This is a genomic window from Pantoea sp. JZ29 (genome assembly GCF_035190385.1).
In the GTDB taxonomy this organism is placed as follows: domain Bacteria; phylum Pseudomonadota; class Gammaproteobacteria; order Enterobacterales; family Enterobacteriaceae; genus Pantoea; species Pantoea stewartii.
The window spans coordinates 3,170,479-3,226,621 of sequence record NZ_CP045241.1 but is presented as its reverse complement, the minus strand read 5'-3'; the positions used below and the strand labels follow the sequence as shown (position 1 = coordinate 3,226,621).

Here is a 56,143-nt window from a genome sequence, read left to right as displayed (position 1 = left end):
GTCTTTAGTCATATCGTGTTGCTATTTGCCACGATTATGTCTGTTAACGCCATAGCTTCAGGCACGATCGGTAAAAAGAGCGATAACTGGGATGTAGATGGTTTAAATGGCGCTATCGTGGCTAATGGCATGCTGGTAAGTTCACCGTGTGTGTTGTCTGATGACTCACTTGAGCAGGAGCTGGATTTAGGCGCGATATCGCAAAAAGAATTAGAACAAACGGATGATGTTACCGTTCCGGTAGCGATACATATCGTCATGGATGACTGCCCGGGAGGTGTACATCAGTTGAATGATAAACAGGATATGCGCCGTAATCTATGGCTCGCGGATCAAAGCGTCGCCAGCATGACGATCATGGGGGACGAAGAACCCTCAGATCCACGCTTTTTCCGCCTAAAAGGCACCACATCAGGTTATTCGTTGCGCATTGAAGATGCCGGCGGTGAACAGCTTATGCCCTCGGTTGCTGAGCATCCCATTGCCTTAAGTCAGGGGCGAAACGATCTGGTCTTCAAGGCCCAACTGCGTCGCAATGATCAGCCCGTTTCAACCGGTGAATGGACGGCCGTTATCCGGGTTGGTATGGAGTATGACTGATGAGACATATCATTCCCTATTTTACGCGCTTAAAGATAATCATTTCAGTTGTGATGGTTTCGTTGATGCTGTTTTTTTTGTGCTTATCGGTGAGAGCAGATACCGACGTTGAATTCAGCGGCGCATTAATCGCTGAACCCTGTCAGATTGATTCAGATTCAGAAGATATGACGATTGAGTTTGGTGCAATCGCAGCGAAAACCTTTATTGACCATACGGAATCAGCCCCAAAGCGATTTTCTGTTTGGCTTCGCGAATGCGATCTGGAGTTAGGTTCGCAAGTTATCGTGACGTTCAATGGTAATAAAAGCAGTGATAACGCCGATTATTTCACTGTTACTGGCCTCTCTAAAGACATTGCCCTAAAAATCGTGGATGGTGCGGGGGATATCGTTAAACCCGGCAAGCAGCAAGCAAAACATGAACTGGATAAAGGTGATACAGAGCTTCAGTGGCAGGCCAGTATCATACATACCTCAAGTAATGACGTTATCCCCGGGGATTTTTATTCAACTGTTAACTTTTTACTTGAATATCCCTAGCATTCACCACATTTACAGTATGCGCTAATGTTAAAAAAGATAAATGGCATTCGACTGCAACCGATCGTACGGCTGGAAGATAACACGGTGGCAGGGTACGAAGTGCTGTCAAAAATAACGTCCGATGACAATGTCGAACGTTTCTTTAACGCGTTGCCAGAGAAGGACTATGTCACCTTGTTAATGAGGCAGTTGGAAATTATTCATGGCGGTGGGATGAATGAAACGCTCTTTGTTAATTTGCCATTAAGGATTTTCTTAAACAGATGTGAGTTAGATTTTTTCGTGCAGAGAGAGGCGGCGGGCGAGAAAAAGATAAATATTGAAGTTCAGGATGCCTTTTTACTGGAAAAAGTGAGTTCCCTGCAAAAGCGTAATGTAATAAAAGCCATGGACTGGTGTAGAAGCCACGGCTATGACATCTGGCTGGACGATTACACAGCCGGAATGGGCAGGTGGCTAAATAACACAGCAATGACGTTCGACGGTATTAAAACAGACTACCGGGAAATACGCAGGTTTAAAACAAAGGCTCTAGCAATGAAGCCATTGGTTGATGAAGCGAAACAGTTTACGAAGCGCATTTTGATAGAGGGAATTGAGACAGGGAGCGATTTGCGCTATGCACGCGCCAGTGGTGCGACCCTGGGACAGGGATATCTGTGGCCCGAGCGGGTGATTCTGACGACAGTTGTTTAGTGAATGGCGCATCACGCTTAAAACAAATCAGGCTATTCATGGCTTCTTGATATAAAAATATTAATAATCAAAAGGTTATCGCTTGTTTTTTCTGACAAGATATTTTTTGTGCGGAAGCCACCGAAACGACATGATCATCTGATAACGCTTTTTTATCCGTTTTAAATGAGCGGGTTTCACTACGCAGATGCTAATTAAAAGATTTGTTGTCGTAGAGTTTCTCTTTAGTCTGGGTATGAAAATATTGATTGTTTTATCGGTAAAATAACACCTGTCTTAACTTTATGACTAATTCTCTAAGGTGATTGGGGAAGCTTCAGACGCAGGAGCGAATACGTTTAGCAGGGAGTTTAAAGTTAAAAATCCGGATTATCAGTTAGGGGCAAGTATGAAAATTGCATTGTTAATCACTATATTACTCTCTGCTATGTCAGGCTGTTTGCATACTGCTCAGGCAGCCTTGACGGTAGATCGTTCACGCTTAGTGTTTAATGAAGATGAAAAATCAATTAGCGTTAACGTGACCAACAGAAATACAAAAGATCCTTACCTGGCACAGGGATGGATTGAAGACAGTAATGAGAAAAAAATTACTGGGTTGATGATGGTGCTTCCTCCGGTTCAGCGTGTCGAAGCCGGCGCAAAAACATTGGTCAGAATTCAGGGGCTGCCGGATATCAAGACGCTGCCAGAAGATCGTGAAAGCGTGTTCTATTTTAATTTGCGTGAAATTCCGCCAAAGTCAGATAAAGCGAATACGTTAATGCTGGCTATGCAAACCAGAATGAAAGTGTTTTATCGGCCAAAAACTATTAAGGTTGATCGCATGGCAGATGTGGTGCCGGGAACTGAAACGTTGACGCTTAACAGACAAGGGGATGGTTATGTTCTGACTAACCCTACACCCTATCATTTTACCTTCGTTGAAGGCCGACCTTCAATAAATGCAAAAGGTATCAGTGATTTTGAGCCTGTCATGGTCTCACCAAAGAATAAAATAAAACTACCTGTCCAGGCGGCTAAACTGGGTTCGACGCCTGTTCTCATGTTTGTTAATGATTATGGTAGTCAACGTCTTTTATCTTTTACCTGCAATGGAACAGCGTGTAAAGCAGGTAAAGTATCAATCCCTGATGAGAAAAATGCAGCCTGAAGTGCTGAAAAATTAGGCTGTTAGGTTGATTTATGAAAAATTTTCTCAATAAAATTTTATTTTTCTTTTGCTTAATTAGCAGCTTACCGGCTAGCGCGGTGAGTGAAGGAGATATAACTACTGTAAATATTTCAGGTACGATTGTTGAAGATGTCACCTGTACCGTTAATCATGGAAATGCGATCCAGGTTTTTCTGGGTGATGATATATTTATTGATAAAATCGACGGTAAAACCTATAAAAAAACCGCTGTCCCCATTAATCTGGATTGTACTGAAGCAACGAAAGGCATTGTGCAGACGTTATCATTTAAAGCAAGTGGCGTTGGAGTAGGTTGTGATAAATATCTTTGTACAGATTATGAGGGATTGATGTTAAAGATTTATCATAATAATGATGTTCTGAACCTTGAAGATAAAGTTTCATATGTCACCCTGGCTAATGGCACCGCTATGGTTTTGGATGGAGGATCTCTTGATTTCTATGTTGTGCCTCTAAAAAAAGAGGGAGTTAAAATCAAGTCGGGTACTTTTTCAAGCGTTGCAACGCTTGTTGTTGATATGCAGTAGAAACAGAGTTTAGGGAAAATGAAAAAAAATTATTCTTCATGGGGTTTTATTTTTATTGTCTTTTTCCCTGTGCTGTTGATGCTTATTTTTATTCGGCCGGGGCAGGCATCATCTACATCCGTCTTTTTTTCAGGCACCCTGTTAGACTCACCGCCTTGTGTCATTAATGACGGTGGAAACATCATAGTTGATTTTGGCGATGAATTGATGACAACACGTATTGATAGTGAACATTATCGGAAGAAGATCGAATTTACACTCGATTGTTCTTCTGCCACCAATTCAAAACAGAGGGTACGCATTAGTGGCGATACCTCTGCCTCGGGTTTCAATGGTGAAGTATTAGCCACACCAAAGGCTGGATTAGGTATTGCAATTTATCATGATAATGTCCGCTATTCTCCTGGTGAATGGATAGATTTTAATGCACCTTCTTTACCCACTTTTTACGCTGTTCCGCAGAAGCAAGATAATATCAAACTTACTGGGGGGGAATTTCATGTGACCGCTTCTCTGGTTATAGATTACCAGTAATAACAAACAGGATTTATTCCATGATAACGCTCAAAAAAAAACGTATTTATCAATACCTCTCTGAGCAATACGATTTCAGGCCGTTCAGCGTCAGGAAAATAGTTAAAACTATTTTACCTGCTTTATGCATTGTAATGGGAAATGGATATGCATCGGATGCTGATAATCTGGAGTTCAGAGGAACGTTAATTGAACCGCCCCCTTGTAATCTGAGCGCGGAAGGTACGATTAAAGTTAATTTTGGTGACAAAGTAGGGATAAAGAAAGTCGCTTCAGGGAGATATCGTCAACCTGTCCCTGTAACATTGCATTGTGAACAGGACAGCGTTCATTCGGCGTGGCAGCTAATGATGACTGTTAGCGGTACGCCAGCCAGCTTTGACACCGATAATGCCACAGTTGTTACGCCGGAGCGTGAGGCGTTGGGGGTGAAACTGTATGCCGATGGCAAACCGTTAGTGCTGGATTCGCCTGTCAAGGTCAACGGCACGACAATGCCTGCTCTTGAAGCGGTGTTGGTTCAGAAAGAAGGTGAAATGCTTGAAGAAGGTGCGTTTACCGCTCATGCCACCTTGCGGGTAGCCTATGAATGATAAACGGCCTCTGGCTACAGGCATGGCGCTGGCTATGCTATCAGCGCAGGCGTGCGCCCGATAATGCCGATATCTGGCATCTGCGGCATCATGCCAACACACTGCTCCCGTTAATCAGGCGGCAGGTAGAACGCGGGGTATATCGGCTTTCACCTATGCAAACCGTTCACAGCTATGGCGTCGGTCGCGAATGCGACACGGTGATAATGTGGTCGGCTGCCGATGCACTGGTGCTCAAATGGGCGGCGCTGACCCTTTCTCCCAGCCTGTCCGTTCACCCTCACTGTCTACATTTTCAAGGCGGTACGCATTATGCCGTACGCAGAGTGGCGCAGCAACTGACGACCGGAGAATAGCAGTATGTTTATCGCACCGATTTTCGCGGTTATTACCGCCACATTTAGAAGACTATGGCCTGGCGGATTTGGCAGAGCATTACCCAGGACCCTGCCTGCCTGAATTTGCTGGACCAGTATCTTTATTACAGTGTGGAGGATGGCGGGGAAATACGTGCGCCAGAAACCGATATTCCCCGTGGCTGCGCACTCAGCCCCCTGACAGGGGCGGTTTTACTCTGGCATATGGACCGCACCTTCGGTTGCCAGACAGGACAGTATTACCTTCGCTATATGGACAATTTCTTGCTACAGGCTCGTCATCGCTGGCGCGTTAAAACGCGCGGTGCGTAACTGTAATCAGTTTTTGCAGATGGCAGGGTTTACCTCTCATCCCGATAAAACACAGATCGGCCGACTGAGCCGGGGTTTTGACGGGTGCGGTATTGAATTTAGCCCACCGGATCCACCCCGCATCAGTGAACGGTCAATGATAAAACACCGTGAACGGTGCCAGCGGCTTGATGAGCAGCTCAGAGCACGCGGTCTTTCTGATAGGGAGCGTTCCGCGCGGGTGCAGGCATACCGGGCGCGCTGGACAATTTGGGCTGAGAGCTTGCTGAAGACCGCAAATAAGCGGAAAGCCTGAAACACAGGAGGATGCATGATACACCGTCGCAAAGGTCACGGGCGGGTAGACGACAACGGCGAACACGCGGTGCACGGGAACTTGTGGATCGTGCGCTCAGACAACATCGACAACGAAAATGCGCGTGAGGGCGGAACAAGATGAACAAACTGATGATGGGGCTGATGCTCATCATGTCGACGGGAGTGTCCGCCACCGTGACATACCCCTTCCCTCTGGTAACGGGGACGGAAATGGAGCCACACGATGGAAGGGATACCATAACAATACATGTGAAAATGAGTAGAGTGCAAGTAACTGATGAGCGGATACCGGAGGGAGCCACCGTGATGGAAGCATTAGAAATCCTGACCGGACAACCACCCGTAAAGGATTTTGTAGCAGGGGAAACAAAGCACCGACACGGACGGATGCTATCGGGGATGTCGAACTGGTACAGCTATGAAATGCAGGGCGCCAACCAGAAATTTACTGATTTCATGGAGGCGTGGACCGCGAAGGCACTGGGGAATGCCTCAAATGATGCGTGGATACATACCACAGATAGGACAGATTGCGTGACTAACCGGGTGCGCTTTGCCAACAACGTAAACGACTCATTCGAACGTTACTACGACGTGTCGTGGGGGCTGGATAGCGTCGCCACCTGTGTTACGCCTCATCCTGCAATGGAGTCGTGTTCGTTGAACACGCCAATCGTAGATTTGATTACGGGGTAATAAATGCCGGGAAAGCGGATGGGACCTCCCTTGAGGCACTTGTACATGTGCAATGTAGCAACAACATGAAATACGAATTGAACGTGATGGGAGGGCCTGAGATCGCAATAGACAACGGCATGACCGCCGCCATCATGACAGACGGCGCGTTAGCCGGCGAAACGCTTAATGGATCATCTGGTGACAACCCAGTCGCGCTGCGTTCAACTTTGCATGGAAAACCAACGAAAACGGGGGCATTCGCTGGTAGCGGAATCATGATAATTTCCTATCCGTGACGTGGAGAAGGACCGTGGCGCACACGCTCCGAAAGGGACAAAGCTTTTGGGCCACGGAGGGGTAGTCGGCAAGGCTCACACTCGCATCAGTTTCACAGTCAATGTCTTAAAAAATCAAAAAAGTCTTCAAAATTAATGATGTATGTAGAAGCCGAATTTAACGGAATCGCGACAACTTACGTCACCCATACGTTGAACATGGTATTTAAGAGCAGGACAATGAAGTTGACTGTGATGCCTGCCACCCGCGGCCGCTTATGACACGGCGCGCAGCTGCTGGTGACTCAAGGTCAGTGGTTCTGACAGACGAAAAGAAACTGCGGGGAATTCTACCTGATGTATTCCTCTTACAGTGGGAAAAGTAGGGTATGTCAACGTACAATCAATAAATCTTGTGTAGTTTGTGCTGCTTAAGCGTTGATCCTCAGTAGACATACTATGCAACTTTAAAAAGCGCTTTCAAAAAACATCACAAAAACTTACCATTGCGAAGAACTTTTTTAGGATAAAGACGATATGAAAAAAGCAGTGGCAGTCATTTTATTAGCTTTCGCGTTAACAGGATGTGGAGAGCCTAAGATCGATGGTTCTTCCGAAGAGGCTTTTCAGACATCGCTTCAAAAAGTTCGGGAGTCACTTGCAGAGGATAAGCGCGCCGCGTTTAACGATGCTATTCAGGTTGTCGCCTTCAGCCAGGTCAGCATGAAAGAGCTGATGCAGGCGGGCAGCGGTGATGAAGGTGGACGCGCGCTGATTGATAAAAAGATCAAAGGCGCACTGGCCGGTAAGACCGGCGAAGAAGTTATTGAGTACGCAGATAAGATTAAAAAAGAGCGCGCAGCCAACTAATCTCAGCATGTTTGTTTCTCAGCCCGGCTTATTTACGGTCTGATTAACCTGTTACTACACTAAGAGGCATGCTTTGTATGCCTCTTTTTTTACGCCATCTTTACAGGAATCTTGATGCCGACGGTCTACAGGCGTTTTGTTGGCATTGAACTGTCAACCGCGTCGGGCAAAAAGCGGTAAGTATTCGGGTAAGGGCAATCCGCACCAATACGATGACGGGCTGCACTAACTGGAAGCCTTGTGGCACACAAGCGTTGCATGATCCCACCACGAATTCTGATTAACTGAAAAATAACGGATGTTAAAACCGGCTGCTGTGATTTCTGCGGTCAGGTCGTCCAGCGGTTTCAGCGTGCGCCAGGGAATGCCGTCTTTCAGTAACAGGTGCTGTCCAGGGGCATAACGCAGAGATTCGCTTATTTGTTTAGGCGAACCACACATGCTGCTGATAATTAACGCGCCGTCACAGGCCAGTACACGGCGCACGGCTTTAAGGCAATGTGTACGTTGTGTTCCCACCAGACAATGAAAGCAGCTGCCGTCAACGATGACATCGAACTGAGCATCGTTATAGAGAGAAAGGTCGCATACGTTGCCTTGGTTAAAATGAGCGACCAGACCTGCTTCCCTGAAGCGTTCCCGGGCCCAGCAAATCGCCACGTCTGAGATATCGACCCCGTAAACGACGAATGATTGTCGGGCAAAATAATGTGATGCCATGGCACCATTGCCACATCCGAGCTCAAGAACAGTCCCTTTGTCAGGAAGCCATGCTGCTTCTTCAAGCTCATAAAGCACCTCGCTGAGCCGCTGACGGGCTCGCGAAAAGCCGCTTCCTGTCCAGGCTTCATAGCCCTCATTTTTGAGGCGCCGATAGATATCGTCATAGCTTTCCACGACCGCCCATCTCCTCCTGCCGTCACTGAATCCTCTTCTGACGCATTTTATACAGGTTATGCGTGATCCGTATCTGACTTTTCGGTCCTTGTGTCGTTTCTCACATGATGAAATGCCGCCATGGCCAGGTACGGATTAAACGGGTTTCATTTCTCAGCAGGAATAATCGAAATCTGCCCGTTACTTTCCAGAATGGCATAGCGAATTTCATCGAGTTCGCACAGCCCATGATTTTGTCGCGCGACCAGCAAAATATCATCCTCGCTGACGTTCACTTTTTTCATCTTATCGGGAAAAGGCTGGCCGTTTTCAACCAGGATGGCCGGGCTGCCATCAATCAGTTGTTCAAACCCTTTGTGTTTCCTCTTGATGTAACCAAACAGCATATCCATCACTATCAGTGTGATAATGGTGATCATTGCGCCGGTGACGGAGAAATCGCTTCCCAGCAGCGCCTGTTGGGTTGCCTCACTGATGATGAGGAGCAGGATCAGATCAAAACTGGTCATCTGAAGCAGGGCTCTTCGCCCGGCAATTTTGAACACAAGGAGGAGGATCAGGTATATCGCAGCGGCTCTGAGGACCATTTCCATAAAGGTTACCTACGGATAAATAAACTGGCTGAAATGGATTTCGGGTTCATTGTTGACCTGCAGGGTATTACTAAAAGCGCCCGGCTTCCTTGGGGTAAGGGCCAGCCAGACTGAGAAGGTCGGCTGTCTGTCGGCGTGGTTATAGACCAGGTAGACATAACCCTTTTCGCTGTACATCCGGTCAGGCTGAGGTTTAATGCTGCCAATCTGAAATTCGTCCAGAAACGTTTTTCCAAAGCTGAGAATATAGTCCGGTGCGTTGAGCTCTTTGATGGAGACTTTGATTTCGTTTTCGCTGGTCAGGCGGCCAAACCGATCGTAATCGAGACGTAAGGTGTGCGTTTTATTCTGCAGGTGCTGCTCGCTAAACAGGCCGTTAGAAAATAACCCCAGCACTGCCGCCACAACAATACTTGTCAGTAAAATAAACCCTGCACGACTAAACTGATATTCAAAATTAAGGTTTTTTATATTTTCCTTAATACGGGGTTTTCTGAGCATCATGCATCAATACCTCAGCGTTTAATGGCCGCCCGGCCTCGCGAAGGCTGCCAAAAATCAGTCGGTTATATGACAAGAAGCGTAGCACTGGCCCTGGTGCTGTCAAACCCATCCCTTGGGCGAATAAAGGTCAAAATCCTCTGTATCCAGGCTGTGGACGGCGGCATTTCAAAGGGGAAAACGAAGCCATCCCGCTTTTATTTCGCTGACCCCTGCGCATCAATTTAACATTTTGACCACTTCCGGCGACGGGCTCATTTTTCTGCTTTACCTGCCAGGAAGGACTTGCGTATTGTGAAGGCCTGTCCCTCTGTCGCCCCTTTCACTATGACTGACCCGATTGTGACGATGTATCGCTCTCCCTTTGTTCTGTTAGCCATGATTGTTGGCCTGGCGATCAGTTTTACTGCTCAGGCACAAATGGGTGATCGACGAACGGTAACACAACCGGTTTATCCGCCGGTCTGCCAGCGTATCCCGGCCATGGATCAATATAATGTCAGTCAGACTATTCAACAGGCGCTGGATAGCTGCCCGCCCGGCAAAATGGTGCTGTTAGTACCCTCAACCCGTGCGAAGGTATTTTATAGCGGGCCACTGTCTTTGCCTTCGGGTGTCAGTCTGGGCATCGATAAGGGAGCGGTGTTGCGCGCACTTCCGGATCCACGATTGTATGATAACGGGCGCGGAAGCTGTGGCACGCTGGATTCGCAGGGCAACGGTTGCAGGGCGTTTATTACCCTCAGTCATGTCCGCGGTAGCGGGATATACGGGCAGGGCATGATCGACGGGCAGGGCGGAGCCTCTGTCACCGGTAAGACGCAAACCTGGTGGCAACTGGCGGCCAGCGCCAAGAGTGATGACGCAAAGCAAAATGCGCCGCGGCTGATCCAGGTTGATCACGCCCGGGATATCACGCTGTATCAGATCACCCTGAAGAATGCGCCAAACTTTCACGTGGCTGTCAGTGACAGTGAGGGCATTACGCTATGGGGCATCACCATCGACACGCCCGCGACGGCACGAAACACCGACGGGGTGGATCCCATGGGGTCCAGCGATGTTACGTTAATCAACAGTCGGATCAGTACCGGTGATGACAATGTGGCGATTAAAGCCGGAAACGCACCGGCCTCGCATATTTCCATCGTGAATAACCAGTTTGGCTCTGGTCATGGTATGTCGATTGGCAGTGAAATAAACCGAGGCGTCAGCGATGTGCTGGTGAACGGGCTGACGTTAACCGGCACGACCAATGGCCTGCGCATCAAAAGCGACCGCTCGCGCGGTGGGCAGGTGCGGGCGGTTCGCTACCAAAACATTTGTATGCAGGATGTGGACAATCCCGTGGTCATTGATACGCATTATGATCCGCACGCCAGCGGCACGATGATCCCCGATTACCGGGATATCACCTTCGACAACGTCAGGACAGGCAACGGAAAAATTACGCTGGACGGGTACAGCGAGACGTTTCCGCTTGAGATGACGATAAAAAATGTCTCTATCGCTGAGCAGGCCACGGTAGTACAACGCTTTGCCATTATTCATGGTCAATTTACGCGGGCGCCTCAGACTGCGTGCCGTTAAACAGGTCGAGGGTTGCGCTATTCCCTGAGCGCTTTTTTCTCTGCCGCAGTGCCAGCATCGCTGCTATCCGGCTCACCGTACAACTGGTTTGCCGTATCATTCGGCCAGGACTCAATGGCACCGCAGGAATAGGTGTAACTGCCTAACGCCAGTGTATAGCGCAGCACGTTCTTATCGTCTTTTGCTGCGCCCCAGATCACCTCCAGCACAGCGTTATGCGTTTCGATAAAGTGCTTCGACAACTGATCGAACTTCACGGGCACGAAGCGGGAATAGCTATTGTCTGCAGTAAACGGGCTGCTGGACATGAACAGATCGGTTTCGCCACTTTCCCGGTTTTTCAGGCCCATAAGCATGATGTTATCGGTCGTTTTCAGCAGTTGCAGTGTGATGTCCTGTCCACAGCGCTGGTGTGCGCTGGCCTGCAAATTTCCCAGCAGCGGTGCGCGTAACGGCTGAGCGAGCACATTGCCAGCCAGCCATCCTGTCGCTGTTAACGTCAGTAATGCTTTAGAAATCGGTTTCATACTCTTAATAAATGAGTCGGTGGACAAAGCGCAAAGCATGAAGCGTTGCGCAGCGTGGTACCTTGATCTGCCACAGAGTAGGGTGCAACGGGCTGAAAAGTGAGGCGATTACTGTTTTAGCGAGGGGTTTTATCGCGGCGTTCGGATCTGACGAGATAACATATGCTCTCCTGACGATGTGCCCTGATGCTGTTGCTATGAACAGCGTGAAGCGGGGCAGCAGAGGCCAACACAACAGACGCGAACACAGCCTGATAAGGTGCGGCATTGTTGTCGAAACAGTCTCTCTATGGCGGTAAGTAGCAGAAAAGAGGGAGACCGGCCACGCCAGCCGAAAAGGCCATCCGGCTTCGCGCCGAATGACACAGTAATAGCTTCTACCGTCTCGTGAAACAGAGTCAGGCAGACGGAGGTCTACGTCGCTGAATTAGCGCTTGTTTCCTTAACGAACTCAGCGAATGATAGAGCCAATCGCATCGTATCTGAGTGAACATTATGTTGATCAGCACGGAAACCGAACGGACGCATATCGCGGACAGCCGTCTTGCCTGCACGCTTGCCGCTGTCGCCGGCGCGTTAAACACGGCTGCCTTTGAGATAGTCGGTTTCTTCTCGGCCAATATGACAGGCAACGTATCCTCACTGTCGGATTATCTGGCCAAAGCCAATGTGCATCAGGGCATCTTTTTCCTGCTGATTGTCTGCATGTTTATTTTTGGCGCGATGGTATCGACGCTGATTATTAATGCCGGACGCCGACGGCAGATTCGCACAATCTACGCTGTGAATATTCTGCTGGAAGGTGCGGCGCTGGTGGCGCTGGGCATAACCGAAGCCCATTACACGCTGGCGTCGTCCGGCGCGCTGTTGATTCTGAGCCTGAGTTTTTTGATGGGACTGCAAAATGCGGTGGTGACCCGCATCTCCAATGCGCGCGTCAGAACGACACATGTCTCCGGCACCTCCACCGACATTGGAATCGAACTGGCGATGCTGTTTGATGTGCTTCGGCGTAAGGCGTCGCCAAAAGACGCGCCGCTGTATGTTGAGCGCCTGCGGCTGCATACCTACACGATCCTCTCTTTCCTGGCGGGCGGGATCGCCGGCATCGGGCTCTGGCATTTACTCAATTACTACTTCCTGGTGCTGATTGGGCTGGGGCTGGTCATCCTGGCGCTGAGCGCTATGCGCAAGCGCCCCGCACTACCTGTAAGCTCTTAAGGCTTTTCCCTGCCGGAGGGGGCGGGAGCCAGCACCCTCAACGCATCATTAAGCAGGCGGAAATGGGCTGGCGTTTGCCCGATGATCTCACCATCTGCATTAATAAAGTGTGGCCGACGCGTTTGCAGTGTCAGAGCGGTAGTGCTGAACGTGCGGACATTACGCCAGCGGCCATGAGTGCCGCGTCGCAGCGAAGGAAACAGCAACAGCAGTTGCCAGCTGCGTTTGATTTCGAGGCTGTAGACGTCCAGCAAGCCATCGTCAGGCGCGGCGCTTTGCTGTACGGTCATTCCGCCGCCATAAAAGCGCCCATTGCCAACCGACACCTGCACGGTTTTAATGGCGGTTGCCGTGCCGCCATGAATCAGCGTGGCGCGGAAAGGTCGACTTTGCCGCAGAATGCGCAACGCGGCAAAGGCATAACCCAGCACGCCCCAGCGCTTTTTCGCCTGTGCCGTAAGATTACGAGCCAGCTCAGCCGAGAAACCAATACTGGAGACGTTGAGAAACAGGTGACCATTGACCTCACCGAGATCCACAGAGCGCGTATGGCCCTGGCAAATGACACTGACCGCCTGTTCCAGTTGAGTTGGAATTCCCAGCGTTCGCGCAAAATCATTGGCGGTGCCCAGCGGGAGAATCCCCAGCGGCAGCCCGGTGCGCATCAGTCCCGGCGCTGCCGCATTGAGCGTGCCGTCGCCGCCGCCCACAATCACCCAATCAATATGGTGGGCGTAAGCAGAAATAAGATCGGGGTAACTACGTCGATCGCCCGGGGCGGGCAGGATTAGATCAATGCCCGCCTGCTGCAGCAGTTCTGTGGCGCGGGCGGCATCAATGCGGCCCTTGCATGAACGTTGATTGATCAATAACAGCGCAGTCTTTACCCTGTGCGGCATGCTTAATCCGTTTAAGAGATGACGTGTTAACGAGACGATTAGCAGAAAGTACACATGCGGGATTCTCTGTTACAACCTTGCTTGCGCTACTTTACGTAACGGCAAAAAAGCACGCGAGTGACTACACTGCCAGTAAACCCAATGACAGACGAGGATGCCGATGACAGAACATCAATTCAGAACGCTGCTGGCTGAGAAAGGCTTTGCAGAACCGGTCATTGTCGAACGTGAAGCCCACAGTGAACTGGACCAGCACGATCATCCTTTTGAGGCGATGGCGCTGATTCTTGAAGGGGATATCACCCTGTTTACCGAAGACGGTGTCCGTACCTACCAGGTAGGAGACATTTTTCATTTGCAGGCCGGGCAACCGCACCGCGAGACGTTTGGCGCGCAGGGCGTACGTTATCTGGCAGGAAGAAAGTTGTCGTGATCGTTAAGACAGAGAAGAACAATGTTTGAGGACCTGTTTGCGCGCCTGTCGCGCTCGCCTTTTCGCCAGCGTTTTCGTCTGGGTCGTAAAGAATACGATTACTGTCTTGCGAAAGGGCAGGCCGGGGTGCAACAGCACGCCGCCGGGTTTATCCACCAGCGTCTGTCCGCCGCCCATCCGGTGAATGACGGCAAGCAAACGCCGATGCGCGGTCATCCGGTCTTTATTGCTCAGCATGCGACGGCGACCTGCTGTCGCGGATGCCTGGCAAAGTGGCACGGTATTGCGCAACATCAGACGCTGACTGATAACCAGCAGGCTTATGTGGTAGCCGTGATCATGGACTGGATTCACCAGGCTATGCAGCAACCCCCTCCTCCACGTCGCGTTCGCAAGCCTGCGGCACCGGACCCGTCGCCTCAGCAACTCGATTTGTTATAGGCAACGATTATACCTCTGGTGTCCTTTTAACCAGTCAGGTTCGCTATATTTCATTTCAGGTCTATTCTTAAATCGTTCTTTGGTCTCCTGTGCCAGGATAATTACGCAAGACGACAAATTTCACACAAGAGGGAATTACGATGAAGAAAGCAATTATTGCACTGTCTGCTGTTTTACTGGCCTCGCCAGTTTTCGCTGCTACCACAACGGATGAAACTGTCGCTGAAGCGCATAAAGGCGCAGATACCGCTAAAGAAAAACTGCATCAGACGCAGCACAAAGGCCAGGAGCTGAAGCTGAAGTCTGAGCATGCAGCGGAAGGTAAGAGCAACGCCACCTCAAGCAAAATCTCTGAAGGTGCGCAGAAAGGCTGGCACAAAACCAAAGAAGGCACCGAGAAAGGCTGGGATAAAACCAAGCAGGGTGCCGAAGACCTGAAAAACAAAGCGACCAACTAAGCCGCTTTTGTGTAGAAAAAACCCACCGCTGGTGGGTTTTTTTATTCCCTATTTCTGTTCGGAGTCGGCCGGAACGGTCTTAGCCTGTAAGGCTTCGGCCTTTGCCGCCTCTGCTTCTGCGGCATCCTGCTGCGCCGTATCAGACTGTTTTTTCCCCTCTTCGATAAACTCTTCATCGATTTCCTCGATGTTTTCGCGGTTATCGCGTCCGGACAGTAAATTCCAGCAGGCAATGAACAGGGCAGCAATCACCGGGCCGATGACGAAACCGTTGATGCCGTAGATTTCCATTCCGCCCAGGGTGGCGATCAGGATCAGGTAATCAGGCATTTTGGTGTCTTTGCCGACCAGCAGTGGGCGCAGGATGTTATCCACCAGCCCGACGATGACCACAAAGAAGCCCACAAGAAACAGCCCTTTCCACAACGCCCCGGTTGCGAAGAAGAAAATCGCAGCGGGCACCCAGATAATAGCGGAGCCGACGGCAGGAATAAGCGACAGGAAACCCATCAAGGCCCCCCAGAGCAGGCTGCCATCAATATCGGTAATCCAGAAGGCGAGCCCACCTAAAATCCCCTGTACCACACCGACCACGACCGTGCCTTTTACCGTCGCGCGCGACACGGCGGCAAACTTCTTAAACAGATGGTGTTTTACATAGGTAGACAGCGGCAGCGCTTCCAGAATCAGATGGACCAGGTACGACCCATCTTTCAACAGGAAGAACAGCAGATAGAGCATGATGCCGAAGCCGACGGTGAAGCTGAATGTCCCCTTACCGATGATAAAGGCGCTACCGGCCAGGTACTGGCCGCCTTTGAGGGCAAAGGCCGACAGCTTTTGCTGAATCTGCGTAGCATTGTCCAGGTTGTTTTCTGCAAGGTAATGTTTGGCCCAGCCTGGCAGATGTTGCAGCAGATCGGCGAAAACGACCGGGAACTGGGCCGAGTTGGTTTGCAGCTTGTGGTAAACCGTATTCACTTCGACCACCAGCGATGACGCAATAATCGCTAAAGGCGTAAAGACGATCAGACAGATGCATAACAGCGTCAGCAGGGCGGCAAGCCCGTTACGATCGCCCAGCTTGCCTCGCAAATACGTTTTCAGCGGATGGAAGATCACGGCCAGCACGGCAGCCCAGAGAATCGGCGAGAAGTAGGGCGCTAATACCTCGAAAAAAGCCACCGTCGCGATGGCCAGTATCAGCAGGAAAAACCCGATAGTAAGTCCTTTAAAGCGCATAGGATAACCTCATGTAAACATCCCTTGATAAGCACGTATGCCGATGCGGGCATTGGCCACCCGAAAGTGTATGAATGTGGCATCGGGAATCAACGATCAATTCTGTTTTTATTTTCTCCTCACGCTGCGTTCGCCAGCGCATTCTTCAGTCGCAGACAACCGACGAGAGACAGGCCATGTCGCGACCCCGGCCGCGGACGCGAACGATGCCTACCTTAGCGTAGCGGGTTCGGGCGGTTTTGCTGGCGCAGCGCGACAGATTTCTGAGATAAGCCTGCCACTGACGGCTGACGCGCGGCCCAGGCTTGCGAAATAAAACTGTCATACAGCAATGCTAGCGTGACAACCGGCAAGGTCAGAGAAAAAAGGAATAATAATGAAAATGCACATTACCCTGATTGCGGCGGCGCTGTTCGTGACGCAACAGGCGCAGGCAATCCCGTTGTCTGAAGCCAGTGCGCTGGCGAACAAAACGTCTCAGGGCTCATCCAGTCCGGTATTCAATGCGCTTGAACTGCAGGCGCTGGCGGCAGAGCGCACGGCCATCCAGAACGGTGCACCTACGCTCAGCCGTGACCAGCTAAAACAGGCGAAACAAAGTGACAAATTTGCCGACTATCGCTGGCTGAAAGCCAGTGGCTACAATTTCCAGACCCAACCCCTGCAACAGGCGGGCATTGCGCTGTTATCGGGATTCAGTACGCTGCCGGATAACGTGATGAACGCTAACCGGGCCACAGTGACATCAATTAATCTTAATGCCACGCAGGGCGAACGCCGTCAGGCGCTGGCGGACGCCGAAGGGATTAGCTATCTGTATTTCCTTGCCGATGCCCTGGGACCGCGCTTAGGTAAAGCTTTTCTTGCGGCCTATGAAAAAGGCGAGCTGAGTAAAGCTGCCGCGCTGATAAAAGCCAGCGAAGTCAGCACCAGCGCGGCAAAAAAACACTTCGACTATCCACGTCCTTTCCTGCACAAAGGCAATACGATTCATCTGGTGCCGGATGACACGGTGATCAAAGATAACCAGCCTTATACGGCCGATGGGGGTTCTTTTCCCAGCGGACATACCAATACCGGCTACACCGATGCGTTATTGCTGGCTGAGATGATCCCGGAACGTTTTGATGCGTTGCTGCAACGGGGCGCGCGTTACGGGTATTCGCGGCTGGTTCTGGGCGTACATTATCCGCTGGACGTGATGGGATCGCGCATGGTGGCCCAATATAACGTTGCACATTATCTGAATGATGCTGCTTACCGGACGTTATTCGCAGAGGCTCGCCAGCAACTGCGCAGTGCGCTGGAAAAAGAGTGTGGTACCACATTAGCGGTGTGCGCAAAACCTGCGGGACAGGATGATCCCTATGGCACTGGCAGCATGAAGCCGTTTTACCGTTTCACCATGAGCTATAACCTGCCGAAGGTGGCAGGCAATAAGGCCAGGTTAACGGTTCCCGACGGCGCAGAGGTGTTGCTGGAAACCGCCTTGCCTCAACTGTCGGCGAAGCAGCGCCGTGCGCTGATGGTGAAAAGCGCGTTACCCGCCGGTTACCCACTGGGTGGGCCGGGCGCGGATCAGGCATTCTGGCAGCGGCTGGATTTAGATGCGGCCTACGCCCAGGCGAAGCACCGTTAACCTGTAACGGGCGGGAAACCCCGCCCGTGTTTGCTACAGCGTCGCCTGGGTTGGCGTCATGCCCGGCACCAGAATTACTTTTCGGCACGCTTCTTCCCGTTTTTCAAAGATGGCATAGCCCCGTGCCGCATCCTCCAGTGGCATATGGTGCGTCACAATCTCTTCCGGGGTTAAATGCCCTTTTTCGATGAGGCTGAGCAGGTCGGGCAGATAAGCATGAACATGCGTCTGGCCCATTTTGAAGGTCAGGCCCTTGTCAAACGCATCGCCGAACAGGAAGCCGTGAATAAAGCCAGCGTACACACCGGGCACGCTGACAATCCCGCCCCGACGAACGGCCGCAATACACTGACGTAACGCTTTCCCGCTGCTGCCTTCCAGTTTCAGGTTAGTTAATACCGTTTCTGTCAGGCTGCCCTTGGCTTCAAAACCAACGGCGTCAATGACCGCATCCACGCCGCGATGGCCCGCACTGTGCTCAATGATCCAGGCGGCGGGATCGTCAGTTTTATCGAAATTAATCGGGATCACACCATAACGTTCCCGGGCAAAGTCCAGCCGGTAGTCATTATGATCGATCATATAGATCTGTTCTGCGCCCTCCAGGCGGGCGCAGGCGGCGCTGAGTAAGCCGACGGGGCCAGCACCAAAGATCGCGACGCTTGAACCCGGCTTGATTTCAGCGTTTTTGACCGCCTGCCAGGCGGTCGGCAGGATATCAGACAGAAACAGCACTTTCTCGTCCGGGAGCGTTGCAGGCACTTTAAACGGACCGGTATTCGCTTTGGGAACACGGACATATTCCGCCTGACCGCCGGGGATACCGCCGTACAGTTTGCTGTAGCCAAACAGGGCCGCGGGTGGCGTAATTTTTTTGCGGTTTAAGATCGCGCCTCTTCCGCTGTTGGTGTTTTCGCACGCGGCGTACTGATGCAGATGACAAAAAAAGCAGTCGCCGCAGGCAATCACAAACGGAATCACCACCCGATCACCTTTTGCCACGGCGGTCACTGCGCGACCTGCTTCCACCACTTCGCCCATGAACTCGTGGCCAAAAATGTCGCCATGATCCGTACCCGGGATTTTTCCCCGGTACAGGTGCAGATCTGAGCCACAAATAGCCGTGGCGGTAACGCGAAGAATAATATCATCGGCCGCTTCCAGACCGGGATCGGCAACATTATCAACGCTGACTTTATGCGGACCATGCCAGGTTAAGGCTTTCATGTAGTTGACTCCTGTAAACCGGTGAAGGACAGCAACGGCGCGGTCGGCGATACCCGCCCGACAACAGTCGTCGCCAAAATTTGTAAGGGTGCTTGAAGTGTAGTGAGGGAAAAACGGGTAAGCAGAGCGGTGGGGTGAAACCAGGAAACAACCACGGCCTGTAAAGCCTTTCCTGTAGGGGATGATGCGCATAACCCGCCCGGAATCTGCACGATATGACGCATTACTTGAACTCAGGTCGTCAGATAGTGTAAAAAAACGCACGCGCAATCGATTACGCAGCGGCAGCCTGAGGCATTCCTGTCGCCCGCGTTTACCTGTTCCCTCTGAGAACGGCCACACTTTTATCCGCAACTGGCCGCCTTTGCGGCTGATGCATACTCTGGAAAAGCTAATGAAAACCTCGCACACCCGCCCCCTGGAATCTGCCCGCATTACAGAAGAAACGGGCTGGCGTAAAACGGATACCGTCTGGATGCTGGGGCTGTACGGCACCGCCATCGGCGCAGGCGTCCTGTTTCTGCCCATCAATGCGGGGATGGGCGGTCTGTTGCCGCTGATAATTATGGCGCTGCTGGCTTTTCCGCTGACATTTTTTGCCCATCGCGCCTTAACGCGTTTCGTGCTGTCAGGCAGTCATCCGGCGGGCGACATCACGGATGTGGTGGAGGAGCATTTTGGGGCTGGCGCAGGCAGGTTGATCACGCTGCTCTATTTCTTTGCTATCTACCCCATTTTGCTGATGTACAGCGTGGCGATGACGAATACGGTCGAAAGCCTGATGGTCAATCAACTTGGGTTGACTGCGCCCCCGCGCGCCTTACTGGCGCTGCTGTTAATTGTCGGCATGATGACGGTGGTGCGCTTCGGCCAGACCATGATTGTCAAGGCGATGAGCGTGCTGGTATATCCCTTCGTCGCGGTGCTGATGTTGATGGCCGTCTGCCTGATTCCTCACTGGCACGGCGCCGCACTACAAACGTTGCACAGCGGCGGCGGCAACCTGTGGAGCACGTTGTGGCTGGCCCTGCCGGTGATGGTCTTTTCTTTTAATCACTCGCCGATTATCTCATCATTTGCGGTTGCCAAACGTCAGGAATACGGCGCCCAGGCTGAGCAAAAATGCTCACGGATTCTGGCCTGTGCGCACCTGTTAATGGTGCTGACCGTCATGTTCTTTGTGTTCAGCTGTGTGCTGAGCCTGTCCCCTGATGACCTGCGGTCAGCGAAAGCTCAGAACATTACGATATTGTCCTATCTGGCGAACCATTTTAATGCGCCGCTGATCGCCTGGACGGGGCCGGTAATCGCCATGGTCGCAATCGCTAAATCCTTTCTCGGGCACTACTTAGGGGCACGCGAAGGGTTTAACGGCATCGTTAACAAAGCGCTGCGTAGCCGGGGCAAGACGATTGCGCCTCAGCGGCTGAATCGCCTGACGGCAGGCTTTATGCTGCTGACGACCTGGCTGGTGGCGACGCTCGATCCCAATATTCTGAGCATGATTGAAACCCTGGGCGGCCCGGTGATTGCGGTCATTCTGTTTTTAATGCCGATGTACGCTATTCATCGTGTTCCTGCCATGCGCCAATACAGCGGCAAGCTCAGTAATGTCTTTGTGGTGGCCAGTGGGCTGATTGCCATTTCCGCTATTTTCTATTCGCTTTTGCAGGCGTGACTGACGGGCGGCTGGCAACGCCGCCCTGTGTTTCTGCCGGACAGCGATCCTCCGTTCACGGCTTCAGACGTATTCGTTAAAAAAAGTTTTAAATTTTTTACGAATTTGCATGTTAAAGTTAACGAGAATAATTCTTATTCCTTAACAGGGTTACTAAACATGAAATTCGGTATTTTTGCAGCAACATTGTTGGCCTCAACCGTCTGTTCGGCAACGACGTATCCTGTCACCGTCACCGACATGGATGGCCAGCCTATCACGCTGCAGAAAGAGCCCCGGCACATCATTTTGCAGGACGGGCGCGACATTATGGCGCTGGCGTTGCTGGATCGTGATAATCCGTTCAAACGCGTCGTGGCCTGGAACAATCTGCCCAAAAAGCAGGACACGCAAACGTGGGCGCTACTGGAGAAAACCTGGCCGCAGGCTGCCAGTATTGTGGATATGGGATTCAACGATCAGGGACAGGTAAACCTTGAAAGCGTGCTGGCGCAGAAGCCGGATCTGATGATTGCGCAACTGCGTGCCAAACCGGCGCTGATGCAATCTGGCGTACTGACCACGCTGAAAAGCCTGAATATCCCGGTCGTGTTTGTCGATGACGAACTGCATCCTAAGCAAAACACGGTGCCAGGGATAACGTTGCTGGGCAGCGTGCTGAACCGTGAAGCGGAGGCGAAAGCCTATACAGATTTTTATCAACAGCGCTGGCATGCGCTGCAAACGAAAATCGATCAGGTCAAAAACAAGCCTACCGTCTTTATTGAACCTATCGCCGGTAACAGCGACAGCTGCTGTTTTACCCACGCTCACAGCGGCTGGGGCGGGCTGGTTGAGGCGGTCGGCGGCAAAAATATTGGCTCGTCACTGCTGCCCGGTAATGCCGGTTTTGTGTCGCTGGAGAAGATCATCGCCATGAAGCCGGACGTTTACATTATGACCGGCTCGAAACGGTCCAACAGCAACGTGTTGCCGCTGGGCTACGGGGCGAATAAACAGGATGTCGCTACCACTTTTACCACATTACTAAAACGCACAGGGCTGGCGCAGATTGAGCCGGTGAAACAGGGAAAGACCTACGGGATTTATCACCACTTTTATAACCATCCCTACAACATTATTGGTATGGAAATTCTGGCAAAAGATCTTTATCCAAAGCAGTTTAGTGACCTGGATCCTACCGCGGATTACCACAACATTATCCGCCAGTTTACTAAATTACCGGATGCGCCCGTCATGCTGAGTTATCCCTGATACCTTTCCCTGAGGCGCGAACCTGTTGACCGCCGCGTGCAGGCTGAATTATGTGTTGAGTCAGCCTGCATAACGCGCTGCGGTTGAGGCTGATCCGCTTATCGGAAAGGATTCCGTTACGTTGCCGATGACCGCGCGCCTCTGGCTGACGCGCTTTCGTGCCGTTTAACATCATGGTCGGGCTGACCCTGCTCGCCTGATTACGCGTGAGTCTCTGCTGTCACCCTGTTGTTCTTCCACCTGCGGCGTCGTTCAGCGCGTCCTGAGACACGGCGCTTTCATCTGCTGACTTTTAAGAGTTTTGGCGATACTTATTGTGACGCCTCATGCCGATAGTAGTCATAACGGCGCGTCGTCGCCGTTACACTGGAGGCAGTACCATGAAAAAAATAAAATCAGTTTTAGTGAGTGTCCTTTTAGCATACAGCACCCTGTACAGCCTGCCGGGACTGGCGGATGGCCCCGGTGGTCCTGGTGGCCCATGGCATCATCCGGGACGCGGTCCTGATGGTTTCGGCCCGCCGGGCCTGCGACACGAAGGACCGCCGGGACCGGGTGGACCGCCACCGCCTGATGCGCGTCGTGACTACGACCACGATCGGTTTGCGTGGGAAGGGCATGAATTCCGGCGCGGCCGACCCGTTCCACGGGAATATTGCGGCGACAGATACCGGATCGATGACTGGCGTGAGCGCGGGTTGAGAGAGCCACCGGAAGGGCAGCACTGGGCGGATATCGATGGTAACTATGTGCTGATTGCAGCGGCCACCGGCATTATCACCTCACTCATCCTCAACAACGCGTTTCATTGATCACCATAAAGGGATGGCAGATGCCATCCCTTTTTTATGCCACATACGCTGCATTATCAGGCTATTCTGACAGTGAATCCTGAACGTTTCCCTGCTAAGGAGTTCTGATGACCACGGTAAAAATGGTTGCCGTTGATATGGACGGCACCTTTCTGGATGACAAAAAGCAGTACAACCGCGCCCGTTTTCTTGCCTGTTACCACCAGCTAAGCCAGCGAAACATCAGGTTTGTGGTCGCCAGTGGCAATCAATACCACCAACTGCGGTCGTTTTTTCCTGAGATCGCCAGCGAGATCGCCTTCGTCGCTGAAAATGGCGCACTGATTATCGACAGGGATGAAGAGCTGTTCTGTGGCGCGTTCTCACGCAGCGACATTGATGCCGTGCTCGATACGTTGAAAAACGGACACTATCCCGACCTGCGTTATCTGCTTTGTGGACGAAACAGCGCCTATTATTTTGAGGGAATGGATGAAACGTGGCTGGTGAAGATGCGTCACTACTGTCACCGGCTTAAGCCAATACGTACGCTTGATGAGGTGGCTGACGATCGGATACTGAAATTTGCGCTGAATCTGTCAGACGATTACGTCGAGCCTTTAATGGCGGATATTGGTCGCCTGCACGCAGGATCGGCAGCAGCCACATCCAGCGGTCACGGCTCGGTAGATTTAATCGTGCCCGGTCAGCATAAAGCCAATGGCCTGAACCTGCTGGCACAGCGCTGGGACATTTCCCACGATCAGGTGCTGGCCTTTGGTGATGGCGGTAACGATCTGGAAATGCTCCAGCAGTCCGGGTACAGCTTCGCCATGCGCAATGCGCCGCAACGGGTAAAGCAAACGGCGCGTTTTTTGGCTCCCGGAAACAATGAGGAAGGTGTCCTGCAGGTGATTGAACAGATGCTGGCAGGGGAAGCGCCGTTCAATACAGCAGCGGCGTAGCAGAGGTAGTGGCCTGATGCGGGCGGGCAAAACGCCCGCCCGTGGGCTACGTGGTGACGGTCCAGGCACGAACAAGCATGTCGTGCATCTCATCTTTACTGTAGCTGATCAGACTGTTTTTACTGTTCGCGCGGGCCAGAATCCAGGCCACGTCCGCTTCGCTCAGCGTCGGGCCATCCAGCCAGAATGCGGTAATCGCGGTACGTTGCAGCCAGGCTTTCAGGTCACGTGCCGGAGAGTCCGTGTGCGTGCCAAACAGCTGCTGATGCATGTCGGCCATCAACTGACGTTGTTCAGGATGCTGGCTCACGGCCAGGTGGTCCAGAAACGTGAATAACAGCCTGCCGCAGACTTCGCCATGATGGAAAGGCTTTATCGCCCCCAACTCGCCCGCAATACCGTGAATCACGCCCAGACCGGCAGTGCTCAGGCTGACACCGCCCAGCCAGGAAGCCATCATCATCGCCTCACGCGCCCGATCGCCTGTTTCATCCAACTGGTTCAAGGCCGGCCAGGCCTGGATAAACTGACGCAGCCCACTCAAGGCTATCTGACGGGTAAAGTGGTTGCCCTTGCCAGACAGGTAGGCTTCAAACAGATGTGTGAAGGCATCGATCCCGCAGGTCGCCAGCACAGTATCGGGGGCGCCTTTGAGTAAGTCGGGATCCAGGATGGCGACCTGCGGCACAAATACCGGATGACGCAGCGACGCTTTGATCTGGATATCCTGCTGGTCGGTCACCACCGCGTTTTGGGTAACTTCGCTGCCGGTGCCCGCCGTGGTCGGAACGGCGATGAGGGGAAGGGTAACCGGGTTGACCGCCGTATCGCCGACTTTTTCCAGATAACGTGCCGTGGAGAGTGGATGCTGAATCATGGCGCTAAAGGCTTTAGCCGCATCCAGTACGCTTCCGCCGCCTATCGCGACGACCCGATCAACATGCCCTCGCCAGCGGGTGACCCAGCCATCAATATCCGCCGGGGAAGCCTCATGGCTGACAATTTCATAACCCACAATATGATCGTTCAGGGTGGTTTTGATACGTGCATAAGCTTCCCCCTGCAAAAATGACCGGCCGCAAAAGAGCAGAGTGGCCTGGGGTTGGGCAGCCAGCAGAGGAATCAGCTTGCTGAGGCTTCCCCGGCCAAAAAGGGTATGTTGATTGCTGTACAGCTCACTCAGATTGTCACTCACCCGCGCATCCTTTTGTCTCTTCGCTAAGCTTTGAGTGTAACGAAAACCCAACGTCAGGCCTCAAGAAACTTTCTGATAGCGGTCGGTTAAAAAGTTGATCATCTTCGCAAAACGTAAATTCATCCACGGCGGGGTGGTGCGCGAGTCGGGATGTTACCCTTAACATGTTATCGGTAACAGGGTGTGTCAAAACATAAATGTCACGACATTTCCCTGATTTTAAGCGTCCTCCGGGACCACGATAACCAAGCGGCACTGACATCATTCAGGGCATCAGGTGGAGAAAAATTATGCCATTACTCTATGTGGCGATTGGCGTGGCATTACTGTTACTGCTGATGATTCGCTTTAAACTTAATGGTTTTATCGCGTTGATTCTGGTTGCGCTGGCGGTGGGCGTGATGCAGGGCATGCCGGTCAACAAAGTGATTATTTCAATTAAAAATGGCGTGGGCGGCACGCTGGGCGGTCTGGCGCTGATTATGGGTTTTGGCGCGATGCTCGGTAAACTGCTGGCCGACTGCGGCGGTGCGCAGCGTATTGCCACCACGTTGATTGCGAAGTTTGGCACGCGGCATATTCAGTGGGCGCTCGTGCTGACCGGCTTCATCGTGGGGTTTGCGCTGTTTTATGAAGTCGGTTTTGTCTTAATGCTGCCGCTGGTGTTTAGCGTCGCCGCATCAGCACGTGTCCCGCTGCTGTTTGTGGGCGTGCCGATGGCCGCGGCACTGTCCGTAACCCACGGTTTTCTGCCTCCCCATCCGGGCCCGACCGCCATTGCGACGCTGTTCAACGCAGATATGGGGAAAACGCTGCTGTTTGGCACCTTACTGGGCATTCCAACGGTGATCCTTGCGGGGCCGGTTTATGCCCGTTTCCTGAAAGGCATTGATAAACCGATTCCGGAAGGCCTGTACAACCCCAAAACATTCACGGAAGCGGAAATGCCGGGCTTTGGGGTCAGCGTCTGGACATCGCTTGTGCCTGTAATACTGATGGCGCTGCGCGCGGTGGCCGAAATGGTTCTGCCTAAAGGGCATGCCTTGCTCCCTTATGCTGAGTTCTTTGGCGATCCCATCATGGCGACACTGATTGCTGTGCTGATTGCTATCTTCACCTTCGGTCTGAATCGTGGTCGCAGTATGGAACAGGTCATGGATACCCTGAGCGACTCCATCAAGATTATCGCCATGATGCTGCTCATCATTGGCGGCGGCGGTGCCTTTAAACAGGTCCTGGTGGACAGCGGCGTGGATAAATACATCGCCGGTATGATGCATGCAACCAGTCTGTCGCCTCTCTTCATGGCATGGTCAATCGCTGCTGTGTTACGTATTGCACTCGGATCCGCTACCGTTGCGGCCATTACGGCAGGCGGCATTGTGGCACCACTGATTGCGACCAGCGGTGCCAGCCCTGAACTGATGGTCATTGCGGTGGGCTCGGGCAGTGTGATTTTTTCACACGTTAACGATCCGGGGTTCTGGTTATTTAAAGAGTATTTTAACCTGACGATAGGCGAGACGCTTCGCTCCTGGTCTGCGCTGGAAACCATTATTTCGGTGTGTGGGCTGGTGGGCTGTTTGTTGCTCTCTTACGTGGTATAGAAATCAGAGTGTAGAAAACAAAAGGGCCGCACAGAACGGGCGGCCCAAAAGGTTAATCTGCATCTTCAAAACCCGCTTTCACCATTTCTTCTCGCAGTGCGCGGGCAATCTCACGGTTACCGCCTGTAACCGGATAAATCACATTGTTGACCACATCATCAAGGTAATGCTCCGCAAACTCTTGTCGGGTCAGTTGCGTGCCGCCTTCATCATTGATGGCGAAAAAACCTTTGATTTTGTCGCCGCTGTACTTTGCCTTAAGGCTGTAGCGGCCCATACTGGTATTAATACTGCTCATAAGGTCTCTCCCTGCTCTGCATTTGGACTGTCAACATTCTCGGGCTTTCCTGTCGGCATAAATTTTAGCCAGGAATAATCTGCAAAACGAAACGGCAGGGCGCACTAAAGCCACGCGATGCGATACTTCTCACAGAAAGAAACCGCTAAAACCGATTATTGCCTTCCGGTATGCGATCACGGCTGGCAAAAAGCAAACGGCAAAATCTCGCCTATACTGTCAGGGGATTGTTTTATTAGGTAAGGGATATGAAATGAAAATAATTTTGTGGATCATCGCCATCATTTTTATCGTCGGACTGCTGACGCTGACAGGCGTGTTTAAGCTCATCTTCTGATCGTGTTTTTTCGGGCATCCAGACGGGTGCCCGATGCCTAAAATTTTCCTGTGTGTTGTTTCTCTCCCCTTCGTATTTCAGCCTGCATCTCTGCGTCATCCCGACCGGCTGTGCCGTCCCCAGGTACGTTTGGCCGCAATCGCTGTTCTTCTCATCAAGGCCCTCGTACGCCCGCACAAGCAGGATCAGCGCCCGGTTTCATAGAGGAGTAGGACAGGGACACACCATATTTTAGCGGGCTTCTCAGTAAGCCCGGTTGCCTGTAAGTTGCTGTTTCGCTGGCTGAAGGGCAGGTAAGCGACTATTTGCCCTTGCCGTTTGGGATGTGTTCAGATTTTTTACGTTAAAATTTCCCCACTTTTCCGTAACATGAATGATAATTACATGCTGAAAATACCCGGAGAGGGACACGTATCCGGGATTGAGGCGTTTTTCCGTTACTGAGTTTCAGTGTGGAATACTGAATTTAATCGAAACGATACAGGTAGCATTGACGTGAATAAATCTCTTTTTTCAGGCCCTTTTTTGGCCCTGTTTGTCTCTTTTTCCCTCCAGGCCGCCACATTTACCCAGCAAATCAAATCCGGCTGGAACACCTTTAGCGATAATGTTCAGCAAACCTGGGAACAACCGCAGAGCATCGATCTTTATGTGCCTGCCATCACCTGGCACAACCGTTGGACCTATGACAGAGAGCATATTGATCGCTACAACGAACGTCCCTGGGGAGCGGGCGTTGGCGTTTCCCGTTACGACGAAAAAGGGAACTGGCATGGTCTTTATGCGATGGCGTTCAAAGACTCCTTTAATCATTGGGAACCCTTTACAGGCTATGGCTGGGAAGCGACCTGGCGCCCGCTCACTAATCAGGCATTTCATTATGGACTGGGCTATACGGTTGGGGTAACGGCAAGGGATAACTGGGGATATTATCCCATCCCGGCTATATTACCTCTGGCATCAGTAGGTTACGGCCCGGTGAACTTTCAAATGACTTATATTCCAGGGACTTATAACAACGGGAACGTGTATTTTGCCTGGGTGCGCTGGCAGTTTTAACTGTCCGCGCCAGTGAATAAGTCACCAAAGGGTAAATAAAATGGATATTTATCACTTTTTCATCAAATCAGGCTGGACAAAACCTTCAGCAATTGCTGTACTAGATGACGACACAGTTTAGTGTCCATTTTTCATGTAAAGGTAATATAGATGTCTAAGATTAAAGGTAACGTTAAGTGGTTTAATGAATCTAAAGGATTCGGTTTCATTACTCCTGAAGATGGCAGCAAAGATGTATTCGTACACTTCTCTGCGATCCAGAGCAATGGCTTCAAAACTCTGGCTGAAGGTCAGCGTGTAGAGTTTGAAATCACTGACGGCGCAAAAGGCCCATCTGCTGCTAACGTTATCAGTCTGTAAGTTAACAGTCAGAATTCTAAAAACCCGCCTTCTGGCGGGTTTTTTTATGCCTGCGTTAATCTGATTTTTGCGGCGGCGAGAACCCTGCTTGCGGTGCTGCTCACTTTAACCTCACGAACGGCTGCTTTCCTGCTACCTTTCTTAATCCGGCCAGCCGCTTATCCGCCGTCAGGACGGTATTTCAGCGCATAAATTGCGCTACCAGTCACAGATAGCTCCTGTAACATAATTATAACAACCTCCCGAGGCAGCATTTTCGGGCTGATCGGGTTATAACTACCTTTCTACATCGCAGAGGAAGAGGTGACAGGATGAATATTCGCCCCGCCCAGGCCAGGGACAGTTTCGTGTTGAGCGCGCTGTTAAGTGAATTAGGTTATGGCGGCACAGAGTCGTTTATTGAACAGCGCCTTGCCCAGTTGATAACCGATCCCAGTGAAACGCTGCTGGTGGCCGAACACGGTAATCAGGTGCTGGGTTTTCTCTCTATGCACTTCATCCCACAACTGGCCCTGGCCGGTGATTTTGCCCGTATCAGCTATTTTTGTATTGCCGATGGTGAGCGCAGCAAAGGGGTGGGCCAGACGCTGCTTAAGCAGGCTGAAGCGCTGGCGGCGCAACATGGCTGTGATCGCATGGAAGTACATTGTCATGCGTCACGCCTTAAAGCCAACCAGTTTTATGGCCGCGAAGGGTATGTTGAATCACCACGCTACCATGTGAAAGCCTTACAGCCATTATAAGCGCCACAGCAGGGCTGCTGTCGGCAGGGAGGATGACGAATGAAAGTCGCGCTGGGTCAGTTTGTCGTTAAACGGGAATGGCAGGAGAATGCGCAAGCCTGTATAAACATGATGGCACAAGCCCGGGAAGCCAGCGCCGATCTGCTGGTGCTACCGGAGGCCGTGCTGGCCACAGATATGACCAACCCTGACTGGATACGGGAAGCGGCCCAACCGCTGAACGGCCCGTTTCTGACCCAGTTACTGACCGCCAGCCAGGGGCAGGCGCTGACGACCGTGTTCGGGATGCATGTGCCGGGCGACAGCCATAAAGTCTTTAACGTTCTGGTGGCCATTCGCGACGGCAAGATTCTGGCGGAATACCGCAAGCTGCATCTGTACGACGCCTTTTCAATGCAGGAATCGGCGCGGGTTGAGGCCGGTCAGGACGTGCCGCCGTTGGTGCCCGTGGCGGGCATGAACGTTGGGCTGATGACCTGCTATGACGTGCGGTTTCCGGAAATGGCACGACGTCTGGTGCTGGATGGTGCTGACGTGCTGGTCGTGCCATCAGCGTGGGTCAGAGGACCGCTAAAAGAGATGCACTGGGATTTACTCACCCGAACGCGAGCGCTGGAAAATACCTGTTATGTATTGGCGGTGGGCGAGTGCGGCGCACGTAATATTGGCAACAGTATGGTGATCGATCCGCTGGGCGTACCCATAAGTCGCGCCGCGGAGTCGCCTGCTTTGATCGTTGCCGATCTGGACCCACAGCGCATTGCGGCGGCGCGGGCTCTGCTGCCGGTGCTGGAGAACCGTCGCTTTGCCCGGCCAGAGCTGGATCCGGCGCGTTGATCCCCGAGGCGCGGGGGGAACGGGCAAAGCGTAGCGCATAAAATGCGTCGGACGTTTTCTTACTCTGTTACAGATTCCGCTTGAGGTTGCCCCTAAACTGCGCCTAAATAGTCATTACCGTTATTCGTCAGATTATAAGGTTAAATATGGAAGGTATCAGTATTGCCAAGCTGCTGATTATCGGTGCGCTTATCGTACTGCTTTTTGGCACCAACAAGTTACGCTCTCTGGGTGGCGATCTGGGCTCCGCAATCAAAGGCTTTAAAAAGGCTATGAAAGACGAAGATTCCAGTGCAGCACGTACCTCAGCGGAAGAAACCCCTGCAGAACGCGTTTCTCATAAAGAGTAAGACCGCGTCAGAATGACAGAAGTGTTACTTTTTATTTCTGACTGCAGAAAAAAACCAGATTGCGGACAATCTGGTTTTTGTTTTTTCTGCACCTGACACAACGGCGAATGCTTATTTCACTTCCAGCCCTTTTGCCTGCATATCCGCGTGATAAGAAGAACGCACAAAGGGTCCACAGGCTGCGTGGGTAAAGCCCATCGCCAGCGCTTCTTCTTTCATTTCATCGAACTCCGCCGGGCTGACATAACGCTGAACAGGTAAATGGTGACGGCTGGGCTGCAAGTACTGTCCCAGAGTAAGCATTGTCACACCGTGACGACGCAGATCGCGCATGACCTCAATGATTTCAGCATTGGTTTCACCCAGACCAACCATTAAACCGGATTTCGTCGGTACATCAGGATGCGCCTCTTTAAAACGCTCCAGCAGCTTCAGCGACCATTCATAGTTGGCACCCGGACGCACCTGACGGTATACACGCGGCACGTTCTCAAGGTTGTGGTTGAACACATCCGGTGGGGTGGCGGTCAGAATCTCGAGCGCACGATCCATGCGACCACGGAAGTCGGGTACCAGCGTTTCGATCTTGATATTAGGGCTTTTTTCGCGGATGGCGGTAATACAGTCCGCAAAGTGCTGAGCACCGCCGTCGCGCAGATCGTCGCGGTCCACGGAGGTGATTACCACATAGCGCAATGCCATGTCGGCAATGGTCTGTGCCAGCTTACCGGGTTCATTCGCGTCGGGCGCGTTGGGGCGACCGTGTGCCACATCGCAGAACGGGCAACGTCGGGTACAAATTGCACCCAGAATCATAAAGGTGGCGGTACCGTGGTTAAAGCATTCGGCAAGGTTAGGGCAGGAGGCTTCTTCACAAACAGAGTGCAGACCGTTTTTACGCATCGCCGCTTTAATGCCCTGAATACGACTGGAGTCCGCAGGCAGTTTGATTTTCATCCACTCCGGCTTGCGTAAGATTTCTTGCCGGTCAACGGCCACGGTTTTCACCGGGATCAGCGCCATTTTGTCTGCGTCACGGTATTTGACGCCGCGTTCCATCTGAATTGGTTTACTCATAAATCAGCAGGTTCCGGTCGGATTGCGATTTGAAAGCTGTCTCACTCAACCCGAGAAGGCGGCTTTCAACTTTATTTGAAAAAAGTGCAAAAATTATATCATCTCAGCGGCCAGGAAGCAGCCACAGACGTGCGTGATAAGTTACATATTTGTAAATACGCACGCACCGTCAAGGTAAGGCCGGTTCCGTCTCATGCCATTCCACCTGCTGATAACCTAACTGGCGGGCGAAGGTCTCGGCAAGCCGTGGGCGGACATCCGCCAGCGTGACCTCCGGGCAAAAATGTTTTAACTGCGTCATGTGCATGCCCGCGTAACCGCAGGGGTTGATACGCAAAAACGGGCTGAGATCCATATCGACATTGAGAGCCAGCCCATGAAACGAGCATCCTTTGCGAATGCGCAGGCCCAGCGAGCAGATTTTTTCTTCTCCGACATAAACGCCGGGTGCATCGGCGCGCGCCCGAGCCGCCACACCAAAGCTGTCCAGTACGGCGATCACCGTTTCTTCTAACGCGGTGACAAGCTGACGCACGCCGGTTTTGCGACGTTTAACATCGATCAGCACATACATGATCTGCTGGCCCGGACCGTGATAGGTCACCTGGCCGCCGCGATCGCTCTGTACCACCGGAATCGAGCCGGGCATCAACAGGTGCTCGGCTTTGCCTGCCTGGCCCTGGGTAAAGACCGGCGGGTGTTCAACCAGCCAGACTTCATCACGGCTTTCGGCGTCGCGCTGGTCGGTGTAGCGATGCATCGCGTCTGAGGTTAACTGCCAGTCACATAAACCAGGCTGGCGAATAAGGAGCGTTTCAGCTGACAAAACGAATATCCGTTAAGAGGGCAGAGGCTGAGTATAACGCCGGCCGCGCGGAAGTGAAATGATGAGCGTAAAAGGAAGGCTGAGACGTTTTCCGCCGCACCGGCGCGGTCAGCAAACAAAAACGGGCCAGCCGGTAACACCGACATGGCCCGTTGGCAGTATGACTGACAGTGTTACAACACCATGCGCACGATTTCAATTTTGCCCAGTTCTTCATACAGGGTTTCAACCTGTTCGATATGTGTCGCATTAATGGTGACGTTGACCGAGTGATAGTTACCCTTGCTGCTCGGTTTCACTTCAGGGCTGTAATCGCCGGGAGCATGGCGCTGCACCACTTCAAGCACCAAATCAACCAGCTCCGGTTGTGCCAGCCCCATCACTTTATAGGTAAACGGGGTCGGGAATTCGAGCAGTTCATTCAGTTTGGTTTTCATAATCACTCCGGTACTTAAAAAACAGGCTCCCGCCGAAGCGGGAGCATCATATTAACCTGTAATGGGGGCGAGGTGGCGGTTTTTCAACCGCCGCCATGCACCTTTAACCAAACCAGTGATGGAACATCAGTTTGATGTAGTCAACGATACGGCTAAAGAAGCCGCCTTCAGAGACTTCGTTCAGCACCACCAGAGGGCGTTGATCGATGGTTTTGCCATCTAACTGGAAGTTGATGCTGCCCACAACCTGATTTTTCTTCAACGGTGCATGCAGTTCAGTATTGCTCAGCACATAGCTGGCTTTCAGGTCTTTCATACGGCCACGAGGAATGGTCAGATACGCATCTTTTTCCACGCCCAGCTGTACGCGATCGCTGTTACCAAACCACACGGGCTCAGAGGCAAACTCTTTGCCGGCTTTCAACGGTGCAACCGTTTCAAAGAAGCGGAAGCCCCAGGTCAGCAGCTTTTTGCTTTCGGTTTCACGGCCCTTAAAGGTATGTCCACCCATTACGGCGGAAATCAGGCGCATCTGACCTTCTGTCGCAGAGGCAACCAGGTTATAGCCCGCCGCTGCGGTGTGGCCGGTTTTGATCCCGTCGACCGACAGACTGGTATCCCACAGCAGACCATTACGGTTCATCTGGCGAATGTTGTTGAAGGTAAACTCTTTTTCTTTGTAAACCGCATACTCTTCCGGCACATCACGGATAAGCGCCTGACCAATCAACGCCATATCACGGGCGGAGCTGTATTGGCCTTCGGCGTCCAGGCCATGGACGGTCTGGAAGTGCGTGTTCTGCAGACCCAGCGCTTTCACGTAGTTGTTCATCAGCCCTACGAAAGCATCCTGGCTGCCGGCAACATAGTCCGCCATCGCGACGCAGGCATCATTGCCGGACTGCAGGACGATACCGCGCGTTAACTGAGAAACCGGTACGCGATCGCCGGGTTTCAGGAACATCAGTGATGATCCTTTAAAGACCGGATTGCCCGTTGCCCAGGCATCCTGACCAACAGTCACCATGTCGTCCTGATGAATTTTCCCGGCTTTCACTGCCTGACCGATCACGTAGCTGGTCATCATCTTCGTCAGACTGGCAGGATCGCGGCGTGCATCGGCGTTCTTTTCAGCCAGCACTTTGCCTGAGTTGTAGTCGATTAGAACGTAGGCTTCCGCATCAATATCCGGAACGCCCGGAATCATGGTCTTAAGATTGACATCATCAGCAATGGCGGCATGGCTGAGAGAGAAAGCGATCAGTGATCCCACTGTCAGGCGTTTTAACAAACGAGAAGGTTTCAGCGTGTTCATGTGTGGGACGACAACATCCATGGGTTTAGGGTTAAAAAAAGTCATTCATCATAACAAATGCCTGATTAACAGGCATCCGGCTTGATAACTGGGTTGTTAACAGACGTTACCAGTCATGAGTAAAGCTGTTGTTTAACGACCTGCGGTGGTCACAAAAGCCGCGCTCTGACCCTCACGGCTCAGGCGCTGCTGTAGCGCCACAGCTTCGGCACGGGTTTTGTAACCGCCGAGCTGTACGCGATAGACGTTGTTCCCGGCGTTTTCCACTGCGCCGGGTACGCCGAAGCGCTGGCGCAGACTGCTGAGCAGCTGGCGCGCACGTGCTGCATCATTGATAGCGCTGACCTGGACGACATAGCCGGACAGCGAAGCGCTGCTGCTCTGGCTGGATGAAGCGGCGTGAGGCGCGGCGGCGCTGGCAACCACCGGTGCGGCAGCGGCAGTGGCGGGGGCCGCCTCTGGCTCACTGCCTTCCAGAACACCGCTCGGTAAGGGCTGAGGGGCCCCCAGGAAACCACTGCTCTGAACGGGCGCGCCCATGGCATTGTCCGTTTTCAGCGTCGCATTACTGATGGGCGACACGTCCTGTGCGGCAGGTGTCGTTTCCATTGCCGGTGCCGTTTGCGTCTGACCGCCGCCGTTCATGACGGAGGGCGAACTCATGACGGGGCCGTTCAGATCGGGACGCGCTGGCAGGGCGTAACTCTGTTTTGCCACAACAGTGCCGATAGTACCCGGACCCGAGAGCGTGCCATCTGGCGCGACGCTGATGTAATCCACGCGGACGCGGGTGTTATTGGAGATGTTCAGACGATCGCCGGCCGCACGCGACAGATCGATAATGCGTCCTGGCGTGTAAGGGCCACGATCGTTAACGCGCACGACAATCTGACGTCCGTTGGCCAGATTCGTGACGCGCACATAACTTGGCAGCGGCAGTGTCGGATGCGCGGCGGTCAGGGCATCCGGATCAAAAGGCTCGCCGATGGCGGTACGGCTGCCCTGGGCTTCGTCGCCATACCAGGCTGCTAATCCGACTTCACTGTAGTTAGCCGGATTTTTGATGATGTGATAAGTCTTGCCATTGACGCTGTAGTCCTGACTGGTCGACGGATTGACCGGCTCATAACGCGGCTCAACGCCAGGAATTTCCACCACCGGGCCATTGTAGGCGGGCTGGGGTGGAGCACTCTGCTGTTGCGGTTCCTGGGTAGAACATGCAGCCAACACCATTGAAGCCAATACAACGCCAAGCCAGTCCTTACGCATCTGCGACCTCTTAAACACTTTTAGATAACATTTTTCGGTGTGTGTGGATCGACATTACGATGCCAAATCCCGCCATAAGCACAATAAGCGCCGAGCCGCCATAGCTGACCAGCGGCAGCGGAACGCCAACCACCGGTAAGATACCACTAACCATGCCAATGTTAACGAAAACATAGACGAATAAAATCAACATTAATCCGCCCGCCATGACGCGCCCAAAGGTGGTCTGTGCCCGGGCGGCGACGATCAGGCCGCGCATGATTAACAGCAGGTAGAGCACCAGCAGTAACAACACGCCGACCAGACCCAGCTCTTCGGCCAGCACGGCAAAAATAAAGTCCGTATGACGTTCCGGCAAGAATTCCAGCTGTGACTGAGTACCGTGCAGCCAGCCTTTACCGCGCAAGCCGCCGGAGCCAATGGCGATTTTTGACTGAATGATGTGATAGCCCGCGCCCAATGGGTCGCTTTCCGGATCAAGCAGCATCATCACGCGGTCTCGCTGATAATCATGCATCAGGAAGAACCACAGGATAGGAATAAAGGCTGCGACCAGCAGGACGGCAATGCCAATCAGTTTCCAGCTCATGCCCGACAGAAACAGCACAAACAGCCCGGACGCGGCGATGAGAATCGAGGTGCCGAGGTCAGGCTGTGCGGCCACCAGCAGTGTGGGAAGAAAAATCAGCACCAGCGCAATTGCGGTATTCTTCAGGGTAGGTGGACAGACATCGCGGTTAATAAAACGCGCCACCATTAACGGCACCGCAATTTTGGCGATCTCGGAAGGCTGAAAGCGGACAAACCCCAAATCCAGCCAGCGCTGTGCGCCTTTACTGATTTGCCCAAAAGCATCCACCGCGATCAGCAGAATGACGCAGATAATATACAGATAAGGTGCCCAGCCTTCATACACTCGCGGCGGGACCTGCGCCAGCACCAGCATCACCACTAATCCCATGGCGATCTGGCCCAGTTTACGTTCCATCATGCCGGGATCCTGGCCGCTGGCACTCCAGATAACAATGGCGCTGTAGGTCAGTAGCGCAAGGATGATCAGCATAAACAGCGGATCAATGTGCATGCGCATCCAGATCGTCCGCTTCTGCGGGCTGTCATTCATCGACATGATTATTCACCTTCATAGCCAGGTGGTGTAGGCGCAGCATCCGGCAGGACAGTATTGTTATCGCCTAACATAATGTGATCCAGAATCTGGCGCATGACCGTACCCACTGCCGGACCGGCCCCGCCGTTTTCCAGAATCATGGTGACGGCAACGCGTGGTTTATCGTAAGGCGCGAAAGCGGTCATCAGCTTATGGTCACGTAAGCGTTCAGCGATTTTATGCGCATTATACGTTTCGTTCTCTTTCAGACCGAAGACCTGTGCGGTACCAGACTTCGCGGCAATTTTGTAAGGCGCATCGGCAAAGCTTTTGTGGGCCGTGCCGTTTGGCCGGTTGGCGACGCCGTACATGCCGTCTTTGGCAATTTCCCAGTAGCCAGAGTGGATATCGCCAATCGGCTGGGAAGGCGGCTGACGATAAGGCACCAGCGTACGGCCTTCACGGGTCGCGCGCAGCAAATGCGGCACTTTGATGATGCCGTCGTTGATAAGAATCATCATCGCTTTGTTCATCTGCAACGGTGTCGCTGTCCAGTAACCCTGACCGATGCCGACTGGAATGGTATCGCCTTGATACCAGGGCTTTTTAAAGCGACGCATTTTCCAGTCACGCGTCGGCATGTTGCCAGCGCTTTCCTGAGGCAGGTCAACGCCGGTGCGCATGCCATAGCCAAATTTCGTCATCCACTCCGACAGGCGATCGATGCCCATGTCATAGGCAACCTGATAAAAGAAGGTATCAGCGGACTCTTCCAGCGATTTGGTGACATTCAGGCGACCATGTCCCCATTTTTTCCAGTCACGGTAGCGTTTCTCGGAGCCGGGGAGTTGCCACCAGCCAGGATCGAACAGGCTGGTATTACGGTTAATCACCCCCGCACTCAGGGCGGAGACGGCAACATAGGGTTTAACGGTAGAAGCAGGCGGATAAGCGGCCTGAATCGCACGGTTATAGAGTGGGCGATTTTCATCGTTCAGCAAGCCGCGATAGTCTTTGCTGGAAATGCCGTCAACGAACAGGTTGGGATCGTAGCTGGGGGTCGACACCATCGCCAGAATCTCACCGGTGCGCGGATCGCTGACCACGACCGCTGCGCGACTACCGGCCAGCAGCGTCTCGATATACTGCTGCAGTTTGAGATCGATAGTCAGATAAATATCGCGACCGGCCTGGGGCGACTGCTCGTGCAACTGCCGTATGACCCGGCCACGGTTGTTAACTTCGACCTCTTCATAGCCGGTTTTGCCATGCAGCAGGTCTTCGTAATAGGCTTCGATACCGAGTTTGCCGATATCATGCGTCGCCGCATAGTTGGGCCATTTTCCCTCTTTATCCAGACGGGCTACGTCGCGGTCGTTAATTTTCGACACATAGCCCACAACATGAGTCAGTGTCTGGCCATAGGGATAGTAGCGGCGCTGGTAGCCTTTCACTTCTACGCCAGGAAAGCGATACTGATTTACCGCAAAGCGCGCCACCTGCACCTCATTCAACCCGGTTTTAACCGGAATCGACGTGAAGCGGCGTGAACGTTTACGCTCTTTTTCAAACGCCTCGATATCCTCATCGGTGAGTTCGAGGACCGGACGCAAATTTTGCAGGGTTTGTTTCAGGTCATCGACCTTTTCCGGCACCAGTTCTGCCTGGTAAATGGTCCGGTTCAGGGCCAGCGGCGTACCCGTGCGGTCATAGATGATGCCGCGGCTGGGCGCGACCGGCACCAGTTTGATTCGGTTTTCGTTGGAGCGGGTACTGTAATCGTCGAAACGTAAAATCTGCAGGTGATAGAGATTAACCACCAGCACGGAGGAGAGCAGTAAGACGCCGACAAAAGCAATAAAAGCCCTGCGGACAAAGACTTTTTGTTCGGCGCTGTAATCGCGAAAGGCGTTGCTTTGTAATTTCATCCGCTACTTGTAATGTCTGGAGTGAGCTTATCGGTTATTCACGATGATAAGGATGATTTGTCGTAATGCTCCATGCGCGATAGAGGCTTTCGGCAACCAGCACGCGCACCAGCGGATGAGGCAACGTTAAGGCCGAAAGCGACCAGCTCTGTTCCGCCGCCGCTTTGCAGGCTGGCGCTAACCCTTCCGGGCCGCCAATCAGCAGGCTGACATCGCGGCCATCCTGTTTCCAGCGTTCCAGCTGTTGGGCCAACTGTGGGGTTTCCCAGGGCTGTCCGGGAATATCCAGCGTGACAATCCGGTTGCCTTTACCTGTGGCGGCCAGCATCGCTTCACCTTCCTTTTCCAGGATGCGTTTGATGTCGGCATTTTTACCCCGTTTGCCCGCCGGAACTTCCGTCAGTTCAAACGGCATGTCTTTGGGAAAACGACGCAGGTATTCCATAAAACCGGTCTGCACCCAGTCAGGCATTTTGGTGCCGACGGCAACAAGCTGCAATTTCACCGCTTAACCCCAGAGCTTTTCCAGTTCATATAACTGACGGCTCTCTTCCTGCATCACATGCACGATGACTTCACCGAGGTCGACCACAACCCAGTCAGCGGCCGTCTTGCCTTCAACGCCCAGCGGCATCAGGCCGGCGGCGCGGGATTCCTGCTCAACGTGTTCAGCGATTGAGGTAACGTGGCGCGTCGAGGTGCCGGTGCAGATGATCATGAAATCAGTAATGCTTGATTTACCCTGAACGTCGAGGGTGACGATGTTCTGACCTTTCAAATCATCAATCTTATCAACAACGAACTCTTGGAGTGCTTTACCTTGCAAAAGGTTCCCCTTTAAAAACTGGTGAGAGCGGGCTGGCTGACGCCCGGGATACAGCCGAAAAATTTAGCGGCGTAGTATATCACGCCCATATCAGTCGCGATATAAGCCGGCGCGGTCGATATAGTCGATTACCGAGGCGGGCAGTAAATCGTCACAGGCGAGATGCTGATGACGACGCTTGCGAATTTCGGTAGCTGAAATGGCATAGCGCGGGGTTTCTGCCAGCCAGATGCCGCCGGCCGGACGCTGCTGCAGTTCCTGAGGATCGTGGATCACGTGTCTGTCCAGCCAGTCCTGCATGTCCGGCGTCGCCATCTCAGTCGGATAGCCTGGTCGCTGGCACACCAGCAGATGACACAGGCTCAGTAAATCCTGCCAGCGATGCCATTTTGCAAGCGTCAGTAATGAGTCCTGACCGATAATAAACCCTAACGGCTGATCGCCACGTTCAGCCCGTATGGCTTCTAACGTATCGACAGTCCATGAGGGCGTGTCCCGTTGCAGTTCGCGCGTATCGATATCAAAAAGCGGCCGATCGCGAATAGCGCACCGCAGCATCGCCAGGCGCTGTTGCGGACTGGCTTCCGGCTGCGGCCGGTGCGGCGGCACATTGTTGGGCAACAGGGTAACCCGGGCCAGGCCAGTTTGCTGCGCCAGCGCTTCTGCCGGGCGTAAATGGCCGAAATGGATCGGGTCGAAGGTGCCGCCAAACAGGGCGTGTAAATCAGACATGTGCAAAACTCGCGGGAAAAGCACGGTTGGCAATCAGCATCGACAGCGTTTGCAACTGTGGCCAGACCGATTGTCCATAATCCTGTTTCAGCGTAATTTCGATTTGCGTCAACAGATGGATTGCCTGTTGTAAGCGCGCTGCATCAAGGCGCTGCAACGCCTCAGTAAAGAGAGGACGGCGATTTTGCCAGATGCGCTGTTGATCCATCAGTGTACGCAGAGGTTGCTGTGTCTGATGACGTTGCAGGTGCAGCAGAGTCATCAGATCGCGCTGCAGCGTCCGCAGCAATATCGTCACTTCGCTGTCTTCACTTTCCAACTGTTGCAGGATATGCAGTGCGCGACGGCTCTTGCCTGCCAGTAGCGCGTCGACCCAGTGATAAGGCGTAAAGTGCGCGGCATCACTGACTGCGGCTTCAACGCGCGGTAGCGTGAGCTTGCCATCGGGCCACTGAAGAGACAGACGTTCAAGTGCCTGCGCCAGCGCCAGCAGGTTACCTTCGTAGCAGTAACAGAGTAGCTGGACCGCCGCATCGTCGATCGCGAGCCTCATCGCTTTGGCCCGGCTGGTGACCCAGCGCGGCAGTTGCGCCTGCTCCGGCGTCTGGCAGGGGACCAGCACCGCATGGGCTGACAGCGCTTTAAACCAGGCGCTGTTTTCCTGCGCTTTGCTGAGTTTCGCCATCCGGCAAATCAGCAAAATATCCTCATGAAGCAGCGAGGCGAGCGTGATCAGATGTTCGGCGATGGCGGCATTGGGACCATTTTCAGGAAACTGCAATGTAAGCGTCTGTCGCTGAGTAAACAGGCTCATTGACTGGCAACTGACAAACAGGCTGTCCCAGTCTGTTTGTGCATCCAGGGTAAAACTCACATGTTCTTCAAAGCCCTGCGCCACGGCGCTGGCGCGAATGGCATCCGCACTTTCCTGCAACAACAGAGGTTCATTGCCGGTTAATAAATAACAGGCGCGCAGCCCCTCACGGAGCTGCGCGCTGAGTTGTTCCGGATAAATCCTGATCATTGCGTCAGGGGTGCCGCGGAAGAGGCCGTTCCCGCAGCAGAGTGAACCGGTTTTGCCACCGTTGACGAAGAGGATGTCTGCGGGCTGTCCATCTGGGCCGCATGTACCGCCAACAGCTTACGAACCAGTTGTTCGGCTGCACGTTGACGCATCTCCTGGGTGATCATGTCCTGTTCCGCATCTTTCGCCAGGGCCGCGTTCGGGTTATCAAAGAACGAGCGATAAACGGTCGTGCTGATAGGGTAGATCCCTTTGTTGGGAATCAAGACCTGAGCCGTAACCACCATCGCCATCTGATATTCAGCGGTGGTGCCGCTGATGAAGACGGATGCGGTGCTTCGGCCCTGAGATTCCCCGCCCAGACGCAGGGTCGGTACGACCATGCTGTTTTTCTGCGTCGCTTCAACGATGTTAACGTTGTTGATTCGCAACTGCTGACGCACCACGCGCGTCAGCGGCCCGTAAGGATCGCCCGTTTCTAAGACCAGCGTTCGCAGTTCCGTCGGCACCTGAGTGGTGCCGCGCGGGTGAAAACCACAGCCAGCGGTGATCACCGCCGCCAGCATGACAAACAACCTGATAATCGGATGTCGCACAGTTCCTCCTGAACTTAACCCACAACCAGGTTAAGCAGTTTGCCCGGTACATAAATGACTTTACGAATGCTCACACCATCAAGGTATTTCGCCACCAGGGGCTCCTCAGCAGCGCGCGCCTGAACCTGCTCCTGTGTAGCCTCGGCTGCCACAGTAATTTTACCCCGCACTTTACCGTTGACCTGCACCACGACCAGCAGAGAATCTTCGACCATTGCGGCGTCATCCGCCACTGGCCATTCCGCATTGTCGATAGTGCCTTCGCCGCCCAGCGTCTGCCACAGCACGTAGCTGGCATGCGGGGTGAACGGATACAGCAAACGCGTCACGGCCAGTAAGGCCTCCTGCATCAACGCACGATCCTGCTCGCTGTCCTGCGGCGCACGCGCCAGCTTGTTCATCAGCTCCATGACCGCCGCAATCGCGGTGTTAAAGGTCTGGCGACGACCAATATCATCCGACACTTTGGCAATGGTTTTGTGCAGGTCGCGGCGCAACGCTTTCTGATCGTCATTCAGGCTGGCGACGTCCAGGGCAACCGTTGCACCTTTCTGTGAATGATCGTAGACCAGTTTCCAGACACGTTTCAGGAAGCGGTTTGCCCCTTCCACACCGGATTCCTGCCACTCCAGCGTCATATCCGCAGGCGAGGCAAACATCATGAACAGACGGACGGTATCGGCACCATAGCGCTCAACCATCAGTTGGGGATCGATGCCGTTGTTTTTCGACTTGGACATTTTGCTCATGCCCGCGTAAATCACCTCGCGGCCCTGAGTATCTACGGCTTTAACAATGCGGCCTTTCTCATCGCGCTCGACGGTCACGTCAACCGGCGAAACCCAGTTACGTTCGCCGTTAACGCCCAGATAATAGAACGCATCCGCTAACACCATGCCCTGGCACAGCAGACGTTTGGCTGGCTCATTCGAATTCACCAGGCCTGCATCACGCAGCAGTTTATGGAAGAAGCGGAAATACATCAGGTGCATGATGGCGTGTTCGATACCGCCGACATACTGATCTACCGGCAGCCAGTAGTTTGCTGCAGCCGGGTCCAGCATACCGTCCTTGTAGTCTGCACAGGTATAACGCGCGTAGTACCAAGACGATTCCATAAAGGTATCAAAGGTATCGGTTTCGCGCAGCGCAGGCTGACCGTTCACGGTGGTTTTTGCCCAGTCCGGATCGGCTTTAATCGGACTGGTAATGCCGTCCATGACCACGTCTTCCGGCAGAATCACCGGTAACTGGTCTTCTGGTGTCGGCATGACGGTGCCATCTTCCAGGGTTACCATCGGAATCGGCGCGCCCCAGTAACGCTGACGAGAAACGCCCCAGTCGCGCAGGCGATAGTTAACTTTACGCTCGCCAACGCCTTTTGCCGCCAGCGCATCTGCAATGGCGTTAAAACCGGCACTGTGATCCAGGCCGCTGCACTCGGCAGAGTTAAACAGCGTACCTTTGTCGGTCATCGCGGCGGCGCTGACGTCAGGCTCGCTGCCGTCCAGATTGAGGATAACCGGTTTGATCGGCAGATCGTATTTGGTCGCAAATTCCCAGTCGCGCTGGTCATGCGCCGGCACGGCCATGACCGCACCCGTACCGTATTCCATCAGGACGAAGTTCGCGACCCACACAGGAAGACGTTCACCCGTTAACGGATGCACGACAGACAGGCCTGTCGCCATGCCTTTCTTTTCCATGGTGGCCATATCGGCTTCGGCTACCTTGGTATTGCGGCATTCTGCGATAAAATCAGCCAGAGCAGGGTTGCTGGCCGCCGCCTGTGCCGCCAGCGGATGACCGGCGGCGACAGCGACATAGGTCGCGCCGTAGAAGGTGTCCGGACGCGTGGTATAAACTGTCACTTTTTCGCTGCTGTCTGCCACGTCAAAGGTGATTTCCACCCCTTCAGAACGGCCGATCCAGTTACGCTGCATGGTTTTGACCTGCTCAGGCCACTCTTCCAGCGTATCCAGATCGTTTAACAGCTCTTCGGCGTAATCAGTGATTTTAATGAACCACTGTGGGATCTCTTTGCGCTCGACTTTGGTGTCACAGCGCCAGCAGCAGCCATCGATAACCTGCTCGTTAGCCAGTACGGTCTGATCGTTCGGGCACCAGTTCACCGCCGAGGTTTTTTTGTACACCAGGCCTTTTTCATACAGTTTGGTGAAGAACCACTGTTCCCAGCGGTAATACTCCGGTTGACAGGTCGCCAGCTCGCGGCTCCAGTCATAGCCAAATCCCAGCAGCTTAAGCTGGTTTTTCATGTACGCGATGTTGTCATAAGTCCAGGGCGCCGGCGCGGTATTGTTTTTGACCGCCGCGCCTTCCGCAGGCAGACCGAAGGCGTCCCAGCCAATTGGCTGCAGCACGTTTTTGCCGAGCATGCGCTGATAACGCGCAATGACGTCGCCGATGGTGTAGTTACGAACGTGGCCCATGTGCAGGCGGCCAGAAGGATAGGGCAGCATAGACAGGCAGTAGTACTTCTCTTTGCCTTCCTGCTCAGTCACTTTAAACGTTTCGTTTTCATCCCACTGCTGCTGAACGCGGGATTCAATCTCTTCCGGGCGGTATTGCTCTTGCATGGCTGCCTGTGGTCCTTAATAGATGACACTTTGCTGACTTTACGATCCGCATAGCATACCCATAAGGCCGCACATCAACAACACTTCCCACTTTTACGGGGGCGATTTATCGTCAACGCATCCCTGCTTTCACTCTTTTACGCTTCCTTACCCAGCGAGCCGGGCAAATGTGACAAAGTAGCTAAACTTAGTACAGGTACTGAGCGCAAAAAGGAGAATAAAATGAATAAAGTGGCCCAGGAATATCACGCCTCACTGGCGGTATTAACCGAACGTCTTCGCCACGGCGATCGCGATCTGGATACATTAGTCGACGATCGGCGCCGTCATTTACAAGCGCACTCCGATCTGACGCCGGACGAAATCGATCGGGCGCTGACGTCGGTGCGTCGCGATCTGGCAGAGTTTGGCCGTAACTATGCAGAGGCGGAAGAGCCGGTCGCCGACTCCGTTTTTATGCGCGTGATTCGGGAAAGCATCTGGAAGGAGCTGGCAGATATTACGGATAAAAGTCAGTTAGAGTGGCGTGAGGTTTTTCAGGATTTGCAACATCACGGTGTGTACCAAAGTGGTGAGGTGGTGGGCCTGGGCAATCTGGTCTGCGAAAAATGCCACTTCACTCGCGCCATTTATACGCCGGAAACGCTGTCACGTTGCCCCGAATGCAATCACGATCAGTTTTATCGTCAGCCTTTTGAGCCGTAGAAGAAGCAGGCGGGCTTTGTGCCCGCCTGACGTTTAGTGCAGAATTTTTGCCAGGAAATCCTTTGCCCGCTCAGACTGTGGATTATTAAAGAAGTCATCTTTATGGGTGTCTTCGATAATTTTTCCTTCGTCCATAAAGATCACCCGATTGGCCACCTTACGGGCGAAGCCCATTTCATGTGTCACGACCATCATGGTCATGCCTTCCTGGGCCAGTTCGACCATAACGTCCAGCACTTCATTGATCATTTCGGGATCGAGTGCGGAGGTCGGCTCATCAAACAGCATGGCAATCGGATCCATACAGAGTGCCCGCGCAATCGCGACACGCTGCTGCTGACCGCCCGAGAGCTGGCCGGGAAATTTATCCGCATGCGCTGACAGGCCCACGCGAGTCAGCAATTTGAGGCCTTTCTCGCGGGCGGCGGTTTTGTCGCGCTTTAAGACTTTGACCTGCGCCAGCACCAGGTTATCAATAATGCTCAGGTGAGGGAACAGTTCGAAGTGCTGAAACACCATGCCGACCTTACTGCGCAGTTTAGCCAGATTGGTTTTTTTATTGTTCACTTCAGTACCGTTTACCGTAATGCTGCCCTGTTGCACAGGTTCCAGGCCATTCACGGTTTTGATCAGGGTCGATTTGCCCGAGCCTGACGGCCCGCATACCACAACCACTTCACCGGTCTTGACTTCGGTAGAGCAGTCGGTCAGCACCTGAAATTGACCATACCACTTAGAAACGTTTTTCAGGCTAATCATTTAAACCGTCCTTTTTCTTTTTAGATAGCTGACCAACAGTGACGCGCTCAGGCTGATCACGAAGTAGACCAGACCGGCAAACAACACCATCTCAACCTGGGTACCGTCACGCTCACCGATGGTGGAGGCGGTGCGGAAGAAGTCCGCCAGGCTCAGCACATACACTAACGAGGTATCCTGGAACAGGACGATGCCCTGGGTCAGTAACAGCGGAACCATGGCACGAAACGCCTGAGGCAGAATCACCAGGCGCATGGACTGCCACTGCGTCATGCCCAGCGCCAGCGCCGCGCTGGATTGCCCACGCGCAATACTGATGATGCCGGCGCGAATGATTTCCGAATAATACGCCGCTTCGAACAGCGAAAAGGCGACCATTGCCGAAATCAAACGAATGTCGGTTTTAGGGGAAATACCCAGCACCTGCTGCAGGAAACTCGGCACCACCAGATAAAACCACAGCAGGACCATAACCAGCGGTACCGAACGGAACAGGTTAACGTACAGTTTGGCAAACCAGCTGATGGGCCTGAAGGTCGACAAACGCATCACCGCCAGCAGCGTGCCCCACAGGATGCCGAAGACCACCGCCGTAAGCGTGATTTTAAAGGTAATGACCAGACCATTAAGCAGGTAAGGCAGGCTGGGAGGAATGGAACTCCAGTCAAACGCGTACATCACTTGCCTCCCATATTGCCGGGCAGACGCACTTTGCGCTCAACCAGGCTCATCAAAAACATAATCACCAGGTTGATGGCAATGTAGGCCAGCGTAATGGCCGTAAACGATTCATAGGCGTGTGCGGAATAGTCCAGCAGCTTGCCCGCCTGCGCAGCCATGTCCACCAGGCCGATCGTCGACGCAATCGCCGAGTTTTTAACCAGGTTAAGCATTTCTGACGTCATTGGCGGCACAATCACGCGGTAAGCATTAGGAAGCAACACATAGCGATAGGTTTGCGGCAGCGTCAGGCCCATTGCCAGCCCGGCATTCTTTTGTCCCCGCGGCAAAGACTGAATCGCCGCGCGCACCTGCTCGCAGACGCGTGCGGCGGTAAACAGGCCCAGACAGATCACCGACGAGATAAAGAACTGCAGGTTGGGATCCAGCTCCGACTTAAACCACATGCCAAGCTTCTGACCAACCAGCTCTGGCGCCACCAGATACCAGAAGAAGAACTGCACGATCAGGGGGATGTTACGAAACAATTCCACATAGCAGGTGCCAATCGTTGCCAGCAGGCGATTAGGCACGGTACGCAGAATGCCAAAGAATGAACCTACGCAGAAAGCGATAATCCAGGCACAGCAGGAGACAGCAATTGTCACCTGAAAACCGGACCACAACCAGCCGAGATAGGTGGTATTTCCGAACGGGGCCTGTTCGAGAAAAATGCCCCAGTTCCAATCGATACCCATAACGAACTCCGGTAAAAAAGGGTAGCAGAGCTACCCTGAAGATTGATGAACGGCTTAATGCGCCTGAGTCAGGGGAACGACCCGATCAGGCGGTCTGTCCACGCCGCGGTTTCAGCAATCGAGAGGGCGACAGCGCCGCCCTTGTTATCGTTGTTAATTCAGCGCTTTATCATTCGGCGTTTTGAACAGGGCTTTCATGTCATCAGACAATTCAAAGTTCATGTTCAGGTTTTTAGGAGGAATAGGCTGTTTAAACCAGGTGTCGAACCATTTTTCTGCCTGGCCGGAGGTCTGGGCTTTTGCAATGGTGTCATCAACCAGCTTTTTGAACTGCGGATCGTCTTTGCGCAGCATACAGCCATAAGCTTCTTTAGACTGTGGCGTACCGATAATGACCCAGTCATCCGGTTTTTTCGCTTTAGCGCGTTCGCCAGCCAGCAGGGCGTCATCCATCATAAAGGCCACGGCACGACCGGTTTCCAGCGTACGGAACGAATCACCATGGTCTTTGGCGCTGATGATGCGCATATCCATCTTTTTCTCGTCGTTCAGTTTATGCAGCAGCACTTCTGACGTCGTACCTGAGGTCACCACGACAGTTTTGCCTTTCAGATCGTCAAAATCCTTAATTGGGCTGCCTTTTTTAACCAGCAAGCGGGTACCGATAACAAAAATGGTGTCGGAAAAGGCCGCCTGTTTCTGGCGCTCAAGGTTGTTGGTCGTTGAGCCACATTCGTAGTCATAGGTGCCGTTTTGCAGCAGCGGAATACGGTTCTGTGAAGTAATCGGGATCATTTTGATCTGCAGATCAGGTTTATTCAGCTTCGCTTTAATGGCATCAGCAATCGCGTTTGAATAAGCCTGTGAATAGCCAACGACTTTCTGTTGGTTGTCGTAATATGAAAAGGGAACTGACGATTCGCGATGCCCGATAACAATGACGCCACTGTCATTAATTTTTTTCAGGGTACCGCTGAGATCTTCCGCCTGGGCCGCTCCCGCTGCTGCGCTCAACAGCAAAAGAGATAATGCCACTTTGCGTAATTGCATGTTCCAACTCCTTCGTGTGGAAATTGCACAGGATCAACCCTGTACTGAGTGTGATGTTGTGTGTATTTTGCACTGCTTTTCTTATTATTCCCTCGCGCTTCTGCGCTTAAGAATATTCACTAACATAGCGGATTGTTAACCTAATGAAACAAAAAAGTTTCTTTTTTGCGATGGCATTCGCACCAAAAAAAGGCAATCGCGCGTCCATGCACGCGGAAGGTGCGCAGATTGAGCGTTAATGGTGCATTACGCCCATGCCATCGCGGGTAACAAGCCCCGCATTGCAGGAATACAGAAACATTTAGCAATCATCGTGCCAGAATAAAATGACAGTGGGGTGAACGGGCGGTTTGACTGAAGAAGCAGAAGCAGAAGCAGAAGCAGAAGCAGAAGCAGAAGCAGAAGCAGAAGCAGAAGCAGAAACAAAAGCAGTAAAAGGGGGAAGGGAAACAGCGTGCGGATTAAGACACCGCGAAAGGCTGTGGCGAAGCAGCGCTTCACCACAGCGTGTCAGCGCTGACGTCGGATGAAGGCCAGTAACCCGGCCAGCACTGTCGCTATCCATACCGGCCAGAGCCCGGCTTTCGAGTATGGCGTTTCGCCGCGGGTAGGCGTTACCTTATCCACGAGTACGCCGCGCGAGAACTGCGGCAGAACCTTTTCCACATCGCCATTGGCATTCACCACGGCGGTTACGCCATTGTTGGTGCCGCGCAGCAGCGGTCTGCCCAGCTCAAGTGCGCGCATACGCGCCATCTGGAAGTGTTGCCAGGGACCAATCGAGTGACCAAACCAGGCATCATTAGAGACGGTCAGCAGAAAGTCGGTGTCCGGACGGAAGTTCGCCCGCACCTGCTCACCCAACACGATCTCGTAGCAAATCGCCGTCGTAAGGTGATAATTCGCCACATTGAGCTGAGGCTGCAAATAGGCACCGCGGCTGAAGGCAGACATCGGCAAATCGAAGAAGGGGGCAAGCGGGCGCAGCAAATCCGCCATGGGAACAAACTCACCAAACGGCACCAGATGGTTTTTCTGATAGCGGTTAGTGCTGAAGTAGTTGTAGGGCTTCGGCCCGCCCAGCACAATAACCGTGTTGTAATCATGATAACGATTCTGCTCCAGGCGCGAATCCACGATACCGGTCACCAGTGCGCTACCGCGCGCGCGGAGTTCGGCATCCAGCGAACGCAGGAACGGTTGCTGGTTACTTTCCAGATCGGTAATTGCCGACTCCGGCCAGATAATAATGGGGGCTTTTCCCATCAGCGGCTGGCTTAAATCGTTATAAATGCGCAGCGTATTCAGCAACTGCTGCGGGTCCCACTTCATCGACTGGGGAATATCGCCCTGCACCAGCGCGACATCGACCGCCTGCTGGGGTAAAGGTTGATACCAGTGCAGATAACGCAACGGCCAGCATATTGCCAGTACCGCGAGCGCGCCCACCAGGCTTTTCACCTGACGTCGCTGCTGCGCATAAACCAGCAAACCCGCAATGACCATCAGCAGGAAGGTAATACTTTCCACGCCAGCCAGCGGCGCAATCCCCTTTAGCGGGCCATCAATCTGACTGTAGCCAAACTGCAACCACGGAAAGCCGGTTAAAATCCAGCCGCGCAAAAACTCCGTCACCTGCCATAACGCGGGAGCGGCCAGCGCCAGTCGCCACAGTGTGGGACGTGGCCAAATCCGGTTCAGGATGCCGGTAAACAGCGCCGGATAAACCGCGAGGTAAGCCGCCAGCAGGACCACCAGAAAAACGTTCACCGGGCCAGGCATGCCGCCAAAAGTGGCAATGCTGACATAAACCCAGTTAATACCGCAGCCAAACAGGCCAAATCCCCAACTGAAACCAATGGCGCTGGCCTGAGGGCTGGTGCGGTTCAGCGTCAGAAGTTGCAGGCCGAACAGCGAAAGCAGGGCGGCAGGCCAGAAATCATAAGGGGAAAAGGCGAGCGTGCCACAGGCGCCGCTCAGTAAAGCCAGCAGCAGACGGACCCGCTGCTGCTGGTAAAAGGAGGCTAATGCCATAGCGTTATTCGTCATCCAGTTGAGGTAGCGCCGAATTTTCCGGGATTTTTACGTGAACCTGAATGATACGGCGGCTGTCGGCCATGGCAACTTTGAACTGGTAACCATCAATGTCGATGCTTTCACCGCGCGCCGGCAGATGACCAAAGCCCTGCATTACCAGTCCACCAATGGTATCCACTTCGTCATCGCTGAACTGGGTGCCGAACACCTCATTGAAATCCTCAATGGGGGTTAACGTACGCACCGTGTAGGTCTGGCGGTTGAGCTGGCGGATATCCCGATCTTCCTCATCGTCATATTCGTCTTCAATTTCGCCAACAATCAGTTCGAGAATATCTTCAATCGTAACCAGTCCGGACACGCCACCAAACTCATCGATCACAATCGCCATATGATAGCGCTGGGAACGAAACTCTTTTAGCATACGGTCAACGCGCTTGCTCTCAGGCACAACCACCGCAGGACGCAGCACTTTTTCGACGCTGAAGGCTTCTGATTCGCTGCTCATAAACGGCAGCAGATCTTTCGCCATCAGGATGCCTTCAACATGGTCCTTGTCTTCGCTGATCACCGGAAAGCGGGAGTGTGCGGAGTCAATGATCACATCCAGGCACTCTTCGAGGTTCTGGTTGCGTTTCAGGGTGATCATCTGAGAGCGCGGAATCATGATGTCGCGTACGCGCTGTTCTGCAATATCCAGCACGCCTTCCAGCATGTCGCGGGTATCCTGATCAATCAGGTCCTTTTGATTGGAATCACGGATAAGGCTCAGGAGCTCGTCACGGTTTTTGGGTTCACCGTGAAACAGTTGGTTGAGCAGTAGGGAAAAAAATCCCTTTTTACTACTGGGTGCATCGCTGTTTTGAGAATGGTCGTCGCTCATGGCGGTTTTTAAAGATCTCTCTGGTCAGTAAGTGATGCTGCCGGTCGGGTTACCAGCAGCAGGATGGCCTGAGTCCACAACTCAGGCGTTTTCTTTCTCCGAAATGTACGGATCAGGATAACCAAGAGCAAGCATTATCTCGGTCTCCAGACCTTCCATCTCTTCGGCTTCGCTGTCTTCAATGTGATCATAACCCAACAGATGCAGCGTACCGTGAACCACCATGTGCGCCCAGTGGGCTTCGACGCTTTTCCCTTGTTCCTGCGCTTCCTGTTCCACGACCTGACGGCAGATGATCAAATCGCCCAGCAGGGGCAATTCAATACCGGGTGGCGCTTCAAAAGGAAATGACAACACATTGGTGGGTTTATCTTTACCACGGTAGGTCAGGTTAAGCTCATGGCTTTCCTGTTCATCCACCAGACGAATAGTCACTTCGCTCTCCGTCTGAAACGGCGTCACCGCAGCTTCCAGCCAGCGCTGAAACTGGCTTTCCGTGGGGAGATTTTCTGTTTGTTCACAGGCCAGTTGCAGGTCGAGAATCACGTCGCTCATGGTTTCTCCTGAACGCTATGTTGGGCGGCAAGGGCTTCACGCTTACGCTCTTCAGCCTGCTGATCGCGACGTTTCTGATCGGCTTCTTCCCAGGCTTCATAAGCGGTCACGATGCGTGCCACGACCGGATGACGCACAACGTCTTCACTGTGAAAGAAGTTAAAGCTGATTTCTTCCACTTCAGACAGGACCTCAATCGCGTGACGTAAACCCGATTTTGTGTGGCGGGGCAGGTCAATCTGCGTGACGTCGCCGGTGATGACCGCTTTCGAGTTAAAGCCGATACGGGTCAGAAACATCTTCATCTGCTCGATAGTGGTGTTCTGGCTTTCATCAAGAATGATAAACGCGTCATTCAGCGTACGGCCGCGCATATAGGCCAGCGGCGCGACTTCGATAACGTTGCGTTCCATCAGCTTCTCGACTTTTTCAAAGCCCAGCATCTCAAACAGGGCGTCGTAAAGCGGACGCAGGTAGGGGTCCACTTTCTGGCTCAAATCGCCCGGCAGGAAGCCCAGTTTTTCACCGGCCTCGACGGCGGGGCGCGTGAGCAGGATGCGACGAATCTCCTGGCGTTCGAGCGCATCGACCGCGGCAGCGACGGCCAGGTAGGTTTTACCGGTACCCGCCGGGCCCACGCCAAAGGTGATGTCGTGGTCGAGGATATTGGCAATATACTGTGCCTGATTTGGGGTGCGCGGCTTGATGACGCCACGCTTGGTCTTGATATTGACCGCTTTACCGTAGTCGGGCACGCTTTCTGCCGTTTGTTCCAGCACCCGGCTCTCTTTGATCGCCAGATGAATCTGCTCGGGTTCGATATCCGGAATTTCGCCGCGCACGGGCGCGGTATCGACATAAAGTGTTTTCAGGATCTCGACCGCGGCATTCACGCACAGCACCCGACCAACCAGTTTAAACTGATTGTCCCGGCGGTTTATCTCAATGCCAAGACGACGCTCCAGCTGTTTTACATTGTCATCAAATGGACCGCACAGGCTCATCAGACGGCGGTTATCAGCCGGTTCAAGGGCGATTTCACGGGTTTCAATATTCAAACGAATCCTTTGGGTCACTCAGGGCCAGTTGAAAGGGATTGCGGGTGCATCAGATGTGTTAAGCGGATGCATCATAACGAAATTATTTATGCGGTCACGCCGGGGCGCAAGCTTACGAGGTGATATTTGGGCGGCACCGGCAGAAACCAAGTGCAAAACAGCAGAATGTGCGGCAGCCGACGGTGAGCTGCCGCACATAACGGAAGATCAGGGCTGGAAGACGCCAACGCCGATATCATTTTCTTTGCGGGTACGGGCGATAACGGAGGCCGGGCTCTCAACCACACGTAAGCCCATTTCCTCTTCAGTCCGCACCAGCTTGCCGCGCAAAGAGTTGGTATACACATCGACAATTTCAACGTCGACAAACTTACCGATCATCTCTACCGGACCTTCGAAATTCACCACTCGGTTGTTTTCGGTCCGGCCGGTCAGCTCCATCACGTTTTTACGTGAAATGCCTTCTACCAGAATCCGCTGCACGCTGCCCAGCATACGGCGGCTGATCGCCATGGCCTGCTGGTTGATGCGATCCTGCAGAATATACAGACGCTGTTTTTTCTCTTCGTCGCTGACGTCGTCAGGCAAGTCTGCCGCAGGTGTGCCCGGCCGCGCTGAGTAGATAAAGCTGTAGCTCATATCAAAGTTGATATCACCAATCAGCTTCATCGTTTGCTCAAAGTCCTGCTGTGTTTCACCCGGGAAACCTACGATAAAGTCAGAACTGATCTCAATGTCAGGGCGTGCAGCGCGCAGTTTGCGAATGATAGCCTTGTACTCCAGCGCGGTGTGCGCACGCTTCATCAGCGTCAGAATTCGGTCGGCGCCGCTCTGCACAGGCAGGTGGAGGAAGCTCACCAGCTCTGGCGTATCGCGATAGACATCAATGATGTCATCGGTGAACTCAATCGGATGGCTGGTGGTGAAGCGAATACGGTCAATGCCGTCAATCGCCGCCACCAGACGCAGCAGTTCAGCAAAGGTGCACACGTCGCCGTCAAAGGTTTCGCCGCGATAAGCGTTCACGTTCTGCCCTAACAGGTTCACTTCGCGTACGCCCTGCGCAGCCAACTGCGCGATCTCCAGCAGAATATCGTCTGACGGACGGCTGACTTCTTCACCGCGCGTATAAGGCACCACGCAGAACGTACAATATTTGTTGCAGCCTTCCATGATGGAGACAAACGCGGTGGGGCCTTCGGCCCGCGGTTCAGGCAGGCGGTCGAATTTTTCAATTTCCGGGAAGCTGATGTCCACAACCGGACTTTTGCTGCCGCGCACGGTATTAATCATTTCAGGCAGGCGATGCAGGGTTTGCGGACCAAAGACAATGTCCACGCAAGGCGCACGCTGGCGAATATGATCCCCTTCCTGAGACGCGACGCAGCCGCCAACACCGATGATCAAATCCGGGTTGCGCTCTTTGAGTTTTTTCCAGCGCCCCAACTGGTGGAAAACCTTCTCCTGCGCTTTCTCGCGGATTGAGCAGGTGTTGAGCAGCAGAATATCCGCCTCTTCGGCTTCCTCTGTCAGGGTATAGCCGTGCGTGCTGTTCAGCAGGTCAGACATCTTAGATGAATCGTACTCATTCATCTGACATCCCCAGGTTTTGATATGCAGTTTTTTTGTCATCGAGCTAGCCATTAAATCAGTGCAGTGAAGTGCTGGGCGCGTATTGTAATGCTTTGCTGCGGATGTGACCAGCCTGAGGGCTTTTCTGATCGTGCCTCATTTTTCCGGTACACTTTGCAGGAATACCACCGCGCTGAAAAGTGGCGGCCTAAGAGAGGGATACAAGTGATGCAGGATAACCAGTTTGATGTGGTGATTGTCGGCGGCGGCATGGTCGGAGCGGCGCTGGCCTGTGGTTTAGCGCAGCACCGCTTTCGGGTGGCGGTGATTGAGCGGGCAACCCCGCCACCTTTCGATCCCGACAGCCTGCCGGACGTGCGCATTTCCGCTGTCGGCTCCTCGTCGGTGGCGCTCCTGAAACAACTGAACGTCTGGCAACGCGTAGAGGCGATGCGCTGTGCGCCTTACCGCAAACTGGAAACCTGGGAGTGGCAGACGGCGCAGGTCAGTTTCGATGCGGAGTCGCTGGGTTTGCCTGAACTGGGTTATATGGTGGAGAACTCGGTGCTGCAACGTGCGCTGTGGGAAGAGATGACGCAGCGAGGTATCACCTTGCTGTGCCCGGCGACGATGGAGGCTCTTCAGCCCTGTAATGCGGGCTGGACGCTGTCATTAAGCAATGGCACGACCGTAACCGCAAAATTAGTGGTGGGGGCAGACGGCGCAAGTTCACAGGTGCGACAGATGGCGGGTATTGGGATTCATGGCTGGAGTTACGCACAGTCCTGCTTACTGATCAGCGTCACCTGCGAGCATCCGGCTGGCGATGCGACCTGGCAGCACTTTACGCCCGACGGTCCACGCGCTTTCCTGCCGCTGTTCGGTCATCATGCCTCGCTGGTATGGTATGACGCCGCCGCCCGTATCCGACAGTTACAGGCCATGCCTGTCGCGCAGCTGGAGAAAGAGATCGCCCATCACTTTCCGGCCCGACTGGGCCGTTTTCATGTGCATGCAGCCGGTGGCTTTCCCCTGGTGCGTCGTCATGCCGCGCGTTATGTCCTGCCGGGGCTGGCGCTGGTCGGCGATGCGGCGCACACCATTAATCCTCTGGCAGGGCAGGGCGTGAATCTGGGATATCGTGACATCGATGCGTTAATGGATGTATTAATTGCTGCGCGTGACAACGCTGAAACCTGGTCGTCGGAACGGGTGCTGTTACGTTACCAGCGCCAGCGCCGCCACGATAATCTGCTGATGCAGAGCGGGATGGATCTGTTCTATTTTACGTTTAGCAACCGCGTCGGCCCGTTAAAGCTGGTACGCAATCTGGGATTGATCGCCGCTGAGCATTCCGGCGTGCTGAAACGTCAGGTCTTGCGCTATGCGTTAGGCTTGTAAGCCTCAGCCACGCGTCGCACGGATGTGACGTGTGGTCATGAGCCGGAAGCCAGAAACAAAAAAGCCCGCTATTGCGGGCTTTTTTGCTTAATTTGGCTGGGGTGCAGGGATTCGAACCCCGGAATGCTGGTATCAGAAACCAGTGCCTTACCGCTTGGCGACACCCCAATGGTGTCAAATCAAATTGTCTAAAATGGCTGGGGTGCAGGGATTCGAACCCCGGAATGCTGGTATCAGAAACCAGTGCCTTACCGCTTGGCGACACCCCAAGAAAATGGTGGCTACGACGGGAATCGAACCTGTGACCC

The 56,143-nt window shown here is 53.2% G+C and carries 62 protein-coding genes and 3 tRNA genes (2 of these 65 running past the window's edge); 31 read left to right on the top strand and 34 right to left on the bottom strand.

Annotated elements, in window-relative coordinates; genetic code table 11:
* From GC090_RS15095 to GC090_RS15035, 13 genes are all read left to right on the top strand, one after another.
* Positions 1 to 600: the 3' portion of a fimbrial protein gene (locus GC090_RS15095; RefSeq protein WP_324020269.1), read on the top strand. The gene continues 6 nt to the left of window position 1, outside the view; only the last 600 of its 606 coding nucleotides appear in the window; its start codon lies beyond the left edge, outside the window; the stop codon is at positions 598 to 600.
* A complete protein-coding gene (locus GC090_RS15090; protein ID WP_324020268.1) occupies positions 600 to 1,142 on the top strand; it encodes a fimbrial protein in 543 nt (180 codons plus the stop codon). The genes GC090_RS15095 and GC090_RS15090 overlap by 1 nt, the downstream gene beginning before the upstream one ends.
* A gap of 27 nt (positions 1,143 to 1,169) precedes the next feature.
* Positions 1,170 to 1,841, top strand: coding sequence for an EAL domain-containing protein (locus GC090_RS15085; protein ID WP_324020267.1), 672 nt, complete (start codon positions 1,170 to 1,172; stop codon positions 1,839 to 1,841).
* Between the two features lie 388 nt (positions 1,842 to 2,229).
* Positions 2,230 to 2,994, top strand: coding sequence for a fimbria/pilus periplasmic chaperone (locus tag GC090_RS15080; RefSeq protein WP_039342925.1), 765 nt, complete (start codon positions 2,230 to 2,232; stop codon positions 2,992 to 2,994).
* A 32-nt stretch (positions 2,995 to 3,026) separates the two neighbouring features.
* Positions 3,027 to 3,563, top strand: coding sequence for a fimbrial protein (locus GC090_RS15075; protein ID WP_058708322.1), 537 nt, complete (start codon positions 3,027 to 3,029; stop codon positions 3,561 to 3,563).
* Positions 3,564 to 3,581: 18 nt separating this feature from the next.
* Complete coding sequence (locus GC090_RS15070; RefSeq protein WP_058708323.1) at positions 3,582 to 4,097, top strand: fimbrial protein; 516 nt, start codon at positions 3,582 to 3,584, stop codon at positions 4,095 to 4,097.
* 20 nt (positions 4,098 to 4,117) lie between these two features.
* Positions 4,118 to 4,690 (top strand): fimbrial protein, encoded by a 573-nt coding sequence (locus GC090_RS15065; RefSeq protein ID WP_226375651.1) that lies wholly within the window; start codon positions 4,118 to 4,120, stop codon positions 4,688 to 4,690.
* Positions 4,687 to 5,046: a hypothetical protein gene (locus GC090_RS15060; protein ID WP_324020266.1), complete on the top strand. Its 360-nt coding sequence runs from the start codon at positions 4,687 to 4,689 to the stop codon at positions 5,044 to 5,046. Before GC090_RS15065 ends, GC090_RS15060 begins: the two co-directional genes overlap by 4 nt.
* 54 nt (positions 5,047 to 5,100) lie before the next feature.
* On the top strand, positions 5,101 to 5,379 hold the full coding sequence (locus GC090_RS15055; protein ID WP_058708325.1) for an RNA-dependent RNA polymerase family protein: 279 nt from the start codon (positions 5,101 to 5,103) through the stop codon (positions 5,377 to 5,379).
* Between the two features lie 310 nt (positions 5,380 to 5,689).
* Positions 5,690 to 5,818: a hypothetical protein gene (locus GC090_RS15050; RefSeq protein WP_268747004.1), complete on the top strand. Its 129-nt coding sequence runs from the start codon at positions 5,690 to 5,692 to the stop codon at positions 5,816 to 5,818.
* Positions 5,815 to 6,393: a hypothetical protein gene (locus GC090_RS15045; protein ID WP_324020264.1), complete on the top strand. Its 579-nt coding sequence runs from the start codon at positions 5,815 to 5,817 to the stop codon at positions 6,391 to 6,393. Before GC090_RS15050 ends, GC090_RS15045 begins: the two co-directional genes overlap by 4 nt.
* Positions 6,394 to 6,458: 65 nt before the next feature.
* Positions 6,459 to 6,671, top strand: a complete 213-nt coding sequence (locus GC090_RS15040; protein WP_324020263.1) for a hypothetical protein — start codon at positions 6,459 to 6,461, stop codon at positions 6,669 to 6,671.
* Between the two features lie 516 nt (positions 6,672 to 7,187).
* On the top strand, positions 7,188 to 7,520 hold the full coding sequence (locus GC090_RS15035; RefSeq protein ID WP_039342917.1) for a DUF6694 family lipoprotein: 333 nt from the start codon (positions 7,188 to 7,190) through the stop codon (positions 7,518 to 7,520).
* 225 nt (positions 7,521 to 7,745) lie between these two features.
* Here the strand turns inward: GC090_RS15035 and GC090_RS15030 are convergent, their stop codons facing one another.
* From GC090_RS15030 to GC090_RS15020, 3 genes are all read right to left on the bottom strand, one after another.
* A complete protein-coding gene (locus GC090_RS15030) occupies positions 7,746 to 8,417 on the bottom strand; it encodes a class I SAM-dependent methyltransferase (protein WP_039342965.1) in 672 nt (223 codons plus the stop codon).
* 146 nt (positions 8,418 to 8,563) lie between these two features.
* Positions 8,564 to 9,010, bottom strand: a complete 447-nt coding sequence (locus GC090_RS15025; protein ID WP_033737433.1) for a DUF421 domain-containing protein — start codon at positions 9,008 to 9,010, stop codon at positions 8,564 to 8,566.
* A 9-nt stretch (positions 9,011 to 9,019) separates the two neighbouring features.
* A complete protein-coding gene (locus tag GC090_RS15020) occupies positions 9,020 to 9,514 on the bottom strand; it encodes a hypothetical protein (protein WP_162286309.1) in 495 nt (164 codons plus the stop codon).
* 291 nt (positions 9,515 to 9,805) lie between these two features.
* On the opposite strand from GC090_RS15020, the gene GC090_RS15015 reads away from it, so the two are divergent.
* Positions 9,806 to 11,101: a glycoside hydrolase family 28 protein gene (locus GC090_RS15015; protein ID WP_241492890.1), complete on the top strand. Its 1,296-nt coding sequence runs from the start codon at positions 9,806 to 9,808 to the stop codon at positions 11,099 to 11,101.
* Between the two features lie 17 nt (positions 11,102 to 11,118).
* Here the strand turns inward: GC090_RS15015 and GC090_RS15010 are convergent, their stop codons facing one another.
* Positions 11,119 to 11,628, bottom strand: coding sequence for a hypothetical protein (locus GC090_RS15010; protein WP_050504693.1), 510 nt, complete (start codon positions 11,626 to 11,628; stop codon positions 11,119 to 11,121).
* Between the two features lie 495 nt (positions 11,629 to 12,123).
* Here GC090_RS15010 and GC090_RS15005 point away from each other — a divergent pair, with 495 nt between their 5' ends.
* Positions 12,124 to 12,849 (top strand): YoaK family protein, encoded by a 726-nt coding sequence (locus tag GC090_RS15005; RefSeq protein ID WP_054688006.1) that lies wholly within the window; start codon positions 12,124 to 12,126, stop codon positions 12,847 to 12,849.
* Here the strand turns inward: GC090_RS15005 and GC090_RS15000 are convergent.
* Complete coding sequence (locus tag GC090_RS15000) at positions 12,846 to 13,748, bottom strand: lipid kinase (RefSeq protein WP_324020259.1); 903 nt, start codon at positions 13,746 to 13,748, stop codon at positions 12,846 to 12,848. The genes GC090_RS15005 and GC090_RS15000 overlap by 4 nt on opposite strands.
* A gap of 160 nt (positions 13,749 to 13,908) precedes the next feature.
* On the opposite strand from GC090_RS15000, the gene GC090_RS14995 reads away from it, so the two are divergent.
* From GC090_RS14995 to GC090_RS14985, 3 genes are all read left to right on the top strand, one after another.
* Positions 13,909 to 14,181: a cupin domain-containing protein gene (locus GC090_RS14995; RefSeq protein ID WP_033737438.1), complete on the top strand. Its 273-nt coding sequence runs from the start codon at positions 13,909 to 13,911 to the stop codon at positions 14,179 to 14,181.
* 21 nt (positions 14,182 to 14,202) lie between these two features.
* Positions 14,203 to 14,622: a DUF4186 domain-containing protein gene (locus tag GC090_RS14990; protein ID WP_039342914.1), complete on the top strand. Its 420-nt coding sequence runs from the start codon at positions 14,203 to 14,205 to the stop codon at positions 14,620 to 14,622.
* A gap of 140 nt (positions 14,623 to 14,762) precedes the next feature.
* On the top strand, positions 14,763 to 15,080 hold the full coding sequence (locus GC090_RS14985) for a KPN_00521 family repetitive protein (protein WP_033737439.1): 318 nt from the start codon (positions 14,763 to 14,765) through the stop codon (positions 15,078 to 15,080).
* A gap of 48 nt (positions 15,081 to 15,128) precedes the next feature.
* Here GC090_RS14985 and GC090_RS14980 read toward each other — a convergent pair whose 3' ends face one another.
* On the bottom strand, positions 15,129 to 16,322 hold the full coding sequence (locus tag GC090_RS14980; RefSeq protein WP_205954990.1) for an AI-2E family transporter: 1,194 nt from the start codon (positions 16,320 to 16,322) through the stop codon (positions 15,129 to 15,131).
* A gap of 376 nt (positions 16,323 to 16,698) precedes the next feature.
* Here GC090_RS14980 and GC090_RS14975 point away from each other — a divergent pair, with 376 nt between their 5' ends.
* Positions 16,699 to 17,961, top strand: coding sequence for an acid phosphatase (locus GC090_RS14975; RefSeq protein WP_324020256.1), 1,263 nt, complete (start codon positions 16,699 to 16,701; stop codon positions 17,959 to 17,961).
* Between the two features lie 33 nt (positions 17,962 to 17,994).
* On the opposite strand, the gene GC090_RS14970 is transcribed toward GC090_RS14975, so the two are convergent.
* A complete protein-coding gene (locus GC090_RS14970; protein WP_054634334.1) occupies positions 17,995 to 19,188 on the bottom strand; it encodes a zinc-dependent alcohol dehydrogenase in 1,194 nt (397 codons plus the stop codon).
* Between the two features lie 394 nt (positions 19,189 to 19,582).
* Here GC090_RS14970 and GC090_RS14965 point away from each other — a divergent pair, with 394 nt between their 5' ends.
* The 4 genes from GC090_RS14965 to GC090_RS14950 all read left to right on the top strand — a co-directional run bounded on the left by GC090_RS14965 (position 19,583) and on the right by GC090_RS14950 (position 23,876).
* Complete coding sequence (locus GC090_RS14965; protein ID WP_054634333.1) at positions 19,583 to 20,866, top strand: HAAAP family serine/threonine permease; 1,284 nt, start codon at positions 19,583 to 19,585, stop codon at positions 20,864 to 20,866.
* Positions 20,867 to 21,025: 159 nt separating this feature from the next.
* A complete protein-coding gene (locus GC090_RS14960) occupies positions 21,026 to 22,120 on the top strand; it encodes an ABC transporter substrate-binding protein (protein ID WP_324020253.1) in 1,095 nt (364 codons plus the stop codon).
* Between the two features lie 380 nt (positions 22,121 to 22,500).
* Positions 22,501 to 22,932 (top strand): RcnB family protein, encoded by a 432-nt coding sequence (locus GC090_RS14955; protein WP_277281639.1) that lies wholly within the window; start codon positions 22,501 to 22,503, stop codon positions 22,930 to 22,932.
* Positions 22,933 to 23,039: 107 nt separating this feature from the next.
* On the top strand, positions 23,040 to 23,876 hold the full coding sequence (locus tag GC090_RS14950) for a Cof-type HAD-IIB family hydrolase (RefSeq protein ID WP_205951376.1): 837 nt from the start codon (positions 23,040 to 23,042) through the stop codon (positions 23,874 to 23,876).
* A gap of 46 nt (positions 23,877 to 23,922) precedes the next feature.
* Here GC090_RS14950 and GC090_RS14945 read toward each other — a convergent pair whose 3' ends face one another.
* Positions 23,923 to 25,071: an iron-containing alcohol dehydrogenase gene (locus tag GC090_RS14945; RefSeq protein WP_282498591.1), complete on the bottom strand. Its 1,149-nt coding sequence runs from the start codon at positions 25,069 to 25,071 to the stop codon at positions 23,923 to 23,925.
* Between the two features lie 290 nt (positions 25,072 to 25,361).
* On the opposite strand from GC090_RS14945, the gene gntT reads away from it, so the two are divergent.
* Positions 25,362 to 26,678 carry a gluconate transporter gene (gene gntT, locus GC090_RS14940; protein WP_110267785.1) on the top strand — a complete coding sequence of 439 codons (1,317 nt, stop codon included), beginning with the start codon at positions 25,362 to 25,364 and terminating at the stop codon, positions 26,676 to 26,678.
* Between the two features lie 52 nt (positions 26,679 to 26,730).
* On the opposite strand, the gene GC090_RS14935 is transcribed toward gntT, so the two are convergent.
* Positions 26,731 to 26,976 (bottom strand): hypothetical protein, encoded by a 246-nt coding sequence (locus tag GC090_RS14935; RefSeq protein WP_006118397.1) that lies wholly within the window; start codon positions 26,974 to 26,976, stop codon positions 26,731 to 26,733.
* An 862-nt stretch (positions 26,977 to 27,838) separates the two neighbouring features.
* Between GC090_RS14935 and pagP the strand changes: the two genes are divergently transcribed.
* The 5 genes from pagP to tatE all read left to right on the top strand — a co-directional run bounded on the left by pagP (position 27,839) and on the right by tatE (position 30,662).
* Entirely contained in the window at positions 27,839 to 28,372 is a 534-nt protein-coding gene (gene pagP, locus GC090_RS14930) for a lipid IV(A) palmitoyltransferase PagP (RefSeq protein ID WP_152998337.1), read from the top strand.
* Positions 28,373 to 28,522: 150 nt separating this feature from the next.
* Complete coding sequence (gene cspE / locus GC090_RS14925) at positions 28,523 to 28,732, top strand: transcription antiterminator/RNA stability regulator CspE (RefSeq protein WP_006118399.1); 210 nt, start codon at positions 28,523 to 28,525, stop codon at positions 28,730 to 28,732.
* A gap of 311 nt (positions 28,733 to 29,043) precedes the next feature.
* The gene (locus tag GC090_RS14920) at positions 29,044 to 29,475 is read left to right on the top strand and encodes a GNAT family N-acetyltransferase (protein ID WP_033737452.1); all 432 of its coding nucleotides are present in this window, start codon (positions 29,044 to 29,046) and stop codon (positions 29,473 to 29,475) included.
* Positions 29,476 to 29,514: 39 nt separating this feature from the next.
* Complete coding sequence (locus GC090_RS14915) at positions 29,515 to 30,312, top strand: deaminated glutathione amidase (protein ID WP_033737454.1); 798 nt, start codon at positions 29,515 to 29,517, stop codon at positions 30,310 to 30,312.
* Positions 30,313 to 30,458: 146 nt separating this feature from the next.
* Positions 30,459 to 30,662 carry a twin-arginine translocase subunit TatE gene (gene tatE, locus GC090_RS14910; protein WP_006118401.1) on the top strand — a complete coding sequence of 68 codons (204 nt, stop codon included), beginning with the start codon at positions 30,459 to 30,461 and terminating at the stop codon, positions 30,660 to 30,662.
* 111 nt (positions 30,663 to 30,773) lie between these two features.
* On the opposite strand, the gene lipA is transcribed toward tatE, so the two are convergent.
* The 13 genes from lipA to leuS all read right to left on the bottom strand — a co-directional run bounded on the left by lipA (position 30,774) and on the right by leuS (position 44,397).
* Entirely contained in the window at positions 30,774 to 31,739 is a 966-nt protein-coding gene (lipA, locus tag GC090_RS14905; RefSeq protein WP_006118402.1) for a lipoyl synthase, read from the bottom strand.
* A gap of 169 nt (positions 31,740 to 31,908) precedes the next feature.
* Positions 31,909 to 32,565: a lipoyl(octanoyl) transferase LipB gene (gene lipB, locus GC090_RS14900; RefSeq protein ID WP_039342901.1), complete on the bottom strand. Its 657-nt coding sequence runs from the start codon at positions 32,563 to 32,565 to the stop codon at positions 31,909 to 31,911.
* 173 nt (positions 32,566 to 32,738) lie between these two features.
* Positions 32,739 to 33,002 (bottom strand): DUF493 family protein YbeD, encoded by a 264-nt coding sequence (gene ybeD / locus GC090_RS14895; RefSeq protein WP_006118404.1) that lies wholly within the window; start codon positions 33,000 to 33,002, stop codon positions 32,739 to 32,741.
* A gap of 103 nt (positions 33,003 to 33,105) precedes the next feature.
* Positions 33,106 to 34,317 carry a D-alanyl-D-alanine carboxypeptidase DacA gene (gene dacA, locus GC090_RS14890; RefSeq protein WP_006118405.1) on the bottom strand — a complete coding sequence of 404 codons (1,212 nt, stop codon included), beginning with the start codon at positions 34,315 to 34,317 and terminating at the stop codon, positions 33,106 to 33,108.
* Between the two features lie 132 nt (positions 34,318 to 34,449).
* On the bottom strand, positions 34,450 to 35,586 hold the full coding sequence (rlpA, locus tag GC090_RS14885) for an endolytic peptidoglycan transglycosylase RlpA (RefSeq protein WP_324020237.1): 1,137 nt from the start codon (positions 35,584 to 35,586) through the stop codon (positions 34,450 to 34,452).
* Between the two features lie 10 nt (positions 35,587 to 35,596).
* Positions 35,597 to 36,709, bottom strand: a complete 1,113-nt coding sequence (mrdB, locus tag GC090_RS14880) for a peptidoglycan glycosyltransferase MrdB (RefSeq protein WP_006118407.1) — start codon at positions 36,707 to 36,709, stop codon at positions 35,597 to 35,599.
* Positions 36,710 to 36,717: 8 nt separating this feature from the next.
* Entirely contained in the window at positions 36,718 to 38,622 is a 1,905-nt protein-coding gene (gene mrdA / locus GC090_RS14875) for a peptidoglycan DD-transpeptidase MrdA (RefSeq protein ID WP_033737455.1), read from the bottom strand.
* A gap of 34 nt (positions 38,623 to 38,656) precedes the next feature.
* Positions 38,657 to 39,127 carry a 23S rRNA (pseudouridine(1915)-N(3))-methyltransferase RlmH gene (rlmH, locus tag GC090_RS14870; RefSeq protein WP_006118409.1) on the bottom strand — a complete coding sequence of 157 codons (471 nt, stop codon included), beginning with the start codon at positions 39,125 to 39,127 and terminating at the stop codon, positions 38,657 to 38,659.
* A 3-nt stretch (positions 39,128 to 39,130) separates the two neighbouring features.
* On the bottom strand, positions 39,131 to 39,448 hold the full coding sequence (gene rsfS / locus GC090_RS14865; protein WP_006118410.1) for a ribosome silencing factor: 318 nt from the start codon (positions 39,446 to 39,448) through the stop codon (positions 39,131 to 39,133).
* Between the two features lie 90 nt (positions 39,449 to 39,538).
* Complete coding sequence (nadD, locus tag GC090_RS14860; protein ID WP_324020233.1) at positions 39,539 to 40,180, bottom strand: nicotinate-nucleotide adenylyltransferase; 642 nt, start codon at positions 40,178 to 40,180, stop codon at positions 39,539 to 39,541.
* Positions 40,173 to 41,204 (bottom strand): DNA polymerase III subunit delta, encoded by a 1,032-nt coding sequence (holA, locus tag GC090_RS14855; RefSeq protein WP_039342893.1) that lies wholly within the window; start codon positions 41,202 to 41,204, stop codon positions 40,173 to 40,175. Before holA ends, nadD begins: the two co-directional genes overlap by 8 nt.
* Positions 41,201 to 41,800: an LPS assembly lipoprotein LptE gene (lptE, locus tag GC090_RS14850; RefSeq protein ID WP_006118413.1), complete on the bottom strand. Its 600-nt coding sequence runs from the start codon at positions 41,798 to 41,800 to the stop codon at positions 41,201 to 41,203. The genes holA and lptE overlap by 4 nt, the downstream gene beginning before the upstream one ends.
* Positions 41,801 to 41,814: 14 nt before the next feature.
* Complete coding sequence (gene leuS / locus GC090_RS14845) at positions 41,815 to 44,397, bottom strand: leucine--tRNA ligase (RefSeq protein ID WP_039342889.1); 2,583 nt, start codon at positions 44,395 to 44,397, stop codon at positions 41,815 to 41,817.
* 222 nt (positions 44,398 to 44,619) lie between these two features.
* Here leuS and GC090_RS14840 point away from each other — a divergent pair, with 222 nt between their 5' ends.
* A complete protein-coding gene (locus GC090_RS14840; protein WP_006118415.1) occupies positions 44,620 to 45,102 on the top strand; it encodes a zinc ribbon-containing protein in 483 nt (160 codons plus the stop codon).
* A 33-nt stretch (positions 45,103 to 45,135) separates the two neighbouring features.
* On the opposite strand, the gene GC090_RS14835 is transcribed toward GC090_RS14840, so the two are convergent.
* From GC090_RS14835 to miaB, 9 genes are all read right to left on the bottom strand, one after another.
* Positions 45,136 to 45,861, bottom strand: coding sequence for an amino acid ABC transporter ATP-binding protein (locus GC090_RS14835; protein ID WP_039342886.1), 726 nt, complete (start codon positions 45,859 to 45,861; stop codon positions 45,136 to 45,138).
* Positions 45,862 to 46,539: a glutamate/aspartate ABC transporter permease GltK gene (gene gltK, locus GC090_RS14830; protein ID WP_006118417.1), complete on the bottom strand. Its 678-nt coding sequence runs from the start codon at positions 46,537 to 46,539 to the stop codon at positions 45,862 to 45,864.
* Complete coding sequence (locus GC090_RS14825; protein WP_006118418.1) at positions 46,539 to 47,279, bottom strand: amino acid ABC transporter permease; 741 nt, start codon at positions 47,277 to 47,279, stop codon at positions 46,539 to 46,541. Before GC090_RS14825 ends, gltK begins: the two co-directional genes overlap by 1 nt.
* 153 nt (positions 47,280 to 47,432) lie before the next feature.
* Entirely contained in the window at positions 47,433 to 48,329 is an 897-nt protein-coding gene (locus tag GC090_RS14820; RefSeq protein ID WP_033739290.1) for an amino acid ABC transporter substrate-binding protein, read from the bottom strand.
* A 510-nt stretch (positions 48,330 to 48,839) separates the two neighbouring features.
* Entirely contained in the window at positions 48,840 to 50,363 is a 1,524-nt protein-coding gene (lnt, locus tag GC090_RS14815; RefSeq protein ID WP_324020230.1) for an apolipoprotein N-acyltransferase, read from the bottom strand.
* Positions 50,364 to 50,367: 4 nt separating this feature from the next.
* Entirely contained in the window at positions 50,368 to 51,249 is an 882-nt protein-coding gene (gene corC / locus GC090_RS14810) for a CNNM family magnesium/cobalt transport protein CorC (RefSeq protein ID WP_324020229.1), read from the bottom strand.
* Positions 51,250 to 51,330: 81 nt separating this feature from the next.
* Positions 51,331 to 51,804: an rRNA maturation RNase YbeY gene (ybeY, locus tag GC090_RS14805; protein WP_324020227.1), complete on the bottom strand. Its 474-nt coding sequence runs from the start codon at positions 51,802 to 51,804 to the stop codon at positions 51,331 to 51,333.
* Complete coding sequence (locus GC090_RS14800) at positions 51,801 to 52,862, bottom strand: PhoH family protein (protein WP_033739297.1); 1,062 nt, start codon at positions 52,860 to 52,862, stop codon at positions 51,801 to 51,803. The genes ybeY and GC090_RS14800 overlap by 4 nt, the downstream gene beginning before the upstream one ends.
* Before the next feature lie 207 nt (positions 52,863 to 53,069).
* Complete coding sequence (gene miaB / locus GC090_RS14795; RefSeq protein WP_033739300.1) at positions 53,070 to 54,494, bottom strand: tRNA (N6-isopentenyl adenosine(37)-C2)-methylthiotransferase MiaB; 1,425 nt, start codon at positions 54,492 to 54,494, stop codon at positions 53,070 to 53,072.
* Positions 54,495 to 54,662: 168 nt separating this feature from the next.
* Here miaB and ubiF point away from each other — a divergent pair, with 168 nt between their 5' ends.
* On the top strand, positions 54,663 to 55,835 hold the full coding sequence (ubiF, locus tag GC090_RS14790; protein WP_324021605.1) for a 3-demethoxyubiquinol 3-hydroxylase: 1,173 nt from the start codon (positions 54,663 to 54,665) through the stop codon (positions 55,833 to 55,835).
* Positions 55,836 to 55,928: 93 nt separating this feature from the next.
* Here the strand turns inward: ubiF and GC090_RS14785 are convergent.
* The 3 genes from GC090_RS14785 to GC090_RS14775 all read right to left on the bottom strand — a co-directional run.
* Positions 55,929 to 56,003: transfer RNA gene (locus GC090_RS14785), tRNA-Gln, on the bottom strand.
* Between the two features lie 26 nt (positions 56,004 to 56,029).
* A tRNA-Gln gene (locus tag GC090_RS14780) sits at positions 56,030 to 56,104 on the bottom strand.
* Between the two features lie 6 nt (positions 56,105 to 56,110).
* Positions 56,111 to 56,143: transfer RNA gene (locus GC090_RS14775), tRNA-Met, on the bottom strand; it runs 44 nt beyond the window's last position.

Coding starts and splice junctions, on each gene's coding strand:
- lipA (WP_006118402.1), bottom strand. CDS start 31,739: ATGAGTAAACCAATTCAGATGGAACGCGGCGTCAAATACCGTGACGCA.
- GC090_RS14985 (WP_033737439.1), top strand. CDS start 14,763: ATGAAGAAAGCAATTATTGCACTGTCTGCTGTTTTACTGGCCTCGCCA.
- GC090_RS15000 (WP_324020259.1), bottom strand. CDS start 13,748: ATGCCGCACAGGGTAAAGACTGCGCTGTTATTGATCAATCAACGTTCA.
- ybeD (WP_006118404.1), bottom strand. CDS start 33,002: ATGAAAACCAAACTGAATGAACTGCTCGAATTCCCGACCCCGTTTACC.
- GC090_RS15040 (WP_324020263.1), top strand. CDS start 6,459: ATGAAATACGAATTGAACGTGATGGGAGGGCCTGAGATCGCAATAGAC.
- GC090_RS14980 (WP_205954990.1), bottom strand. CDS start 16,322: ATGCGCTTTAAAGGACTTACTATCGGGTTTTTCCTGCTGATACTGGCC.
- GC090_RS14990 (WP_039342914.1), top strand. CDS start 14,203: ATGTTTGAGGACCTGTTTGCGCGCCTGTCGCGCTCGCCTTTTCGCCAG.
- mrdB (WP_006118407.1), bottom strand. CDS start 36,709: ATGAATGACAGCCCGCAGAAGCGGACGATCTGGATGCGCATGCACATT.
- GC090_RS14950 (WP_205951376.1), top strand. CDS start 23,040: ATGACCACGGTAAAAATGGTTGCCGTTGATATGGACGGCACCTTTCTG.
- GC090_RS14825 (WP_006118418.1), bottom strand. CDS start 47,279: ATGGGTATCGATTGGAACTGGGGCATTTTTCTCGAACAGGCCCCGTTC.
- GC090_RS14835 (WP_039342886.1), bottom strand. CDS start 45,861: ATGATTAGCCTGAAAAACGTTTCTAAGTGGTATGGTCAATTTCAGGTG.
- GC090_RS15005 (WP_054688006.1), top strand. CDS start 12,124: ATGTTGATCAGCACGGAAACCGAACGGACGCATATCGCGGACAGCCGT.
- GC090_RS14955 (WP_277281639.1), top strand. CDS start 22,501: ATGAAAAAAATAAAATCAGTTTTAGTGAGTGTCCTTTTAGCATACAGC.
- GC090_RS15025 (WP_033737433.1), bottom strand. CDS start 9,010: ATGGAAATGGTCCTCAGAGCCGCTGCGATATACCTGATCCTCCTCCTT.
- GC090_RS14965 (WP_054634333.1), top strand. CDS start 19,583: ATGAAAACCTCGCACACCCGCCCCCTGGAATCTGCCCGCATTACAGAA.
- GC090_RS14820 (WP_033739290.1), bottom strand. CDS start 48,329: ATGCAATTACGCAAAGTGGCATTATCTCTTTTGCTGTTGAGCGCAGCA.
- GC090_RS15075 (WP_058708322.1), top strand. CDS start 3,027: ATGAAAAATTTTCTCAATAAAATTTTATTTTTCTTTTGCTTAATTAGC.
- GC090_RS15060 (WP_324020266.1), top strand. CDS start 4,687: ATGATAAACGGCCTCTGGCTACAGGCATGGCGCTGGCTATGCTATCAG.
- GC090_RS15050 (WP_268747004.1), top strand. CDS start 5,690: ATGATACACCGTCGCAAAGGTCACGGGCGGGTAGACGACAACGGCGAA.
- corC (WP_324020229.1), bottom strand. CDS start 51,249: ATGAGCGACGACCATTCTCAAAACAGCGATGCACCCAGTAGTAAAAAG.
- lnt (WP_324020230.1), bottom strand. CDS start 50,363: ATGGCATTAGCCTCCTTTTACCAGCAGCAGCGGGTCCGTCTGCTGCTG.
- ybeY (WP_324020227.1), bottom strand. CDS start 51,804: ATGAGCGACGTGATTCTCGACCTGCAACTGGCCTGTGAACAAACAGAA.
- holA (WP_039342893.1), bottom strand. CDS start 41,204: ATGATCAGGATTTATCCGGAACAACTCAGCGCGCAGCTCCGTGAGGGG.
- GC090_RS15070 (WP_058708323.1), top strand. CDS start 3,582: ATGAAAAAAAATTATTCTTCATGGGGTTTTATTTTTATTGTCTTTTTC.
- GC090_RS14915 (WP_033737454.1), top strand. CDS start 29,515: ATGAAAGTCGCGCTGGGTCAGTTTGTCGTTAAACGGGAATGGCAGGAG.
- GC090_RS15020 (WP_162286309.1), bottom strand. CDS start 9,514: ATGATGCTCAGAAAACCCCGTATTAAGGAAAATATAAAAAACCTTAAT.
- tatE (WP_006118401.1), top strand. CDS start 30,459: ATGGAAGGTATCAGTATTGCCAAGCTGCTGATTATCGGTGCGCTTATC.
- GC090_RS15090 (WP_324020268.1), top strand. CDS start 600: ATGAGACATATCATTCCCTATTTTACGCGCTTAAAGATAATCATTTCA.
- rlpA (WP_324020237.1), bottom strand. CDS start 35,586: ATGCGTAAGGACTGGCTTGGCGTTGTATTGGCTTCAATGGTGTTGGCT.
- cspE (WP_006118399.1), top strand. CDS start 28,523: ATGTCTAAGATTAAAGGTAACGTTAAGTGGTTTAATGAATCTAAAGGA.
- gltK (WP_006118417.1), bottom strand. CDS start 46,539: ATGTACGCGTTTGACTGGAGTTCCATTCCTCCCAGCCTGCCTTACCTG.
- GC090_RS14995 (WP_033737438.1), top strand. CDS start 13,909: ATGACAGAACATCAATTCAGAACGCTGCTGGCTGAGAAAGGCTTTGCA.
- GC090_RS14960 (WP_324020253.1), top strand. CDS start 21,026: ATGAAATTCGGTATTTTTGCAGCAACATTGTTGGCCTCAACCGTCTGT.
- GC090_RS15035 (WP_039342917.1), top strand. CDS start 7,188: ATGAAAAAAGCAGTGGCAGTCATTTTATTAGCTTTCGCGTTAACAGGA.
- GC090_RS15010 (WP_050504693.1), bottom strand. CDS start 11,628: ATGAAACCGATTTCTAAAGCATTACTGACGTTAACAGCGACAGGATGG.
- ubiF (WP_324021605.1), top strand. CDS start 54,663: ATGCAGGATAACCAGTTTGATGTGGTGATTGTCGGCGGCGGCATGGTC.
- leuS (WP_039342889.1), bottom strand. CDS start 44,397: ATGCAAGAGCAATACCGCCCGGAAGAGATTGAATCCCGCGTTCAGCAG.
- mrdA (WP_033737455.1), bottom strand. CDS start 38,622: ATGAAATTACAAAGCAACGCCTTTCGCGATTACAGCGCCGAACAAAAA.
- gntT (WP_110267785.1), top strand. CDS start 25,362: ATGCCATTACTCTATGTGGCGATTGGCGTGGCATTACTGTTACTGCTG.
- GC090_RS15065 (WP_226375651.1), top strand. CDS start 4,118: ATGATAACGCTCAAAAAAAAACGTATTTATCAATACCTCTCTGAGCAA.
- miaB (WP_033739300.1), bottom strand. CDS start 54,494: ATGACAAAAAAACTGCATATCAAAACCTGGGGATGTCAGATGAATGAG.
- GC090_RS14840 (WP_006118415.1), top strand. CDS start 44,620: ATGAATAAAGTGGCCCAGGAATATCACGCCTCACTGGCGGTATTAACC.
- GC090_RS14920 (WP_033737452.1), top strand. CDS start 29,044: ATGAATATTCGCCCCGCCCAGGCCAGGGACAGTTTCGTGTTGAGCGCG.
- GC090_RS15085 (WP_324020267.1), top strand. CDS start 1,170: ATGTTAAAAAAGATAAATGGCATTCGACTGCAACCGATCGTACGGCTG.
- GC090_RS15080 (WP_039342925.1), top strand. CDS start 2,230: ATGAAAATTGCATTGTTAATCACTATATTACTCTCTGCTATGTCAGGC.
- GC090_RS15055 (WP_058708325.1), top strand. CDS start 5,101: ATGGCCTGGCGGATTTGGCAGAGCATTACCCAGGACCCTGCCTGCCTG.
- GC090_RS14970 (WP_054634334.1), bottom strand. CDS start 19,188: ATGAAAGCCTTAACCTGGCATGGTCCGCATAAAGTCAGCGTTGATAAT.
- GC090_RS14935 (WP_006118397.1), bottom strand. CDS start 26,976: ATGAGCAGTATTAATACCAGTATGGGCCGCTACAGCCTTAAGGCAAAG.
- GC090_RS15045 (WP_324020264.1), top strand. CDS start 5,815: ATGAACAAACTGATGATGGGGCTGATGCTCATCATGTCGACGGGAGTG.
- dacA (WP_006118405.1), bottom strand. CDS start 34,317: ATGAACACGCTGAAACCTTCTCGTTTGTTAAAACGCCTGACAGTGGGA.
- nadD (WP_324020233.1), bottom strand. CDS start 40,180: ATGTCTGATTTACACGCCCTGTTTGGCGGCACCTTCGACCCGATCCAT.
- GC090_RS14975 (WP_324020256.1), top strand. CDS start 16,699: ATGAAAATGCACATTACCCTGATTGCGGCGGCGCTGTTCGTGACGCAA.